General features: G+C 66.5%; 46 protein-coding genes and 1 pseudogene (1 of these 47 running past the window's edge). 30 read left to right on the top strand and 17 right to left on the bottom strand.

Going from position 1 to position 45,627, the window contains the following annotated elements:
- Nucleotides 1–515, top strand: partial view of a TonB family protein gene (locus ACE3T8_RS00960; protein ID WP_374606051.1) — the 3' portion only. It extends 502 nt beyond the left edge of the window; 515 of the gene's 1,017 nt are visible here — the last part of the coding sequence; its start codon lies beyond the left edge, outside the window; the stop codon is at nucleotides 513–515.
- Between the two features lie 18 nt (nucleotides 516–533).
- Here ACE3T8_RS00960 and ACE3T8_RS00965 read toward each other — a convergent pair whose 3' ends face one another.
- Together ACE3T8_RS00965 and ACE3T8_RS00970 are read right to left on the bottom strand one after the other, a co-directional pair.
- Nucleotides 534–716 carry a hypothetical protein gene (locus tag ACE3T8_RS00965; RefSeq protein ID WP_374606053.1) on the bottom strand — a complete coding sequence of 61 codons (183 nt, stop codon included), beginning with the start codon at nucleotides 714–716 and terminating at the stop codon, nucleotides 534–536.
- Nucleotides 713–907, bottom strand: coding sequence for a hypothetical protein (locus ACE3T8_RS00970; protein ID WP_374606054.1), 195 nt, complete (start codon nucleotides 905–907; stop codon nucleotides 713–715). Before ACE3T8_RS00970 ends, ACE3T8_RS00965 begins: the two co-directional genes overlap by 4 nt.
- 108 nt (nucleotides 908–1,015) lie before the next feature.
- Between ACE3T8_RS00970 and ACE3T8_RS00975 the strand changes: the two genes are divergently transcribed.
- From ACE3T8_RS00975 to hemC, 3 genes are all read left to right on the top strand, one after another.
- Entirely contained in the window at nucleotides 1,016–1,699 is a 684-nt protein-coding gene (locus tag ACE3T8_RS00975; RefSeq protein WP_374606056.1) for an alpha/beta hydrolase, read from the top strand.
- Between the two features lie 75 nt (nucleotides 1,700–1,774).
- Nucleotides 1,775–2,521 carry a LytR/AlgR family response regulator transcription factor gene (locus tag ACE3T8_RS00980; protein ID WP_374606057.1) on the top strand — a complete coding sequence of 249 codons (747 nt, stop codon included), beginning with the start codon at nucleotides 1,775–1,777 and terminating at the stop codon, nucleotides 2,519–2,521.
- Nucleotides 2,522–2,649: 128 nt separating this feature from the next.
- Entirely contained in the window at nucleotides 2,650–3,564 is a 915-nt protein-coding gene (gene hemC / locus ACE3T8_RS00985) for a hydroxymethylbilane synthase (RefSeq protein ID WP_374606058.1), read from the top strand.
- Between the two features lie 216 nt (nucleotides 3,565–3,780).
- On the opposite strand, the gene ACE3T8_RS00990 is transcribed toward hemC, so the two are convergent.
- From ACE3T8_RS00990 to ACE3T8_RS01020, 7 genes are all read right to left on the bottom strand, one after another.
- Entirely contained in the window at nucleotides 3,781–4,416 is a 636-nt protein-coding gene (locus ACE3T8_RS00990; protein WP_374606060.1) for a DUF481 domain-containing protein, read from the bottom strand.
- A gap of 46 nt (nucleotides 4,417–4,462) precedes the next feature.
- Nucleotides 4,463–5,404 carry a dimethyl sulfoxide reductase anchor subunit family protein gene (locus ACE3T8_RS00995; RefSeq protein ID WP_374606062.1) on the bottom strand — a complete coding sequence of 314 codons (942 nt, stop codon included), beginning with the start codon at nucleotides 5,402–5,404 and terminating at the stop codon, nucleotides 4,463–4,465.
- A gap of 139 nt (nucleotides 5,405–5,543) precedes the next feature.
- A complete protein-coding gene (locus ACE3T8_RS01000; RefSeq protein WP_374606064.1) occupies nucleotides 5,544–5,888 on the bottom strand; it encodes a YbjQ family protein in 345 nt (114 codons plus the stop codon).
- Between the two features lie 24 nt (nucleotides 5,889–5,912).
- A complete protein-coding gene (locus tag ACE3T8_RS01005; RefSeq protein WP_374606065.1) occupies nucleotides 5,913–6,656 on the bottom strand; it encodes a 4Fe-4S dicluster domain-containing protein in 744 nt (247 codons plus the stop codon).
- Nucleotides 6,653–7,288, bottom strand: coding sequence for a 2-hydroxychromene-2-carboxylate isomerase (locus tag ACE3T8_RS01010; RefSeq protein ID WP_374606066.1), 636 nt, complete (start codon nucleotides 7,286–7,288; stop codon nucleotides 6,653–6,655). The genes ACE3T8_RS01005 and ACE3T8_RS01010 overlap by 4 nt, the downstream gene beginning before the upstream one ends.
- Nucleotides 7,285–10,140, bottom strand: coding sequence for a molybdopterin oxidoreductase family protein (locus tag ACE3T8_RS01015; RefSeq protein WP_374606067.1), 2,856 nt, complete (start codon nucleotides 10,138–10,140; stop codon nucleotides 7,285–7,287). The genes ACE3T8_RS01010 and ACE3T8_RS01015 overlap by 4 nt, the downstream gene beginning before the upstream one ends.
- A 39-nt stretch (nucleotides 10,141–10,179) precedes the next feature.
- Nucleotides 10,180–10,938, bottom strand: coding sequence for a hypothetical protein (locus ACE3T8_RS01020; protein ID WP_374606069.1), 759 nt, complete (start codon nucleotides 10,936–10,938; stop codon nucleotides 10,180–10,182).
- A 73-nt stretch (nucleotides 10,939–11,011) separates the two neighbouring features.
- Between ACE3T8_RS01020 and ACE3T8_RS01025 the strand changes: the two genes are divergently transcribed.
- The 11 genes from ACE3T8_RS01025 to xerC all read left to right on the top strand — a co-directional run bounded on the left by ACE3T8_RS01025 (nucleotide 11,012) and on the right by xerC (nucleotide 21,447).
- On the top strand, nucleotides 11,012–11,983 hold the full coding sequence (locus ACE3T8_RS01025) for a helix-turn-helix transcriptional regulator (protein WP_374606072.1): 972 nt from the start codon (nucleotides 11,012–11,014) through the stop codon (nucleotides 11,981–11,983).
- A gap of 8 nt (nucleotides 11,984–11,991) precedes the next feature.
- The gene (locus ACE3T8_RS01030; RefSeq protein WP_374606073.1) at nucleotides 11,992–12,897 is read left to right on the top strand and encodes a patatin-like phospholipase family protein; all 906 of its coding nucleotides are present in this window, start codon (nucleotides 11,992–11,994) and stop codon (nucleotides 12,895–12,897) included.
- A gap of 101 nt (nucleotides 12,898–12,998) precedes the next feature.
- Nucleotides 12,999–13,553: a hypothetical protein gene (locus ACE3T8_RS01035; RefSeq protein WP_374606075.1), complete on the top strand. Its 555-nt coding sequence runs from the start codon at nucleotides 12,999–13,001 to the stop codon at nucleotides 13,551–13,553.
- A gap of 165 nt (nucleotides 13,554–13,718) precedes the next feature.
- Entirely contained in the window at nucleotides 13,719–13,991 is a 273-nt protein-coding gene (locus ACE3T8_RS01040; protein ID WP_374606077.1) for a hypothetical protein, read from the top strand.
- Between the two features lie 70 nt (nucleotides 13,992–14,061).
- Nucleotides 14,062–16,155 (top strand): prolyl oligopeptidase family protein, encoded by a 2,094-nt coding sequence (locus tag ACE3T8_RS01045; protein WP_374606079.1) that lies wholly within the window; start codon nucleotides 14,062–14,064, stop codon nucleotides 16,153–16,155.
- An 8-nt stretch (nucleotides 16,156–16,163) separates the two neighbouring features.
- Nucleotides 16,164–18,323, top strand: coding sequence for a S9 family peptidase (locus tag ACE3T8_RS01050; RefSeq protein WP_374606081.1), 2,160 nt, complete (start codon nucleotides 16,164–16,166; stop codon nucleotides 18,321–18,323).
- 110 nt (nucleotides 18,324–18,433) lie between these two features.
- Nucleotides 18,434–18,796: a YbaN family protein gene (locus ACE3T8_RS01055; RefSeq protein WP_374606083.1), complete on the top strand. Its 363-nt coding sequence runs from the start codon at nucleotides 18,434–18,436 to the stop codon at nucleotides 18,794–18,796.
- A gap of 25 nt (nucleotides 18,797–18,821) precedes the next feature.
- Nucleotides 18,822–18,998, top strand: a complete 177-nt coding sequence (locus tag ACE3T8_RS01060) for a lipoprotein (RefSeq protein WP_374606085.1) — start codon at nucleotides 18,822–18,824, stop codon at nucleotides 18,996–18,998.
- A 7-nt stretch (nucleotides 18,999–19,005) separates the two neighbouring features.
- The gene (gene dapF / locus ACE3T8_RS01065; protein WP_374606087.1) at nucleotides 19,006–19,872 is read left to right on the top strand and encodes a diaminopimelate epimerase; all 867 of its coding nucleotides are present in this window, start codon (nucleotides 19,006–19,008) and stop codon (nucleotides 19,870–19,872) included.
- Nucleotides 19,873–19,874: 2 nt separating this feature from the next.
- Nucleotides 19,875–20,555, top strand: coding sequence for a DUF484 family protein (locus ACE3T8_RS01070; RefSeq protein WP_374606129.1), 681 nt, complete (start codon nucleotides 19,875–19,877; stop codon nucleotides 20,553–20,555).
- A gap of 1 nt (nucleotide 20,556) precedes the next feature.
- The gene (xerC, locus tag ACE3T8_RS01075; protein ID WP_374606088.1) at nucleotides 20,557–21,447 is read left to right on the top strand and encodes a tyrosine recombinase XerC; all 891 of its coding nucleotides are present in this window, start codon (nucleotides 20,557–20,559) and stop codon (nucleotides 21,445–21,447) included.
- Between the two features lie 181 nt (nucleotides 21,448–21,628).
- On the opposite strand, the gene ACE3T8_RS01080 is transcribed toward xerC, so the two are convergent.
- Entirely contained in the window at nucleotides 21,629–22,411 is a 783-nt protein-coding gene (locus ACE3T8_RS01080) for a glycosyltransferase (RefSeq protein WP_374606089.1), read from the bottom strand.
- Nucleotides 22,408–23,196 (bottom strand): glycosyltransferase, encoded by a 789-nt coding sequence (locus ACE3T8_RS01085; protein ID WP_374606091.1) that lies wholly within the window; start codon nucleotides 23,194–23,196, stop codon nucleotides 22,408–22,410. The genes ACE3T8_RS01080 and ACE3T8_RS01085 overlap by 4 nt, the downstream gene beginning before the upstream one ends.
- Before the next feature lie 74 nt (nucleotides 23,197–23,270).
- On the opposite strand from ACE3T8_RS01085, the gene hslV reads away from it, so the two are divergent.
- The 8 genes from hslV to ACE3T8_RS01125 all read left to right on the top strand — a co-directional run bounded on the left by hslV (nucleotide 23,271) and on the right by ACE3T8_RS01125 (nucleotide 32,833).
- Complete coding sequence (gene hslV, locus ACE3T8_RS01090) at nucleotides 23,271–23,822, top strand: ATP-dependent protease subunit HslV (protein ID WP_374606092.1); 552 nt, start codon at nucleotides 23,271–23,273, stop codon at nucleotides 23,820–23,822.
- A gap of 124 nt (nucleotides 23,823–23,946) precedes the next feature.
- Nucleotides 23,947–25,332: an ATP-dependent protease ATPase subunit HslU gene (gene hslU, locus ACE3T8_RS01095; RefSeq protein ID WP_374606093.1), complete on the top strand. Its 1,386-nt coding sequence runs from the start codon at nucleotides 23,947–23,949 to the stop codon at nucleotides 25,330–25,332.
- Nucleotides 25,333–25,401: 69 nt separating this feature from the next.
- Nucleotides 25,402–25,602 (top strand): YlcI/YnfO family protein, encoded by a 201-nt coding sequence (locus tag ACE3T8_RS01100; protein WP_374606095.1) that lies wholly within the window; start codon nucleotides 25,402–25,404, stop codon nucleotides 25,600–25,602.
- A 173-nt stretch (nucleotides 25,603–25,775) separates the two neighbouring features.
- The gene (locus ACE3T8_RS01105; protein WP_374606096.1) at nucleotides 25,776–27,230 is read left to right on the top strand and encodes an N-6 DNA methylase; all 1,455 of its coding nucleotides are present in this window, start codon (nucleotides 25,776–25,778) and stop codon (nucleotides 27,228–27,230) included.
- Nucleotides 27,227–28,366 carry a restriction endonuclease subunit S gene (locus tag ACE3T8_RS01110; protein WP_374606097.1) on the top strand — a complete coding sequence of 380 codons (1,140 nt, stop codon included), beginning with the start codon at nucleotides 27,227–27,229 and terminating at the stop codon, nucleotides 28,364–28,366. The genes ACE3T8_RS01105 and ACE3T8_RS01110 overlap by 4 nt, the downstream gene beginning before the upstream one ends.
- Nucleotides 28,363–29,793 (top strand): ATP-binding protein, encoded by a 1,431-nt coding sequence (locus tag ACE3T8_RS01115; RefSeq protein WP_374606098.1) that lies wholly within the window; start codon nucleotides 28,363–28,365, stop codon nucleotides 29,791–29,793. The genes ACE3T8_RS01110 and ACE3T8_RS01115 overlap by 4 nt, the downstream gene beginning before the upstream one ends.
- 259 nt (nucleotides 29,794–30,052) lie before the next feature.
- Nucleotides 30,053–32,395, top strand: coding sequence for an EcoAI/FtnUII family type I restriction enzme subunit R (hsdR, locus tag ACE3T8_RS01120; protein WP_374606100.1), 2,343 nt, complete (start codon nucleotides 30,053–30,055; stop codon nucleotides 32,393–32,395).
- Nucleotides 32,396–32,551: 156 nt separating this feature from the next.
- On the top strand, nucleotides 32,552–32,833 hold the full coding sequence (locus ACE3T8_RS01125) for a hypothetical protein (protein ID WP_374606102.1): 282 nt from the start codon (nucleotides 32,552–32,554) through the stop codon (nucleotides 32,831–32,833).
- A gap of 3 nt (nucleotides 32,834–32,836) precedes the next feature.
- Here ACE3T8_RS01125 and ACE3T8_RS01130 read toward each other — a convergent pair whose 3' ends face one another.
- Together ACE3T8_RS01130 and ACE3T8_RS01135 are read right to left on the bottom strand one after the other, a co-directional pair.
- On the bottom strand, nucleotides 32,837–33,658 hold the full coding sequence (locus tag ACE3T8_RS01130) for a D-hexose-6-phosphate mutarotase (RefSeq protein ID WP_374606103.1): 822 nt from the start codon (nucleotides 33,656–33,658) through the stop codon (nucleotides 32,837–32,839).
- 26 nt (nucleotides 33,659–33,684) lie between these two features.
- The gene (locus ACE3T8_RS01135; RefSeq protein WP_374606105.1) at nucleotides 33,685–34,431 is read right to left on the bottom strand and encodes a YkgJ family cysteine cluster protein; all 747 of its coding nucleotides are present in this window, start codon (nucleotides 34,429–34,431) and stop codon (nucleotides 33,685–33,687) included.
- Nucleotides 34,432–34,497: 66 nt separating this feature from the next.
- Between ACE3T8_RS01135 and ubiE the strand changes: the two genes are divergently transcribed.
- The 3 genes from ubiE to ACE3T8_RS01150 are packed head-to-tail and all read left to right on the top strand — an operon-like array spanning nucleotide 34,498 to nucleotide 36,300.
- Nucleotides 34,498–35,259, top strand: coding sequence for a bifunctional demethylmenaquinone methyltransferase/2-methoxy-6-polyprenyl-1,4-benzoquinol methylase UbiE (ubiE, locus tag ACE3T8_RS01140; protein WP_374606106.1), 762 nt, complete (start codon nucleotides 34,498–34,500; stop codon nucleotides 35,257–35,259).
- Between the two features lies 1 nt (nucleotide 35,260).
- Nucleotides 35,261–36,112, top strand: a complete 852-nt coding sequence (locus ACE3T8_RS01145; RefSeq protein ID WP_374606107.1) for a GGDEF domain-containing protein — start codon at nucleotides 35,261–35,263, stop codon at nucleotides 36,110–36,112.
- Nucleotides 36,109–36,300: a hypothetical protein gene (locus ACE3T8_RS01150; RefSeq protein ID WP_374606108.1), complete on the top strand. Its 192-nt coding sequence runs from the start codon at nucleotides 36,109–36,111 to the stop codon at nucleotides 36,298–36,300. Before ACE3T8_RS01145 ends, ACE3T8_RS01150 begins: the two co-directional genes overlap by 4 nt.
- Before the next feature lie 9 nt (nucleotides 36,301–36,309).
- On the opposite strand, the gene ACE3T8_RS01155 is transcribed toward ACE3T8_RS01150, so the two are convergent.
- Nucleotides 36,310–37,287: a DUF4349 domain-containing protein gene (locus ACE3T8_RS01155; RefSeq protein WP_374606109.1), complete on the bottom strand. Its 978-nt coding sequence runs from the start codon at nucleotides 37,285–37,287 to the stop codon at nucleotides 36,310–36,312.
- Nucleotides 37,288–37,379: 92 nt separating this feature from the next.
- Complete coding sequence (locus ACE3T8_RS01160) at nucleotides 37,380–39,659, bottom strand: DUF5916 domain-containing protein (RefSeq protein WP_374606111.1); 2,280 nt, start codon at nucleotides 39,657–39,659, stop codon at nucleotides 37,380–37,382.
- A 254-nt stretch (nucleotides 39,660–39,913) separates the two neighbouring features.
- On the opposite strand from ACE3T8_RS01160, the pseudogene ACE3T8_RS01165 reads away from it, so the two are divergent.
- The 4 genes and pseudogenes from ACE3T8_RS01165 to ACE3T8_RS01180 all read left to right on the top strand — a co-directional run.
- Nucleotides 39,914–41,905 (top strand): annotated as a pseudogene (locus tag ACE3T8_RS01165) (M1 family metallopeptidase); the annotation flags it as partial.
- Nucleotides 41,906–42,000: 95 nt separating this feature from the next.
- The gene (locus ACE3T8_RS01170; RefSeq protein WP_374606112.1) at nucleotides 42,001–42,963 is read left to right on the top strand and encodes an alpha/beta fold hydrolase; all 963 of its coding nucleotides are present in this window, start codon (nucleotides 42,001–42,003) and stop codon (nucleotides 42,961–42,963) included.
- 91 nt (nucleotides 42,964–43,054) lie between these two features.
- Nucleotides 43,055–43,777: a hypothetical protein gene (locus tag ACE3T8_RS01175; protein WP_374606114.1), complete on the top strand. Its 723-nt coding sequence runs from the start codon at nucleotides 43,055–43,057 to the stop codon at nucleotides 43,775–43,777.
- A gap of 149 nt (nucleotides 43,778–43,926) precedes the next feature.
- Complete coding sequence (locus ACE3T8_RS01180) at nucleotides 43,927–44,697, top strand: hypothetical protein (RefSeq protein ID WP_374606115.1); 771 nt, start codon at nucleotides 43,927–43,929, stop codon at nucleotides 44,695–44,697.
- A 52-nt stretch (nucleotides 44,698–44,749) separates the two neighbouring features.
- Here ACE3T8_RS01180 and ACE3T8_RS01185 read toward each other — a convergent pair whose 3' ends face one another.
- A complete protein-coding gene (locus tag ACE3T8_RS01185) occupies nucleotides 44,750–45,421 on the bottom strand; it encodes a hypothetical protein (RefSeq protein WP_374606117.1) in 672 nt (223 codons plus the stop codon).
- Between the two features lie 85 nt (nucleotides 45,422–45,506).
- On the bottom strand, nucleotides 45,507–45,627 hold a 121-nt coding region (locus tag ACE3T8_RS01190; RefSeq protein ID WP_374606131.1), incomplete at its 5' end, for a transposase.

Genomic DNA, 45,627 nt, shown 5'->3' on the forward strand with positions numbered 1-45,627 from the left:
CCGAGCTGCGCCGACTGGCCCTGGAGAGCGCGGCGCGATTGGCGGCGGAGCGCAGCGCGAGCGCCAGCCGAACTTCAACTGGATCGACGCCTGCTGCCGTGCAGCCCGTGCCGGCGACCCCTGCTCCGCCACCGACCCGCGTCGCCAGCGAGGCGCCGGTTCGCAACGCCGCGCCGGCGTCGCCCCCGCCTGAAGAGCCCATGCGCCAGGCCGCGCCGCCGCCCGTCCAGGCCGTTGCCGCCGCAACGAAGTCGCAAGCCGCGCCGAAGCTGCTGCGCGACGTGGCGCCGCGCTACCCCGATGGCGGCGGGCGCACCCGCCAGTCCGGCCAGGTGCAGGTCGCCTTCACCATCAATCCGCAGGGCGGCGTGGAGTCGCCGCGGGTGGTGGCGTCGGATTTGCCGACCGCGTTCGATCGCGCGGCACTGGCTGCCGCCACGCGCTGGAAATTCGAGGCCACCGGCAGTGCGCAACCGGGCTCGCGCACGGTGCGCTTCGATCCGCCTGGCGGTTGATCCGCGCCGGCGCCGGCGTCATGCCGGATTCGCGAATCGCCGCGCCAGCAGGTGGTCCAGGCTGGCCTTTCCTGGCCCGGCCATCAGCAGCCAGAACAGCACGCAGACGTACAGCACTTCGTCGAGTTCGACGAATTCGTTGAACGTGGTGATGGTCGGCAACACGACCACCGCCAATGCCACCAGCATGTTGACGATCATCGGGATCGGTCGATGGTGGCGGATCCGGCGCGCGTGGCCACCACTGCCGCCGGCGAATGCAGGCTGACCACCGCATCCGCGGCAGGTGCGCCCTGGCCGGTCACCACCACCTGCAATTTGGCTGCCTGCGCGTTGCCTGCCACCAATGATGCTGACGGCCACAACGCGGCGATCCAGTGTGCGTCGCGCACGGATCCAGTGTTCGATGCCAAGCCTTTGCCCCTGCTGCGGTGCATGCGGGGTCGTCATGGCGACACCCATCCCGGATACTTGAACCTGACCCTCGCCGACTCACGAAGATGAATTCGACAACCCTGCTCGACGCGATCGAACACGAAACCGCCGCCGATCCCCGCTGGTGCGTGCTGTGGCTGCATGGCCTGGGTGCCGACGGCAACGACTTCGCGCCGATCGTGCCCGACCTGGTGCGCTGCGGCTGGCCTGCGATCCGCTTCGTGTTCCCGCATGCACCGGTGCGCGCGGTGACGATCAACAACGGCGCGCGCATGCGCGCCTGGTACGACATCCGCGATTTCGACCTCGCCAATCGCGCCGACCACGAGGGCGTGGCCGAGTCGGTGGCCCAGGTCGATGCGCTGATCGCCCGCGAAGCCACGCGCGGCATCCCGCCGGAGCGGATCCTGCTGGCCGGGTTCTCGCAGGGCGGCGCCGTGACCCTCGCCGCGGGCCTGGCGCGCAGCACGCCACTGGGCGGGTTGGTCGCGCTGTCGACCTACCTGCCGATGGGACTCGACCAGGCGCGTGCCTCGCTGCAGCCGGCCGCGGCATCGCAGCCGCTGTTCATGGGCCATGGCGTGTTCGATCCGGTGGTGCCCGCTGCCGGTGGCGAGGCCGCTGCGCGCGCGTTCCGCGAGTTCGGGTTCGAGGTGCAGTGGCGGCGTTACCCGATGCAGCATTCGGTCTGCGCCGAGGAGATCCGCGACCTCGGCGACTGGATGACGGCCAGGTTCGCCGCGGCCTGAGATGGCCGGCCCGCGCCGGCGGGGCTACTATCGGCGCGGACGGGCAGCGTGCTGATGCTGCCGGGGAGCGTCGCGATGGGAGCCGAGCCGATGCGTGTGCTGATCGCGGACGACGAACCGCTGGCGCGCGAACGCCTGCGCGCGATGCTGATCGCGCAACCCGGCGTGGAAGTGGTGGCGGAAGCCGGCGACGGCCACGCGGCCTTGCATGCCTGCGCCGAACACCATCCGGACATGGTCCTGCTGGACATCTCGATGCCCGGCATCGACGGACTGGAAACCGCGCGCCACCTTGCCGAGTTCGAGCCGCGGCCGATGGTGGTGTTCTGCACCGCCTACGACCAGCACGCGCTGTCCGCGTTCGATGCGCAGGCGGTCGACTACCTGGTCAAGCCGGTGCGCGCGGAACGCCTGGCCGCGGCGCTCGAACGCGTGCGTACCTTCGCCGCCGGGCGCGTGCCCGCGGCCGCGGGCACCGACGACCCCCGCAAGCGCACCCACCTGTGTGCGCGCCTGCGCGGCAGCCTGCGGCTGATCCCGATCGAGGACATCCGCTACCTGCAGGCGGAAGAAAAATACGTGGTGGTCCACCACGCGCGCGGCGAGGACCTGATCGAGGAATCGCTGAAGGCGCTGGAATCCGAATTCGGCGACCGCTTCGTGCGCATCCATCGCAACTGCCTGGTCGCCCGCGGCGAGATCGTCGAACTGCGGCGCGGCGGCGATGGCCACACCCAGGCGATGCTGCGCCACGGCGAGCATCCGCTCGAAGTCAGCCGGCGCTGCGTGGCGCAGTTGCGGGACACGTTGAAGCATCTTTGATTTCACACCCGCCCGATCCCCCGTAGGGGCGGGCCCCCGTGCCCGCCCGTTTCCGGCAAGAGCAGGGCAACCACAGGGGGTTGCCCCAACAGCCACGATCCGGCGAGACAACCAGCGATAATGCGCGCATGACCACGCTGCGCATCGCTACCCGCAAGAGCCCGCTTGCCCTCTGGCAGACGGAACACGTCGCCGACCGATTGCGCGCGGTGCATCCCGGCCTGGTCGTCGAACTGGTGCCCATGAGCACGCGCGGCGATGAAGTCCTGGATCGTTCGCTGGCGGCGATCGGCGGCAAGGGCCTGTTCCTCAAGGAACTGGAATTGGCGATGCAGCGCGGCGACGCGGATTGCGCGGTGCACTCGCTGAAGGACGTGCCGATGGAACTGGAGCCGGGCTTCGCGTTGCCGGCGATCCTGGCCCGCGCCGACCATGCCGATGCCTTCGTCAGCAACGGTTTCGATGACATCGAATCGCTGCCGCAGGGCGCGCGCGTCGGCACGTCGTCGCGGCGTCGGCAGGCGCAGTTGCGCGCGTTGCGGCCCGACCTGCAGTTGCTGGACCTGCGCGGCAACGTCAACACGCGGCTGGCGAAACTCGATGGCGGGGACTACGACGCCATCGTGCTGGCCTGCGCCGGCTTGCAGCGCCTCGGGTTCGACAGCCGCATCCACGCGCGACTGGACGCACCGCAGTGGTTGCCCGCACCCGCGCAGGGCGCCATCGCGATCGAATGCCGCGATGACGACGCGGCGATCTTCGCGTTGTGCGCGGCGCTGGACGATGCCGACACGCGGACCTGCGTCAGCGCGGAGCGGGCGATGAATCGCGCGCTGCATGGCAGTTGCCATGTACCGGTGGCCGCCTACGCACGGCTCGATGGCGATACGCTCTCGCTTGCCGGACTGGTCGGTTCCGCGGTCGATGGCCGACGCGTGCGTGCCGAATCGCAAGGTCATCGCGATGCGGCGGACGCGCTCGGCATCCACGTGGCGGGTTTGCTGCTGGAACAGGGCGCGCGCGCGTTGATCGACGCGGGTTGATGTTCCGCATCTCCGAACCGTCGCGAGCGATGGCAGATTGTTCGTGGTGGGCAAGGACGAGCGGCTTGCAAACCATCGGTTTGCGCTCGACCGAGCGTCCGAGGGCTACGCACGAGGGCCGGACGACAGGAAGCGCAGAGCACGTTGAGTGCATGAGCATTCCGAGCACCGCACGCGGGCAATCTGCCGAGCGCAGCAGGATCGGAGTTGTGGAACTCAGAACGCGTAGCGAAGGTTCAGGGTCGCGTCGGTCTGGTTGCGACCGGTCACGTCGCTGTCGCGGCGGAATTCCACGCCGGAACTCAGGGTCAGCGCCGGCTGCAACTGCAGGTTGAACAGCAGGCTGTTGCGCAGGTAGGTGCCGTGCTGGCCGGTCTCGACGCGGGTGGTCTGCGACAGCCGCGCGCGTTCGCCCAGCGCCTGCCGCCATTCCAGTTGCCCGCGCAGCACCGGGCCGGTGCCGGCGGTGCCGTCGTCGGCATAGGCCTGCAGGCGATACGCGGTGTCCACCGAGAACGCCACGCTGGCGTCGTCGGTACTCAACGCATTCATGCCGACCTGCATGCCCACACGGTCGTTGCTGCCCTGCGGTTTCATCCAGTCGCGGCGCTTGCGGTCGGCGATGTGCAGCACGCTGCCGGTACCGGGCAGGTCCCCGGCATCGAGGCGGCGCTGGCCCGCGGGGATCTCCGGCAGGCCGCTCAGCTGCCATTCGCCATGCAGGCAAGCTGCTGCCAGGCATTGCGGCGGCGCGAGCAGGCGCTGTGCGACGACCGGTTCAAGGATCGGTGCGGGCACATGGTCGAGGGTGATCGGCGGCGCGGTGAACGCCAGCCACAGCAGCGGCAGCATGGGCCAGTCGACGCGGGTGGGGTGGCCGCGATTCTACCGCGCAGGGTCAGTAGTACAACGTGACCAGGTGCCGGGCCTGGGCGAAGAACAGCCAGCGCTCGGCGAACGCGCCCAGCAATGCACTGCCGATGGCCAGCGGCAACGGCCATCCCGCGCCCGCGGTGGCGTACCACGCGAACAGGCACAGCAGCGGCAGGCCGGCGAACAGCAGCACCGACGCGATGCGCAGCAGGCTGGCATGGCGGCGTGCCACCGCGAAGGCCATCTCGCGGGTGATGTAGTTGGCTTCGGTGTGCGGGCGCTCGAACACCGAGGGCGTGCGCTGCGGCAGGCCGATCGCATCGCCGCGCGACTGCGGCAGCGGACTACGGTCGATGTCGCGCCAGTAGGCGAGTTTCAACGCCAACGCGGCCACCACGATGGCGACCAGCAGCCACGGTAGCCCCCGATCCATCCCGCCTGCATTCGGCCAGGTCGACAACAGCATCGGCAACCCGCCGGTCAGCAGCGCGAACAGCAGGTAGCCGGGCAGCACCAGCCGATGCCGCCACGCCGGGATCGGCTTCAGCGAGGCATAGATCATCGCGGTGCAGGCGATCGTGGCCAGGCTGAGCAGTACCAATGCGCCCGCCACCACCCGCACGCCGAGGTCGATGCGGCCCGGACCCGTTCCATCAGACAGCAGGAGCAGCAAGGCACCCGCGGGGATAAACGTGGCGACCGCCAGCACGCCCTCGCGCGACAGCCACGAGGTGCGCCATTGCGAGAACGCGCGCCACGCACGCAGCGGCTTGCCGAGGTGCCAGAACGAGGCCAGCAGGCCCACCGCCACCGCGACGCCGGCATGGGCCAGCAGCAGGATCCAGCCCAGCGCCTGGAAATCCCGCGGTGGCTCGCCCAGCGCGATGCGCAGGCCGAGCCATGCCCACAGGCCCAGGCCGGCGCCGGACAGGGTGGTGAAAATCAGGACGGAAAACGCGGGGTTCATGCGATGCGCGCGTGCGCGGCATTGCCGCGCGCATCGCATGGACGGGCAGGCACGACGCCTGCCCCGGGGGCTCCGGAGGCGAGCGTGTTGCGCCATGGATGGCTGCGTGCAGGCAACATCGAACGGCGCGGAACAACCATCACTCGATCACCACCGCCGTGCCCGATGCCGACACCATCAGCATCGCGCCGCCGTCCTGGACCTGCACGGTCTCGTAGTCCAGGTCCACGCCGACGATCGCATTGGCGCCGCGCTCGCGGGCGGACTCGATCATGTCCTCCAGCGCCTGGGTCTTGGCCCCGCGCAGCACTTTTTCGTAGCTGCCGGCGCGGCCGCCGACCAGGTCGCGCAGGCCGGCGAACATGTCGCGGAACATGTTGGCGCCGAGGATGGCGTCGCCGCCGACCAAACCCTTGTACTCGACGATGCGGCGGCCTTCGACGCCGGGCGTGGTGGTGACGAGGAGCGGGGTGTCCTTGGCCATGTGGCGTGTCCTTGTGTGGATAGGTCAGCGTTTGAGGATGCGGTTCAACCAGCGCGATGCGAGGTTGCCGGTGTCGTTCGATGCGGGCGCATCGTCCGCGTCATCGCCGCCGGTGCGGCGCGGACGCGGCGGCAGGTAGCGATTGACCGGCTTGTAATCCAGTTCCGGCATCAATGCCACGCCGCCACGATCGGCGACCAGCAGCGACACCTTCGAAGTCGGATCGCCGAGGTCGCCGAAATGCCGCGCCTTGGTCGGGCAGGCCTGCACGCAGGCTGGCTGGCGGTCGGCTTCGTCGAGCTTGTCGTTGTAGATGCGGTCCACGCACAGCGTGCATTTCTTCATCACGCCTTCGACCTGCGAATACTCGCGCGCGCCGTACGGGCAGGCCCAGCTGCACAGCTTGCAGCCGATGCACTTGTCTTCGTCGACCAGCACGATGCCGTCCTCCGCGCGCTTGTAGCTGGCGCCGGTCGGGCAGACGGTCACGCAGGCCGGTGTTTCGCAGTGCAGGCAGGAGCGGGGGAAATGCAGGGTCTGCGCCGGCTGCTGCGTCGCTTCGTCGGGCGCCAGCTCGTAACTGTGCACGCGGTTGAACCACACGCCCTGCGGATCCTTGGCGAACGGTCGCTCGTCGGTCAGCGGTCCGGCGATGCCGCCCGCGTTCCATTCCTTGCAACTGGTCGCGCAGGCATGGCACCCCACGCAGGTGTCCAGGTCGATGACCAGCCCGAGCTTCTTCTTCGACGGCAACGGCAATGCAGTCATTTGCGGATGCGCTGGATCGCTTCGGGAATGGCATCGACGCGGCGCATCTCGGCATCCAGCGTGGCTGCGTCGTTGGCATAGGCCAGTGCGAGCTCGGTGGCGTCGTTGCCCCAGAACAATTCGTCGCGCACCTTCAGCGTCGGCACGCCGAACACGCCAAGCCGCAGCGCCTCCTCGCCATTCGCCAGCAGTTCGCGCTTGACCTCGTCGCGGGCGATGGCCGTGGCAGGATCGTCGACGCCGAGTTCGCGCGCCACGTCGACCAGTGCGTCGATGCCGTCGGCGGGCTTGCCGTGTTCCCAGATATGCGCGAACACCGCATCGATCGCGGCCATGCGATCCGGCGCGGCCAGGATCAGGCGCAGTGCCGGCAGCGGGTTGAACGGATGGGCGGGCGGGAACACCAGCGGGATGCCGGCCTGGCGCGCCTGCCACAGCACGATGCGATAGGTATGGCGGCGCTTCTGCGGGATTTCGGCAGGCCCGAGCTGGCCGACATGGTTGAGGATCGCGGCGAACAGCACCGGCTTCGGGTTCAGTGCGACGCCTGCATGGTCGCGGCGCAACCGTCGCCACTGCAGGTAGGCGAACGGGGAGATGACGTCGAAGTACCAGTCCAGCGGTGCGGTCATTTCGAATTCCTCTTGCGGAAGCCAACGCCATAACGCAGCGGTGTTTCGTTCGCTTCGCTGAAGCCGAGCGGCTTGAATTGCGGTTGGCTCTCGTCGGCCTGCGCGCCCGCCTTGCGGATCGACACGCGCAGGTCGAACCAGGCCGCCTGGCCGGTGACCGGGTCGGCATTCGCGTAGTCGCCCTTCGGCGTCACGTCCGAAATCAGGTAATTGAGCAGGAAGCTCTTGGTGGCCTCCGGTGCGTCCTTCGCCAGCTTCCATGCGCCCTTGCGCTTGCCGATCGCGTTCCAGCTCCACACCGTGTCCGGCTGCACGTTGGCGGCAAATTTCGCCTGCACGGTGATCGTGCCATTGTGCGATGTCACCTCGACCCAGTCTTCGTCGGCGATGCCATGTCGTGCGCCGGTCTGCGGATGCAGGTACAGCCAGTTGCGCGTCGCGATCTGCCGCAGCCATGCGTTCTGGCTGCCCCATGCGTGGTACATGAACATCGGGCGCTGGGTGATCGCGTTCAGCGGGAAGGTGTCGCGCGAGGTCTGGTCGTGCTCGAACGGCTCGTACCAGATCGGCAGCGGATCGAAGTAGGTCGCCACGCGCTGGCGATGCTCCGGCGGTGGCTGATGCGGGCCGTGGCCCTGCGCCGCGAGCCGGAACTTCTGCAGGGTTTCCGAATACAGCTGCAGTACGATGGGCTCGGCGGTGGGCACGAAGCCGAATCGCTGCGCCCACTGCAGGTAATCGCGATTGGCCATCTTGTAATAGCGCGCGGATGCCGGCACCGGCGAATGCCAGAAACCGCCGTGCTCGATGTAGCGCTGCAATTGCCCGGGGTTCGGCGCGCCCTTGCCCTCTGCGCTGCCATCCGCACCGCGCCAGCCGGCCAGCAGGCCCACGCCGGGCGCGCGCTCGTGGCGGACGATGAAGTCGGCGTAGTCGCGATACCGCGGCGTGCCGTCCTCGTTCAACAAGCCGGGCAGGCCGATGCGTGCACCCAATTCGATCAGCACCGACTGGAAGCCGCGCACATCGCGCGGCTCACCGTCTTCGCCGAGTTGCGTGGCCGGATCGAACACGGGATGACGGATCGCATCGCTGGCCGCATCGGCATCGCTGATCGGACGATCCAGCAGCGAAATCGCGTCGAAGCGTTCCAGGTAGGTCGTGTCCGGCAACACAAGATCGGCATACGCGACCATCTCCGACGCATACGCATCGGAATAGATGATCCGCGGGATGCGATACTCGCCGGCCTCGTCCTTGTCGGTGAGCCAGCGCATGGTCTCGCCGGTGTTCATCGCCGAGTTCCAGCTCATGTTGGCCATGAACATCAGCAGCGTGTCGATCTTGTACGGATCGCCGGCCCAGGCATTGCGGATCACCGTGTGCATCATCCCGTGCGCCGCGAGCGGATACGCCCACGAATACGCATGGTCGATGCGCCGCGGCTGGCCGTGTGCGTCGACGACCAGGTCCTCCGGGCCGTGCACGAAACCGAGCGGCGCGGCATCGAGCAGGCCATCGGGCCGGCGCGTCTTGCCGGGGCGGTTCGCCGGCGGGATCGGCTTCGGGAACGGCGGCTGGTAACGGAACGAGCCGGGTGCATCGACCGCGCCCAGCAAGAGTTGCAGCAGGTGCAGCGCGCGGCAGGTGTGGAAGCCGTTGCTGTGCGCGCTGATGCCGCGCATCGCATGCATCGACACCGGCCGGCCCTGCATCGTGGCGTGTTCTCGGCCCCATGCATCGGTCCATGCGATCGGCAGCTCGAGCTTGCTGTCGAAGGCCGCCTCCGCGAGTTCGCGCGCGAGGCGGCGGATGGTCGATGCGGGGATGCCGCAGCGGTCGCTGACCGCATCCGGCGCGTACTGCGGGTCGAGGTAGCGATCGACGATCAGCTGGAACACCGGGTGCGCGTTGCGACCATCGGGCAGCGCGTAGCGGCCGACGACTGCAGGCGAGATGTCGATGGCGGTGGCATCGGTGCATGCATCCGCGTCCGTGTTCCAGCAGAGCGCATTCCCGTCCGCATCGCGCGCGAACATCCCGTCGTCGGCACCGCCGGGATTGTCGATCACCAGCCAGTGCGCATTCGCGTAGCGCACCAGATAGTCCAGGTCGATGCGGTCCATCCGCAGCAATTCGTGGATCAGCGCGAACGCGAACAGGCCGTCGGTGCCGGGACGGATGCCGATCCATTCGTCGGCGATCGCGCCGTAACCGCTGCGCACCGGGTTGACCGCGATGACCTTGGCGCCACGTTGCTTCAGCTTGCCCAGGCCGAGCTTGAGCGGATTGCTGTCGTGGTCTTCGGCCACGCCCCACAACATCAACAGCTGCGTGTGTTCCCAGTCGGGCTCGCCGAATTCCCAGAAGCTGCCGCCAACCGAATACAGCCCGCCCGCCGCCATGTTCACCGAGCAGAACCCGCCATGCGCGGCGTAGTTCACCGTGCCGAACTGCTGCGCCCACCAGCCGGTCAGCGCCTGCGACTGGTCGCGGCCGGTGAAGAACGCCAGTTCATCGGGATTGCGTTCGCGGATCGGCTTCAGCCACGACGTGGCGAGCTCGAGCGCCTCGTCCCATTCGATCTCGCGAAATTCGCCGGCCCCGCGTTCGCCCACGCGCAACAGTGGCTTGCGCAGCCGCGCCGGCGAGTAGTGCTGCATGATCCCGCTCGCGCCCTTGGCGCAGAGCACGCCCTGGTTCACCGGGTGGTCGCGGTTGCCCTGGATGTAGCGGATCTTGCCGTCCTGCAGCCACACCTTGATGCCGCAGCGGCAGGCGCACATGTAGCACGTCGTGCGTTTCACCTCGTCGCCGGGTGAGGGCGACAGGTTGAGGACGGGTTCGGCCATGGCGCGCATTGTGCCGCGCGCACTGGCCGAAGCGAAGGATTACTTGGGCGCGTCGATCTTGATCTCGTCGCTGTCGAAGTGGGAATAGCGGATCGCGGTGGTGAGCAGCTTGCCGTCGACGAGGCCCTGGCTTTCCAGCTTGATCGGCAGGCCCTTCGGGCCGATCCAGACGTTCATGTTGGCGGCCACCGGCTTGGTCGCGTGCAGCTTGTACTCGGAGGCGGGCATGGCGAAGACGAAACGCCTGGGGCCCTTCTCTGCAGTGAAATCGCGCCCGGTCGCGAGCAAGCCGATGGGGTCGCGCCACTGCGCGAGGCTGTCGGCAGGCGCGGGACTCGTCCTGGTACCGCTCGCATCGGTGGTGTAGAGCGTGTTGCCGATCGCCACCTGGCTCGGGATGCCGGTGCCCGCCACGCGGTAACGATCGGGGGCCACGTAGTCGACCGTGGTGGTGGTCGGGCTGGACTGGCCGTCGCCGCGCATCATGGTCATGCGGTAGCGGCGCAGGGCCTTGAACTTGTCCATCGCCGCGATCACGTCGACCTTTGCGGCCGGGTCGGCGACCACCGGCCTGACCTCGGGCGGTGTGGGCGCATTCGCGGCGATCGGCGACGTCTTCGGTGCGGCGTTCGCGGCCGCGGCCGCGGCGATCGCGTCTTCGGATGCGGCTGTTGCTGCCGTGGGTTTGTCTTCGCCCTTGGACGTGGCGGGCGGCGCGGACTGCGTGCAGGCGGCCAGTGCGGCCAGCATGGCAACGGCCAGCAGGGGGCGGGACAGCGTGTGACGGGCGGGGGGCATGCAGGATCCTCTGGACGTGTGCGTATCGATGGCGTGGACCACCGTGGTCGGCGATCGGCGGCATAATCGTCGCATGGACCGTTACGAACGCATCATCGCCCTGCATCGCGTGTTGCAGGCGTCCCGTCGCCCGGTCACCGTGGCCCGCCTGCAGGACGAGCTCGGCTGCTCGCGCGCCACCGTGTATCGCGACCTCGCCTTCCTGCGCGATGGCCTGATGGCGCCGCTGGTCGGCGATGGCGAAGCCGGCTTTAGTTACGACAAGGCCGACGCCGACCGCTTCGAGTTGCCGGGCCTGTGGCTGAACTCGGAGGAATTGCACGCGCTGCTGGCTGCGCAACAACTGCTGTCGCGGAGCACGGGCGGCATGTTGTCGGCGGCGATGGCGCCGCTGCAGCAACGCGTCGAGAAACTGCTGGACGCGCATTCCGGCGGCAAGACCTGGCCGGTCGAGCGCGTGCGGGTGATCCCGCATCGCATCCGCCGGATGGACGAACCCGCGTTCCGCATCGTGGCGTCGAGCGTGCTGGAGCGCCGCAAGCTGGCGTTCGACTACCGCGCGCGCTCCACCGACGAGAAAACCCGGCGCAATGTCAGCCCGCAACGGCTGACCCACTACCGCGACAACTGGTACCTGGATGCGTGGGACGAAACCAAGCAGGAATTGCGCAGTTTCTCCATCGACCGCATCACCGGCGCGCGCTTCGCCGATGGCGTGGCCCGCGACGTGGCCGACGACGAACTCAACGCGCACCTGGCTGGCAGCTACGGCATTTTCTCCGGCGCGCCAAAGGGTTGGGCGACGATCCTGTTCAGCGCCAAGGCCGCGCGCTGGGTGGCCGACGAACACTGGCATTCGCAGCAGCAGGGCCGCTTCCTGGCCGATGGCCGCTACGAACTGAAGGTGCCGTATTCGGTGCCGCGCGAGCTGCTGATGGATGTGCTGCATTACGGCGCCGACGCCGAGATCGTGGAGCCGAAGGTGTTGCGCGAACAGGCGCGCGCGCACCTGCAGCTCGCGCTCGGCAACTACCAGTCCCCATGATGGGCGGCGTGCCGGTCAGCGCAGCCTCGCGCGACGAGCCGATCGCATTGGCGCTGGGTGCCGGCGGCGCGCGCGGCCTGGCACAGATCGGCGTGATCGAGGCGCTGCAGGCACGCGGCCTGCGCATCGTCGCGATCGCAGGGGCGTCCAGCGGCGCACTGGTCGGCAGCGCCTGCGCCGCAGGCAAGCTGGAGGAATTGCGCGACTGGCTGCTCGGTACCAGTCGTGGCTCGATGCTGCGCCTGCTCGATCCGGGCTTCGGCCGCCCCGCGTTGTTCACCGGCGACCGCCTGCTGGAAAAACTGCGCGAGGTGGTGGGCACGCCACGCATCGAGGACCTGCCGATCGATTTCACCGCGGTCGCGGTCGACCTGATCCGCCAGCGCGAAGTCTGGTTGCGCCGCGGCGACCTGTGGGATGCGGTGCGCGCCTCGTTCGCGATCCCGGGCATCTTCACCCCGTTCACCCTGGGCGGGCGCGAACTGGTCGATGGCGGCCTGCTGGCGCCGTTGCCGATCACCGCCACGCGCCTGTCGGGCGCACATCGCCTGGTCGCCGTGGACATGCACGGCTGGCCGCAGTCGCCGCCCGGGGAATTGGCAAGCGAAAACGAGGATGTCGAAGGCACGAGCGCGCCCGGCGTGATCGGCCGCTGGATCGGCAAGCATTTCGGCGGCGATGCCGACGGCGACGGCAAGCCCGACCACCATATCGGCCTGACCGAGACGATGTCGCGCGCGCTGGACACCATGCAGGCGCAGATCGCCCGCGTGCAGCTGGCGCTGGACCCGCCCGAACTGCTGATCCGCATCCCGCGCGATGCCTGCCAGTTCTACGAGTTCTGGCGCGGCGAGGAACTCATCGAGATCGGCCGCGCGCAGGCCGACAAGGCGCTGGACGGGGCGGGGTATTGAGCAGCGTCGCGGGCCGAGGGCGATCAGGTCGCGTCACCAGGGTGAGGCGCGCGCGGGCCAGTTCGACGCGCAACTGGGATGCTGCCGTCACCTGGCTTTTCGTGGCGCTGCTCCATGCCATTGCAGCATGGATCCTGGTTCGTCCGGTCGTCATCGACCGCGGTGATGGCGGGTTACCGCTGCAGGTCGTCTTCATCCAGCGATTGCATGCGCGCCCGCAGCCAGTGGCGAACAGGGACCAAGCGGTCGCCCCGGACTCGAGCGCCAAGCCAGCGACACACCGCGCGCGCCTGCAGGCCAGGGCCGAGCAAGCGGTGTCCTCGTCCAGCCCCGCATGGGTGGTCGGCGACGATGCATGGGATCGGGCGGGGAAGGGGCCTGCGGATGGCATCGTCTTCGCGCATCAACCATTGGCATCGTCATTCAACCCACGGCCCAGGCCGGCGCCCGGCCGGTTCCGCATGCGGCGGCAGCTGTCGCCCGAGGACGTGGTGCGCGGCGTTTCGCAGGTCCTTGGATTCTGGCCGCCGGGCTATACGGACGATCCTTGCGCCGGCCTCGACAAAGCCGTTGAGATGTTCACGCAGGGGCGCACGGCCCGTGAACAGGACTTGCTGGTCGACGCATTGCGCGAGCGGGAGAAGTATTGCAAATGAGGTCGCTGTGCCTGCATGCGACACACATGACGGTGCCGGCTCAACATGCTTTGCGGCCGTTGACGCGGCTCGGTCGCGCATCCTCCCGTCCCGGATCCAGCCTGCGTCGCAGTCCGTGAGAAGCACGCGTCGCAATCTGCGGGCCACACGACAGGAAGCGCCGCCATGACCCGCGAAGACCTCGATTCCGCCCTGCGCCAGGCCGTCATCCTCGGCACCCTCGCCGTGCTGCTGGTTCCCGCGGCGCGGGGCAGCAGCGACTGGCTGGGCTGGTTGCCGCTGTGGCTGGTCGGGATGCCGCTGGCAGCGTGGTGGAGCCTGCGCGGGTTCCCGCTGCCAGCAGTCGCCGTGCGCCTGCCGCGTCGTCGGCGCGTGCAGGCCACCCGGCGGTCGGTCCGCCGCGTCTCGCAGGCCACCGCACTGGCACGCCGGGCCTGAGCTTCCGGCACATTGGCGGTCGCAGGCCCTGTGCTAGCGTTCGGGGTTTCCCGCTGCGCCGGAGCCGCCCATGTCCCAACTGTCCAACGCCTGCCTGATCGCCGGCCTCGCCCTTGCCGGTGCGGCCTCCGCGCAGAATCCGCCTGCCGGCGACGATCCGCATGCCTGGCTCGAAGACGTGCAGGGTGCGAAGCAACTGGACTGGGTGAAGGCGCGCAATGCCAAGGCGGAAGCCGAGATCGCCAGCTCGGCCGACTTCAAGTCGCTGGAAGCCGAGATCCTGGCCATCCTCGACTCCGACGCCAAGATCCCCGGCGTGCAGAAGATCGGCGCGTACTACTACAACTTCTGGAAGGACAAGCAGCACGAGCGCGGCCTGTGGCGCCGCACCACCCTGGCCGAATACCGCAAGGCCAATCCGGAGTGGGAGACCGTGCTCGACCTCGATGCGCTGAACAAGGCCGAGGGCACCAAGTGGGTCTGGCATGGCGCCGACTGCCTGCGTCCCGCCTACGAGCGCTGCCTGGTCGCGCTGTCGCCCGGCGGTTCCGATGCCGACGTCACCCGCGAGTTCGACCTGACCACCAAGCAGTTCGTGAAGGACGGGTTCTTCCGCGCGGAGGCCAAGGGCGGCCTGTCTTGGATCGACCGCGACACCGTGTACGTCTACACCGACTTCGGCAAGGGCACGCTGACCAGTTCGGGTTACCCGAACATCGTCAAGGAGTGGAAGCGCGGCACGCCGATGTCCGCGGCGAAGACCGTGTACGAGGGCAAGCCGGGCGACATGTACATCGCCGCCGGCCACGACCACACGCCGGGCTACGAGCGCGACTTCGTCAACCGCACGCTGGCGTTCTACAACGATGAGCTGTACCTGCGGAATGCGGATGGCAGCCTGGCCAAGGTCGATGCGCCGAATTCCGCGCAGAAGGGCGTGCACAAGGACTGGCTGGTGCTGGAACTGCGCGAGCCGTACGAAGCCGGCGGCAAGACGTACAAGCCCGGTGCCCTGATCGCCGCGAATTTCAATGCGTTCATGGCCGGCAAGCGCGAGTTCACCGCGCTGTTCGAGCCGACCGACAAGTCCTCGCTGGCCGGCTACACCTGGACCAAGGACCACCTGGTCCTCAACGTGATGGAAGACGTCAAGAACCGCCTGTTCGTGCTGACGCCTGGCAAGGGTGCCTGGGCGAAGGCGGATTTCGTCGGTGCGCCGACCATCGGCACCATCGGCGTGGGCGCGGTGGACGATGAAGACAGCAATGCAGTGTGGCTGACCGCCACCGACTTCCTGACCCCGACCACCCTGTCGATCGCCGACCTCGGCAAGCAGCCGGAAGTGCTGAAGTCCAACCCGGTGTTCTTCGATGGATCGAGGAGCGTGATCGAGCAGCACTTCGCCGCCTCGAAGGACGGCACCAAGGTGCCGTACTTCCTGGTGCGGCCGAAGGCGCTCAAGTTCGACGGCAAGGCGCCGACCCTGCTGTACGGCTACGGCGGCTTCGAGGTGTCGATGACCCCCGGCTACTCGGGCAGCATCGGCAAGGCCTGGCTGGAGAAGGGCGGCGTGTATGCGCTGGCCAACATCCGCGGCGGCGGCGAATACGGCCCGCGCTGGCACCAGGCCGCGCTCAAGGCCAACCGCCACAAGGCGTACGAGGATTTCGCGGCGATCGCCGACGACCTGGTCGCGCGCAAGATCACCGCGCCGCAGCACCTGGGCACCATGGGCGGCAGCAATGGCGGCCTGCTGATGGGCAACATGCTCACCCAGTACCCGGAGAAGTTCGGCGCGATCGTGGTGCAGGTGCCGCTGCTCGACATGAAGCGCTACAGCCACCTGCTCGCTGGTGCGTCGTGGATGGCCGAATACGGCGATCCGGACACCGCGGACTGGTCGTTCATCCAGGGTTTCTCGCCGTACCACCTGTTCGATGCGAAGAAGGACTATCCGGCGACGCTGTTCACCACGTCGACCAAGGACGACCGCGTCCATCCGGCGCACGCGCGCAAGATGATGGCGCTGATGGAAGCGGCCGGGAAAGACGTGCGCTACTACGAGAACATCGAGGGCGGCCACGGTGGCGCGGCGAACAACGCACAGTCCGCGCACATGAACGCACTGGCCTATACCTTCCTCTGGCAGCAACTCAGCAAGTGACCGCCGACATGAAATCGCACGCCCTCTTCCTCGCACTCGCCTTCGCCATGACCGCACACGCTTCCGACATCCCCAGCCCGCCCGACGCGGCGAAGAAACCGCACGTGGTCAAGGCCCCATTCGGTGCCGAGCGCCAGGACGAGTACTACTGGCTGCGCGACGACAAGCGCCAGGACAAGGCGATGCTCGGCTACCTCGATGCCGAGAACGCCTATGCCGATGCGGTGTTGGCGCCGCTCAAGCCGGTGCAGGGCAAGCTGTATGACGAAATCGTCGCGCGGATCAAGCAGGACGATGCCAGCGTGCCGTTCCGCGAGCGCGGCTGGTGGTACTACAGCCGCTTCGAGGCCGGCAAGGACTATCCGATCCACGCGCGCCGCAAGGACGCCGCCGGCATCGACGCGAAGGCGATCCTCAAGGCCAACGAGGCTGCCGACTTCGCCGGCGAAGAGGTGCTGCTGGACGTCAACGCGATGGCGACCGGCAAGGACTACTACGCGGTCAGCGGCCGCACGGTGAGCCAGGACAATCGCTGGCTGGTCTACGGCGACGACACCAACGGTCGCCGCCAGTACACCCTGCGGATCAAGGACCTGCAGACCGGCAAGGTGCTGGACGATGCCATTCCCGGCACCGCCGGCTACGGCGTGTGGGCCGACGACAACAAGACCTTCTTCTACATCGAGAACGACCCGGAAACCCTGCTCAGCACGAAGGTGAAGAAGCACGTCGTCGGCACCGATCCGAACAACGACGTGCTGGTCTACGAAGAGAAAGACGATACCTACTACATGGGCATCGGCCGCACCCGCGACGATGCGTACATCGTCATCGTGCTGGACAGCACCGTGTCCAATGAAACCCGCTACGCACCCGCCACCAATCCGGATGCCTTCAGGGTGCTGGCGCCGCGCGCGCGCGATGTCGAATACGACGCCGACCACCACGGCGGTCGCTGGGTGATCCGCACCAACGACGGCGGCGCGAAGAACTTCAAGGTCGTCACCGCCGCCGACGGCAGCAGCTCGCGCAAGGACTGGAAGGACTGGATCGCGCACGACCCGCAGGTGTTCCTGGAAGGCATCGAATTGTTCGACGGGTTCGCTGCCGTGGCCGAGCGTTCCGGTGGCCTGGAGCGCGTGCGCGTGCTCAAGGACGGCGGTGCGTCCGAGTACGTGAAGGCCGACGAAAGCGCCTACTCGATGGGCCTGGACGTCAACGCCGAAACCGACACCGACTGGCTGCGCTACAGCTACACCTCGCTGGCGATGCCGGCGACCACCTACGAGCTCAACGTGAAGACCGGCGAGCGCCGCGAGCTCAAGCGCCAGCCGGTGCCGGGCTACGATCCGGCGAACTACGTCACCGAACGCCTGTGGGCGACTGCGCGTGACGGCGTCAAGGTGCCGGTGTCGATCGTCTACAGGAAGGGCTTCGCGAAGGACGGCAAGGGCGCGCTGCTGCAGTACGGCTACGGCAGCTACGGCGCGTCGATGGATCCGGGCTTCAGCGTCACCACGGTCAGCCTGCTGGATCGCGGCATGGCCTATGCCATCGCCCACATCCGCGGCGGCCAGGAAATGGGCCGCGCCTGGTACGAGGACGGCAAGCTGCTGCACAAGAAGAACACCTTCACCGACTTCATCGACGTCACCGATTTCCTGGTGAAGGAAGGCTATGCCGCGCCGGACCGCGTGGCCGCGCTGGGTGGCAGCGCCGGCGGCCTGCTGATGGGTGCGATCGCCAACATGGCGCCGGAGAAGTACGAAGTCATCCTCTCGCAGGTGCCGTTCGTGGACGTGGTGACGACGATGCTGGACGCCAGCATCCCGCTGACCACCAACGAGTACGACGAGTGGGGCAATCCGGAGCAGAAGACGTACTACGACTACATGCTCACCTACTCGCCGTACGACAACCTGAAAGCGCAGGCCTACCCGGCCACCTTCGTCGGCACCGGCCTGTGGGATTCGCAGGTGCAGTACTGGGAACCGGCGAAATACGTGGCGCGCCTGCGCGACCTCAACACGTCGAGTGAACCGGTGGTGTTCCGTACCAACATGGAAGCCGGCCACGGCGGCAAGTCGGGTCGTTTCCGTCGTTATCGCGAACAGGCGGAGATGTATTCCTTCATGCTCGACCAGTTGGGTGTCGACGCCGGCAAGTGATGTTCTCCCTCCCCTTCCTGAAGGGGAGGGTCGGGGTGGGGTAGGCATGCGAGAAGAAGCCCAAACCCCTCCCAGCCTCCCCCTGCCTTCGCAGGGGAGGAGATAAGCTCATGACCCGCTGGCTGTGGTGGTTGCTGGCCTACGCCAGCCTCGGGATCGGCATCGTCGGCATCGTGGTGCCGGGCCTGCCCACCGTGCCGTTCGTGCTGCTGGCCGCGTTCGCCGCCGCGCGCGGTTCGCAACGCCTGCATGCGTGGCTGCTCGCGCACCGGCAGTTCGGCCCGATGATCCGCGACTGGGAACGCGAAGGTGCGGTCAGCCGGCGCGCCAAGCGCCTGGCCATCGGCATGATGGCGCTGTGCGCAGTGGTCATGTTCCTGACCGCGCCGAAATGGTGGATGGCGGCCAGCGGCACCGCGTTCATGGCCATGGTTGCGACATGGCTGTGGCGGCGTCCCGAGCCGCGACAGTGAGCAAGGCCGCGGGTACACTGCCGGCATGATCAAGCGCCTCGCATTCGCCATCTTCCTGCTCTGCATCCTCGGTGCCTGCGGCAACAAGGGCCCGCTGGTGATGCCGGATGCGCCTGCCGACCTGCCCGCTCCGCCGGCGGACACGCCCGCACCTGCAACGACTCCGGAAAGCGCCAGCGGAACGCCCGCCACGCGCCGCTGAGGCGTCGATGCCGCTGCACTTCACCAAGATGCATGGCGCCGGCAACGACTTCGTCGTGCTGGACCTGCGCGACGGCCAAGCGCCGCCGGATCCCGCCACCTGCGCGCGCATCGCCGATCGCCACATGGGCGTGGGCTGCGACCAGTTGCTGACCGTCGAGCCACCGCGTGAAGCCGGTTCGATCGCCTCCTACCGGATCTGGAATGCCGACGGCTCGCCGTCGGGGCAGTGTGGTAACGGCGCGCGCTGCATCGCCGCCTGGCTGGTGCGCGATGGCGCCGCGCCGGTGCAGGGCGAATTCACCATCGATAGTCCGTCGCGCACGCACCGGGTCGAGGCGAATGGCGATGGCGGCTTCACGATCGAGATGGGCGCACCACGGTTCGAGCCGAGCGAGATCCCCCTGTCCGGTTTCGCACAGGCGCAGGACGACTACGTGGTGCAAGTCGCCAATGGCGAGCGAATCGAACACCTTCGCTTCGGCGCGGTATCGATGGGCAACCCGCATGCGGTGATCGAGGTCGCCGATGTCGACACCGCCGACGTCGCCCGCATCGGCCCGGCCCTGCAGCGGCATGCGGCGTTCCCGGCATCGGCGAATGTCGGTTTCGCGCAGGTGCTGTCGCCCGGCCATATCCGCCTGCGCGTGTTCGAGCGCGGCGTCGGCGAGACCCTCGCCTGCGGCAGTGGTGCCTGCGCGGCGGTGGCGGTGCTGGCGGCGCGCGGCCGCGTCGATGGTGATCGCGACGTGTTGGTCGACCTGCCGGGCGGTCGCCTGCGCATCCGCCATGATCGCCGGGCAGGCACGATGTCCATGGGCGGCCCTGCCGCCTTCGTGTTCGAAGCAACGATGCAAGAGGGGAACGACGCGTGACGATGGGCCTGGACAACACCGAAAAACTCGGCGCGCATGAAGTGGCCGCCTGGCTGCGTCGCCACCCGACGTTCCTGCAGCAGTTCCCCGACCTGGCGCTGACCCTGGTGGTCCCGCGCGAGGACGGCCCGGCCGCATCGTTGGCCAGCTACCAGTTGGATGTGCTGCGCGACAAGAACCGCGAACTCTCGCGGCGCCTGCACGACCTGTTCGGCAATGCGCAGGAAAACGAGCGGCTGGCGGTACGCACGCACCAGCTGACCCTGGCGCTGATGAAGCAAGGCAACGCCGCCGACACCTTGCGTGCGATGGCCGCCTCGCTGGCGGAAGATTTCCAGGGCGACCTGGTGCGGATCGTGGCCTTCCATCCGGTCGACGGCGTGGGCGATGTCGACTGGTTGCAGGTCATCGCGCAGGACGATGCGCGGCTGGCCGGTTTCCGCGACATCCTCGGCAGCGGCGAACCGGTCTGCGGCCGCCTGCATCCGGACAAGAACGCGCTGCTGTACGGCCCGCGCGTGGACGAAGTGCAGAGCTCGGCGCTGCTGTCCTTGCCCGGTGTCGGCCTGGTCGCCGTGGGCAGCCGCGATCCCAACCGTTTCTTCCCCGGCATGGGCACCCTGTTCCTGCGCATGATGGGCGAAGCGCTGGCGGCGGGGCTGCAGCGGTTCCCGCGCGGATGACATGAACGCGACGGGTCCGGTCGAGGCCTTCCTCGCGCACCTGTCGGTCGAGCGGCAAGGTTCGGCACACACCCTCGATGCCTACCGTCGCGATCTCGCTGCGCTGCAGGCCTGGGCCGACGCCAACGGCCGCACCGTGCTCGACCTGCAGGGCGACGACCTGCGTGCGTTCATCGCGTCCGAGCATCGTCGCGGCCTGTCGCCGAAATCGCTGCAACGCCGGCTCTCCGCATGCCGCAGCCTGTATCGCTGGCTGCTGAAGAACGGCCAGGTCGTGGCCAGTCCGGCCGAGGCGATCCGTGCGCCGAAGGCGCCGCGCAAGTTGCCGCAGGTGCTCGACGTGGACGAGGCCGTGCAACTGGTCGAAGTCGCCACAGACGCGCCGCTGGGCCTGCGCGACCGCGCGTTGCTGGAACTGTTCTATTCGTCCGGGCTGCGCCTGGCGGAAACCTGCGCGCTGCGCTGGGCCGACCTCGACTTCGAACAGGGCCTGGTCAGCGTGCTCGGCAAGGGCAGCAAGCAGCGCATCGTGCCGGTCGGTTCGCATGCGCGGGCGGCGTTGCAGGCCTGGCGCGACGAATCCGGCGGCACCGATGCATCGCCGGTCTTTCCCGGTCGCGGCGGCAAGCCGATCACCCCGCGCGCGGTGCAACTGCGCCTGCGCCAGCTGGCGATGCGCCAGGGCGTGTTCAAGCGCGTGCATCCGCATCTGCTGCGCCACAGTTTCGCCAGCCACATGCTGGAGTCCTCCGGCGACCTGCGCGGCGTGCAGGAATTGCTGGGCCATGCCGACATCGCCACCACCCAGATCTACACGCACCTGGATTTCCAGCACCTGGCCAAGGTCTACGACGCCGCGCATCCGCGGGCGAAGCGGAAGTCGGGCGATTGATCCATCACCCCGGGTGCGCTTCGCTTGTCCGGGTTACGAGTGCTGCGAGCGACGACATCGCATTGATCCTGTAGCCCGGATAAGGCCGAAGGCCGCATCCGGGGCTCTATGTGTTGCGAGTCATCCCCGGGTGCGCTTCGCTTACCCGGGCTACGGTCGGCTACGAATGGGTACGGTTGGCTCAGCCCCAGTTCCCCACGCCACCAAACGCGCGCAGCGGCTGCAGGATGTGCCAGCTGTCGATGTGCAGGGCGACGTCGTACTGCGCGTCCAGGCCTCGCCGCTTCACCGCATCGACGAACGCGCCGTAGCGCGCCTCGATGCCCTCCGCCCAGCGCGCGATTTCCGGCGCCTGCGGATGGATACGTCGCTGGTACAGTGCCTGCGGCACATGCACGATGTCGGTGACTTCCGACAGCCGCAGGCACAGGTCGTAGTCGCTGGCGTCGGCATGCGCGCTGACGAAGCCGCCGGCATCGCGATACGCCTGCTTGCGAAAGATCCGAAGTGGCCCGGTCATGAAATCCAGCAGCAGCGCATCCGGCGAGTACGGCAATTCGCACAAGGGTCCGGGGCCGAGCGCGCGCCCGTTCGCATCGATCAGGACATGCCGGCTGTAGGCCATGCCGGCGTCCGGATTCGCGGCCAGCGCGTCGAGGAGGACCGCGAATGCCGCCGGCTCCAGCGTGTCGTCGCTATCAAGCACGCACAGGAATTCGGAAGCATCGGCATGCGCGCCGTGCGCGAGTGCGCTGGCTTCGGCCATGCCGACGGTGTCGGCGACCTGCATGCGCGCATCGCCATCGACGGCACGCATCGCGATGTCGCGTGCGTTCGCATCGAGCGGGCACAGCGTCGCCTGCCATCCGGTGAAGGTCTGCGCACGCAGGCTGGCGAGTGCGGCCGCGAGGAAGGGCGCATCGCCACGCACCGGTACCAGCACCTGCAAGGTCGACTTGCTCATGCGCCATCACCCTGTGGCGAGGATGCATCCTTCGGTCGCAGCACATGGCGTGCGCGCACGCCCAGCGCCAGTGCGTATTTCCCCTGCAGGCCGCGGCGCTGCAACGCGCGCTGGGCGGCGTCGAAACTCGCGCGCACCTGCCGCAGGCGGCTGGCGTGGGAAATCGATGCGTCGCGCATGCGGTAGCGGTACAGCGACTTCGGCAGATGGCCCACCTCGACGCGCTCCGACAGGCGCAGGCAGAGGTCGTAGTCCTCGCCATAGCGCGATGCCGGATCGAAACCGCCGCATGCGCGATAGGCGTCGGCGCGGATCAGGCGGAATTGGAAGGTCATGAACTCCACCAGCAGCTGGTGCGGCGAGTAAGGCGTGAGGAAACGCTTGCCGGGGCGGATGAGGCTGCCGCCTGCATCGATCTCCACGTACTGCGAATAGGCCATGCCCAATTGCGGGCGTGACTGCATGAACGTGAGCATCGAAGACAGCGCGTCCGGCTCCAGCGCATCGTCGCTGTCCAGGGTGCCGATGTGACTTCCGTGCGCCATCGCCAGAGAAGCCGCCAGCGCCGCGCTGGCGCCATGGTTGCGGCCTTCACCGAGCAGGTGGAAGCGCGGATCGCGGGCGGCGTAGGCGGCGGCAATCTGGCTGCTGCCGTCGGTCGAACCGTCATCCCACAACAGGGCTTCCCAGTGCGGGTAATCCTGCGCCAGCAGGCTGTCCAGCGCCGCCGGCAGGAAGCGGGCGGTGTTGAAGATCGGGACGGCGATGCTGATGAGGTCGGGCATGCCGCCAGTGTGCCCGAAGCCATGCTTGAAGCGCGCGGCCATGTCCCCACATCGGGATTTCACAGGAGATGCCGATGGACCCCAGCCAGAATCCCACCGTGTTCCATGCCACCACCATCGTCTCGGTCCGCCGCAACGGCCAGGTGGTGATCGCCGGCGACGGCCAGGTCACCCTGGGCCATACCGTGATGAAGGCCAACGCGCGCAAGGTGCGCCGGCTCGGCAAGGACGGCCGCGTGCTGGCCGGGTTCGCCGGCGCCGCCGCGGATGCGTTCACCCTGTTCGAATTGTTCGAAGCCAAGCTGGAAAAGCATGGCCAGTTGCAGCGCGCCGCGGTCGAAATGGCCAAGGATTGGCGCACCGAGCGTCGCTTCGGGAAGCTGGAAGCGTTGTTGGCGGTGGCCGATGCCGAGACCAGCCTGGTCATCAGCGGCACCGGTGATGTGATCGAGCCGGAAGACGGCTTGATCGCGATCGGTTCCGGCGGGATGTACGCGCTGTCCGCGGCGCGCGCGCTGCTGGCGCATACCGAACTCGATGCCAAGTCCATCGCCACCGAAGCGCTGAACATCGCCGGCGACATCTGCATCTACACCAACCGCAACATCGTGGTCGAGCAGCTTTGAATCCTGTGGGAGGGGCTTCAGCCCCGAGCTCTTGTTTCTCCCTGGTCTGGACAGAGCTCGGGGCTGAAGCCCCTCCCACAAGAGCCTGCTTCCACGAAATCCCGCTCCCTCAAGAGCCAAAAAAATGCACAAGATCGACAACACCTCCACCAACATGACCCCGCGCGAGATCGTCGCCGAGCTCGACCGCCACATCATCGGCCAGCACGCGGCCAAGCGCGCCGTCGCCATCGCTTTGCGTAACCGGTGGCGGCGCGCGCAGCTCCCGCCCGAGCTTCGCAACGAAGTGATGCCGAAGAACATCCTGATGATCGGGCCCACCGGTGTCGGCAAGACCGAGATCGCGCGCCGACTGGCCACGCTGGCCAATGCGCCGTTCGTGAAGGTCGAAGCCACGCGCTTCACCGAGGTCGGCTACGTCGGCAAGGACGTCGAGCAGATCATCCGCGACCTGGCCGATACCGCGGTCAAGCTGTATCGCGCGCAGGCCAAGACTCGCGTGCGTACCCAGGCCGAGGATCGCGCCGAAGACCGCATTCTGGATGCACTGCTGCCCAAGCGCGAGACCGCGCCGGCATTCGGCTTCAACCCCAATGCGACCACGACCGTCGACATCGGCGCGGAACCTTCATCGCTGGAATCCACGACACGACAGAAGCTGCGCAAGCAGTTGCGCGCCGGCGAGCTGGACGAGCGCGAGATCGAACTCGACATCGCGATGAACGTCGGCGTGGACATCATGGCGCCGCCGGGCATGGAGGAGATGGGCCAGCAGCTGCGCCAGGTGTTCGGCCAGATCGCCGGCGGCAAGACCCACAAGAAGACCATGGCGATCAAGGCCGCGCGGCCGATGCTGGTCGAGGAAGAAGCCGGCAAGCTGGTCAACGAGGACGAGATCCGCGAGGCCGCGATCGAGGCCTGCGAGCAGCACGGCATCGTCTTCATCGACGAGATCGACAAGGTCGCCAAGCGCAGTGAAGGCTATGGCGCCGATGTGTCCCGCGAAGGCGTGCAGCGCGACCTGCTGCCGCTGGTCGAGGGCAGCACCGTGAGCACCAAGTACGGCGCGGTGAGGACCGACCACATCCTGTTCATCGCCAGCGGCGCGTTCCACCTGGCCAAGCCCAGCGACCTGATCCCGGAAATGCAGGGCCGCTTCCCGATCCGGGTGGAACTTGGCGCGCTGGGCAAGGACGAATTCGTCCGCATCCTCACCGAGCCCAAGGCCTCGTTGACCAAGCAGTACGTCGAGCTGATGGGCACCGAAGGCCTGCAGCTTGAGTTCGCGAGCGATGCGGTGGACCGCCTCGCCGAGATCGCCGCGCACGTCAACGAACGCCAGGAAAACATCGGCGCCCGCCGCCTGCACACCGTGCTCGAACGCCTGCTGGAAACCCTCAGCTTCGACGCCCCCGACAAGGGCGGCAGCCTCGTCATCGACCGCGCCTACGTGGACGCCCACCTCGGCGAGCTGGCGCAGGATCCGGATTTGAGTCGGTACATCCTCTGAGTCCGCTGCGCTTGCCACGCGGGAGGCGCAGGCGCATCGTTCATGACAGAACGATGCACGGGAGATTGCATGAAGACCGCCAGATTCCCCTCGGTACGCGTTGACCCGGCCCTGCGGTTAGAGATCGAGTCATTGTTGAAGGAAGGCGAGACGCTGTCCGCCTTCGTTGCGGACTCCGTGCGCGATGAGGTTCGCAAGCGGCAGTTGCAGGATGAGTTCGTCAAGCGGGGCTTGGCCTGGCCGAAAGCATCCGCACCGAGCGGCGCTTAGTTGCGCCGGAGGCTCCCCAAGGAAAAGCCAAGGCGCCGACGCGCGCTGAGTAGTAGATGGTTTGGTATGGCGGGCTCGTAAGTGCTTGTGCTGGCTAGGCAATCCGTGTGGCGGCTTGGCGGCAAACCTGCGCGCGCTTAAAGTCCCGGTTCGCATCGCCAGCCGGATTCCCCGTGTTCGAACAAGCCTTCAGGAACATCGACGACATCCTCCACAAGGATGCCGGCTGCACCAGCGAGCTGGACTACACGGAACAATCGTCGTGGCTGCTGTTCCTCAAGTACCTGGACGCGCTGGAGCGCGACAAGGAACTGGAGGCCAGGCTGGAAGGCCGCAAGTACGACTGGCTGCTGCAGAAGAAGTACCGTTGGGACGTGTGGGCCGCACCGAAGACGAAAGACGGCAAGCTGGACCACAACAAGGCGCTGTCCGGCCCGGATCTGGTGGATTTCGTCGATGACGAACTGTTTCCCTACCTGCAGGGCTTCAAGGTCAAGGCCTCCGGCCCGCAGACGCTGGAATACAAGATCGGCGAGATCTTCGGCGAGCTGACCAACAAGATCCGTTCCGGCTACAACCTGCGTGACGTGATCGAGCGCGTGGACGAACTGCGCTTCGGCACGAGTGCCGAAAAGCATGAGCTGTCGCACCTGTACGAGGTGAAGATCCGCAACATGGGCAATGCCGGGCGCAATGGCGGCGAGTACTACACGCCGCGCCCGTTGATCCGCGCGATGATCCAGGTGCTCGCACCGACCATCGGCGACACGATTTATGACGGCGCCTGCGGCAGCGCCGGCTTCCTGTGCGAGGCGCACGACTACCTGCGCGGCAAGGGCAAGCTGACCACCAAGGACATCAAACTCCTGCAGGAAAAAACCTTCTACGGCAGCGAGAAGAAGGGCTTGGCCTACGTCATTGGTGTGATGAACATGATCCTGCACGGGATCGAGGCACCGAATATCGTCCACGCCAACACCCTGGGCCAGAACCTCAACGACATCCAGCCGAAAGACCAGAAGACCATCGTGCTTGCCAACCCGCCGTTCGGCGGCAAGGAACGCAAGGAAGTCCAGCAGAACTTCCCGATCAAGACCGGGGAAACCGCATTCCTGTTCCTGCAGCACTTCATCCGCATGCTCAAGCCCGGCGGGCGCGCGGCTATCGTCATCAAGAACACGTTCCTGTCCAACACCGACAACGCCAGCACCAGCCTGCGCCACAAGCTGCTGGCGGAGTGCAACCTGCACACGGTGCTGGATTGCCCGTCCGGCACGTTCCAGGGCGCGGGTGTGAAGACGGTGGTGCTGTTCTTCGAGAAGGGCGCGCCCACGCGCAAGACCTGGTACTACCAGCTGGATCCGGGCCGCAGCATGGGCAAGACCAATCCCTTGAACGATGCGGATCTGGCGGAGTTCGTGGCGCTGCAGAAGACGTTTGCGGAGTCGGCGAAAAGCTGGACGGTGGATGCCACGTCCGTCGATCAGACTGCGTTTGATTTGTCGGTGAAGAATCCGAAGGGTGGCGAAGTTGCCGCGCACCGAAGCCCGAAGGAAATCCTCGATGAAATTGCCGCGCTTGATGCGGAGAGCGCGGGGGTGTTGGCGAAGATCAGGACGTTGCTATGACTGCTTTCCCGGTAGCTCCACTCGGAGAGCTATGTGAAGTGCTTGATTCGCGGCGTAAGCCAATTACCAAGCGTGATCGCGAGCCGGGGCCGTATCCATACTTCGGTGCCACAGGTGTCTTGGATCATGTGAGTGGATTCCTGTTCGATGAGCCGCTCGTATTGGTGGGCGAGGATGGTGCGAAATGGGGGGCAGGGGAGAACAGTGCGTTTCCGGTCGATGGGAGGGTTTGGGTCAACAACCATGCTCATGTCCTTCGCCCATCCCGCAGCAAGCTGATCGACCAATGGCTGATCTATTACTTGAACTTCGTCGACTTGAGCGGATTCGTTTCCGGCCTGACCGTTCCGAAGCTCAATCAGGGAAGTTTGCGAGAGATTCCAGTGCCGATACCATCGGTTCCGGAGCAGAAGCGCATCGTTGCCATCCTCGACGAAGCATTTGCGGGCATCGCTACCGCCAAAGCCAATGCGGAGAAGAATCTGCAGATGGCGCGTGCAGTGTTTGAGGGCATGCTCGGAGCATTTTTCGAGGCTGCGGCTGAGTGCTCTCGGATCGATGAGCTGTTCGACGTCGGGTCAAGTAAGCGAGTCCTGAAGTCGGAATGGAAAAGCGAAGGAGTTCCTTTTTACCGAGGCCGAGAAGTCACGCGACTGGCCTTGGAAGGAAGAGTCGATAACGAGTTGTTTATCTCGGAGAACCATTTCGCCGAGTTGGCGGAAAAAAATGGCGTCCCCACTGCGGGCGATATCGTGATCACTGCCATTGGCACGATCGGGAATGCACACATCGTCAGGGAGAGCGACCGCTTCTACTTCAAAGACGCAAGTGTGCTTTGGATGCGGCGAACGTCGGATGTTTCGAGCGAATACGTGAAGTACTGGATCCGATCTGCGGCGTTTCACGATCAGCTTGATCGTGGCAATGGGGCAACTGTGGATACCCTGACGATTGGGAAACTTGAAAGTCTCATGGTTCCATTACGTTCAGGGGGTGCGCAGGAAGTGGTTGTGGCGCAGCTTGCCCGTGTGGAACAGGAGATCGTGAAGCTCGAATCCCTCTACACCCGCAAACTCGCCGCCCTGGACGAACTCAAGCAATCCCTGCTGCAGCGGGCGTTTTCCGGACAGTTATGACGAATCCAATCATCACGCTCGAAATGCTGGGACACTGGCTGGCAACGCCCGCAGAAACGGAACACCTGGAGTTCAAGGAGGCAAAGCAGCAATTCGACAACAGCAAACTGCTCGACTATTGCGTGGCCCTTGGCAATGAAGGCGGTGGTTACTTGGTGCTTGGCGTCAGCAACACCTGCCCGCGTCGGGTGGTCGGAACGCAGGCATTCCTCGTCGAGAAACATCTGAACGAGATCAAGCTTCAAGTGACGAATCGCTTGGGTATTCGCCTGGAGGTAGTTGAACTGGGGCATGCCGATGGCCGCGTTCTGGTTTTTTCGATTCCTGCACGCCCGATTGGCCAGCCGTTGCATATCGATGGCCAGTACTGGATGCGTGCTGGCGAATCCTTGGTGGGCATGACACCGGATCAGTTGCGCAGGATCATGGACGAAGCGAAGCCGGACTGGTCTGAGTGTTCCGCTGCTGCGGAGGTGTCTTCGGATGATGTTGTTGCGTTGCTGGATACGCAGGCGTTCTTCGATCTGCTGCAGCTTCCTTATCCAACAGACCGCACTGGCGTGATCGGGCGTCTGCAGGATATGCAGCTGATATCCCGAGGAAGCTCGGGTTGGAACATCAGCAACATGACGGCACTTTTATTGGCGAAGCGTCTCGACATGATTTCGGACGAGCTTGCACGGAAAGCACCTCGGGTCATCATCTACGACGGCGCCAGCAAGCTGGTGACGAGGGACGAAACCCAGGGACTCAAGGGCTATGCGGTGGGCTTTGAGGGACTGCTGGATCATGTTCATGCGTCCGCACCGCAGAATCGATTCGTTGAGCATGGCCTGCGCGAGGAAACCAAGATGTTCCCGAAGCAGGCATTGCGAGAGTTGATTGCCAACGCCCTCGTGCATCAGGACTTCGACATCACCGGGCGTGGCGTGAAGATCGAGATGTACTCCGACAGGATCGAGATTTCCAACGCCGGTATCCCACCGATCGATCCGGACCGCTTCATCGACGAGGATCGTGCCCGCAACGAGCGTATGGCCGGTTTGATGCGCAAGTTCCGCATTTGCGAACAAAAGGGCAGCGGCATGGACAAGGTGACGCAGCTCGCCGAGGACTACCAGTTGCCTGCGCATGAGGTCATCACCGGAGGCGTCGCGACCACTGTGGTGCTGTACGCCCACCGGGATTTTTCCGACATGGCCAAGTCGGACCGGATCCGCGCGTGTTTTCAGCATTGCGTGCTGCAGTACGTCAACCGAAAGCGCATGACGAATCAGTCACTGAGGGAGCGCTTCGGCTTGTCCGAGGCAATGACAGCAACGGTGTCCCAAGTGATCGGTGCGGCCAAGGAAGCCGGGAAGATCAAGCTGGACGATTCCGAAACCACGTCGACCCGCTATGCGCGATACGTCCCCTATTGGGCGTAGTGGTCTGCTTTAGAGCAAACCCGATCTGAGGCTTCCTGGAAGATATTTCCCATTCCGGAACAATCACTTAAGTGCTTTAAGGCAAAAAGTTAAATCTCAAGCAGCTGGGAGACTTGCAGTGGAGAACCCCAGAAAGCGAAAGGCCCCGGTGAACGCACCGAAGCCCTGACGCCGGCTGGGAACCCCCCAACCCACTTGCCGAGCATCATACCCGCAGGACCTGTAGGGGCGTTGCTATTCTCCCGGTCAGGGGAAACCAATGAACGAAGCAGAGACCCGCGCCGAATACATCGACCCGGCCCTGAAGGCCGCGGGCTGGGGCGTGGTCGAGGGCAGCGCGATCCGCCGCGAGTTCCGCATCACCGAAGGTCGCTTGCAGGGGCACGGTCAGCGCGCCAAGCCGGAGATCGCCGACTACGTGCTGCTCCATCGCAACATCAAGCTGGCGGTGGTCGAGGCCAAGGCCTGGAACGTGGCCTGTGCCGAGGGCGTGATGCAGGCCAAGGCATACGCGGCCAAGCTCGATGTGCGTTTCACCTATGCCGCCAACGGGCAGTCGATCTACGGCATCGACATGGCCAAGGGCAGCGAGGGCGATGTCGGCGCGTTCCCGGGTCCGGAAGAGTTGTGGGCACGCACCTTTGCGACTGCCAACGCCTGGCGCGACCGCTTCGCCGCCATCCCGTTCGAGGACAAGGGCGGCACTTGGCAGGGCCGCTATTACCAGGACATTGCCATCCAGCGGGTGCTGGACGCCATCGCCGACGGGCGCGACCGCATCCTGCTGACCCTGGCCACCGGCACCGGCAAGACCTTCATCGCCTTCCAACTGGCGTGGAAGCTGTACCAGAGCAAGTGGAACCTCACCGACTGGAAGGGCGGAGGCGAACCGACGCGCAGGCCACGCGTCCTGTTCCTGGCGGATCGCAACATCCTGGCGGATCAGGCTTACAACGCGTTCTCGGCATTCGATGAGGATGCGCTGGTGCGGATCGCCCCGGACGAGATCCGCAAGAAGGGGCGCGTGCCGAAGAACGGCAGCGTGTTCTTCACCATCTTCCAGACCTTCATGAGCGGGCCGCCGAAGGATGGCGAGCCATCGCCGCACTTCGGCGACTACCCGCCGGACTTCTTCGATTTCATCGTGATCGACGAATGCCATCGCGGTGGTGCCACGGACGAAAGCAGCTGGCGCGAGATCCTGGAATATTTCTCGCCCGCGGTGCAGTTGGGCCTGACCGCCACGCCAAAGCGCACCATCAATGCCGACACCTACGGATACTTCGGCGAGCCGGTGTATTCCTATTCGCTGAAGGAAGGCATCAACGACGGCTTCCTCACGCCATTCCGGGTCAAGCAGTTCGCCACCACCATCGACGACTACACCTACACGCCGGACGACGCGGTGGTGGAAGGCGAAGTGGTGCCGGGAAAACGCTATACCGAGAGCGATTTCAATCGCGTCATCGTGATTCCTGAGCGCGAGGCGTTCCGCGTGCGCGAATGGATGAAGCAGGTCGACCCTCGCGAGAAAACCCTGGTGTTCTGTGCCACTCAGGAACACGCGGCGCAGGTGCGCGACCTGATCAACCAGAACAAGACCAATACCGATCCACTGTATTGCGTGCGGGTAACTGCGAACGATGGGCCGAAGGGCGAGGAATACCTGCGCGACTTCCAGGACAACGAGAAGACCATCCCCACGGTGTTGACCACCTCGCAGAAGCTCTCCACCGGCGTGGACGCGCGCAACGTGCGCAACATCGTGCTGATGCGGTCGGTGAACTCGATGATCGAGTTCAAGCAGATCATCGGCCGCGGCACCCGCCTGTACGACGGCAAGGACTACTTCACGATCTACGATTTCGTGAAGGCCTACTTGCACTTCAGCGACGCCGAATGGGATGGCGAGCCGGTGGAACCAGAGCCGCGCACGGCGAACCTGCAGGCAACGGATGAGCAAGGACCTTCGGCGTCGATTGCGTCCGATCCGGTGGAGCCGCGCCCCGCGAAGATCAAGGTGAAGCTGGCCGACGGCAAGGAACGCCAACTCCAGAGCATGGTCGCCACCACCTTCTGGAGCGCGGACGGCAGGCCGATGTCCGCCGCGCAGTTCCTGGAAAGCCTGTTCGGCGCGTTGCCCGAGTTCTTCCGCGACGAAGACCAGTTGCGCGAACTCTGGAGCAACCCTGAAACCCGCGGAAAACTCCTGGAAGGCCTTGCCGGCAAAGGCTTCGGTCGCGAGGCGCTGGGCGAGATGCAGAAAGCCATCGAAGCCGAAGACAGCGATCTGTTCGACGTGCTCGCTTATGTTGCCTACACGCGGGCGCCGATCAAGCGCAGCGAGCGCGCCGTGCGTGCCAAGGCGGGCATCAACAGCACCTACAAGAGCAACCGGCACCTGGCCTTCGTCGAGTTCGTGCTGGATCACTACGTCGAGCAAGGCGTGGAAGAGCTCGACATGGATAAGCTCACGCCGTTGCTGCGACTGAAGTACCACGCCATTGCGGATGCGGCCGCCGATCTGGGTACGCCGGAACAGATCAGGCAGACGTTCGTGGGGTTCCAGAAATACCTATATCTGCCAGTCAATCCGGGCTGATGGGTTGGGTGAGGCGGTGTATCCATGAGATTCGAGATTTGATCGTCACCTGTCAGCGCATCGGCCGCATGCTCTATGTAGTCCACATCGAATTCGACGGCGAATGCATCCGCATCATCTCCGCCCGCCATGCCGAACCCCGCGAGGAGGCCCTCTATGCTCAATGACACCCTGAAGAAGCGCCTGGCCAAGGATCGGCCGGTGACCAGCATCACCCTGCGCATCCCGGTGGATGTGGTGGACAGCCTGAAGGCGATCGCGCCGCACAAGGGATTCAGCGGCTACCAGACCCTGCTCAAGTCCTACATCAGCGAAGGCCTGCGCCGGGACGAGGCGATCCATGCGGACGATCTTGTCGAGCGCCTGACGCAAGCACTCAAGAAGCGCGGTGTGTCGGACAAGGTGTTGGGCGATGCGTTGCGCGAGATGGCAGCCTGAGCCTCACCCCAACCGCTGCAAACCCGTCCAGCGTTCGCCCGGCCCCAGCACCACCGGCTGCATCACCTGGGCGGCTTCCACGCAAACGAATCGCCGCCAGTCGTCCGGCGCCAAGTCGGCGATGCGGGCGCACAGCGACGCGCCGGGATTCCACGCCACCACGTCGCCGAAGCCATCCTGTTCGATCGCCATGGTGTCGTTGCCATCGACCAGCATGAGCGGTGCGACCACATCGTTGTAGATGCGGTCGACTTCGCCTTCGAAGACGACCTCGTAATTGTGTTCGCGATGCAGGGTGCCGCCGTTGGCGCTGTCCTCGAAGTCGCAGCCTTGCAGGCCTTCCACTGCGGCGTGCGCGATGTCGTCCACGCGCAGGTAGGTGTGCAGCGCGGCGGTAAAGGCGAAGGCGTGCTCGCCGGTGTTCTCGATCTCCAGCGCGACGGTCAGCCGGGTGGCCTCCAGCGCGACGCGCAGGCGCGCGACGAACGGATGCGGCCAGGCCGGCTCGCGGCTGCCGTCGCCGTCCAGTGCGAACACCGTGGTATCGCCTTCGATGCCGGCGAACGTCCATGGCGTCGTGCGTGCGAAGCCGTGCTTCGGCAGCAGGCCGCGGTCCGAAAACTGCGGGAAGATCACCGGGATGCCGCCGCGGATGGCGGTGCGGCCATCGAGCATCGCGCGTTCCGACAGGAACAGGCGCTCGCGGCCATCCGCGGGGATCCACGACAGGACGTGTGCGCCATGCAGGGCGACCAGCGCCGTCGCGCCGTAGGAGTCGATGCGGATGCAGGGCGTGTCGCGGAACGTGCTGGCGTCGGCATGCATACAGGAAGTGTCGCATGCGCCGTGGGTCAGTCCGATGCGAGCGCCCGTAGCCAGTGCCGGAACACCGGTTCTGCATCGACGCGCTGCCGCAATGCCTCGCGATGCGCGCGCGCATGTTCCAGCGCAAGGGTCAGCGGCACGGTGTGCTGTGGCGTGGCCATCGCCTGCGAGGCCGCCGACAGCATCGCGGTGGCGGCCTGCACTGGCATCGGCACCACCTCGACCGGATTCGCGAACGGATCGGCGCACAACGCCGGATCCGAGGTCACCAGGTATTGCCGGCACACGAATGGCCGCTGAGGATGGATGCTGCAGGCATCGTCCTGCAGGAAGGGACACACCAATCCCAGCGCGAAGTAGTCGCGGGCAAGCGTGCGTGCGCCGTCGGCATCCAGCGCGGGATCGCGATGCAGGAACCCATCGGCCAGGCCGGCATCGCGCAGGCGGGCGACGCGGTCGGCGAAGCGCGCTTCGACCTCGCGCCGGCGGGGCGTCGGCATCGCCTCGACCAGCAGGAGCAGGGCATGCGCCTCGGGCGGGGTGACCGGCACCGGTTGCGCGCGGCAGCAGGCGGAGCACCCCTTGGCGCAAGTGACCTGCTTGCCGGCGGCTTCGGCCTTGCGGATCGCGTGGCCGATGGCGGCGTTGTCGATTGCCTGCATCGCCGGCAGCAGCTCGTCCAGGCGACCGCGGGCCGGGGGTTGAGGGGCAGAGACGGGCAGCGGGTCGCCGTCGATGCGCAGGACCAGTTCGATGCGGCGGGCGGCAGGCATGCCCGGATGGTACGTGCTGGCGGGGCCGGGGCGGCCAGCCCGCGCTACCGGTGCGATAATCCCGCCATGAGCGAATCCAGCGAACAGGCAGGCACCACCCACTTCGGTTTCCGCGACGTGCCGGTGGGCGAGAAACAGAAGCTGGTCGGCGAGGTGTTCTCGTCGGTCGCGGCCAAGTACGACCTGATGAACGACGCCATGAGCCTGGGCATCCACCGGGTGTGGAAGCGCTGGTTCGTGGCGACCGCGCAGGTGCGCAAGGGCGACCGCGTGCTCGACCTGGCCGGCGGCACCGGCGACATTGCCGCGCTGCTGAAGGATCGCGTCGGGCCCGATGGCGAACTGGTGCTCGGCGACATCAATGGCGAGATGCTCCGCGTCGGCCGCGATCGCATGACTGACCGCGGCAACGTGCGCGGCTTCGAGTACGTGCAATGCAACGCACAGGCGCTGCCATTCCCGGATGCGAGTTTCGACCTGGTGACGATCGCGTTCGGCCTGCGCAACGTCACCGACAAGGACATGGCCCTGCGCGAGATGCTGCGCGTGCTGCGGCCCGGCGGCCAGGCGCGGGTGCTGGAGTTCTCCGAGGTGCAGGCCGACTGGTTCAAGCCGATCTACGACTTCCACAGCTTCAAGGTGCTGCCGAAGCTGGGCAAGTTGTTCGCCGGCGACGCCGACAGCTACCAGTACCTGGCCGAGTCGATCCGCAAGCATCCGCCGCAGGAACAGCTGAAGGCGATGATGGAAGCAGCGGGCTTCGCCCGATGCGAATACAGGAACCTCACCGGCGGCATCGTCGCCGCGCACACCGGCTACCGGATCTGACATGAAGCTCTACGCGGCGATGAGCCGGTTGTTCCGCCGCTCGTATGCGCTGAAGCTGTTCGCGGTCGCCTTCGTGGGCACGCACATCCCGCTGCTGGCCCTGCTGGGCTGGAGCCTGTGGCGCGGTTGGGACAGCGATCCGCTGCTGGTGCAGGTCGCGATGCTCTGCCTCGCCGCAACCCTGGCCGGCACCGCGTTGACGTTGTACCTGCTGCATGGCCTGCTGGCGCCGGTACGCGCTTCCGCGGCGGCGCTGGATGCGTTCGACACCCACGCGGTGCTGCCGCAACTGCCCGAGGATGGCCACGACGATGCCGGCCTGCTGATGCGCGGGCTCAACCGCAGCCTGCGCCGCATCGACGACGGCATCCGTGAACTCGAGTGGATCGCGCGGCACGATGCGCTCACCGGCGCGCTGAACCGGCACGGCGGCAACGTGCAACTGACTGCGTCGATCGCGGCCCTGGCCGAGGGTGCGGCCTTCACCGTTGCGGTGCTGGACATGGACGCGCTCAAGCAGATCAACGACCAGCATGGCCACGATGCCGGCGACCGTGCGCTGGTCAGGATCGTGCAGGAGCTGAAACCGCTGCTTGGCCCGAAGGACTGGATCTGCCGGCAGGGCGGCGACGAATTCCTGGTGGGCCTGCATGACGATGTGCAGGCGCTGGAAGGCCGGCTGGCCGAGTGGGCTGCCGCGCTGGTCGCCTCCGATCCGCTGCTGCGCCTGAGCATCGGCCTGGCCGGCTACGTGCCCGGCGAGCACGCGCATGCGCTATGCCGGCGCGCCGACACGGCGATGTACCGCGCCAAGCGCAGCGGCGCTGGCATTTCCATGGAGCTCCCCGCATGACCGAGCAGAAACCCCTGCGCAGTTTCCGCGAAAGCCCGTGGCGTTATTCGCAGTTCGTGGTGCTGGGCCTGATCGTGGCGGGACTGGTGAAGTGGCTCAGCCCGTTCGGATGGCTGCCGTCGCTGGCGGTGGGCGCGGTGGTTGGTGTCGGCTATCTCTTGTTGGAGAAGAAGCGCGGGGTGATCTGAGCGCCGCCGTCATCCCCGCGGTCGGCGCAGAAGCCGCCACACCCAGGCGCCCGCACCCAGCACCAGCCACAACGGCCACGCGTGCAGCAGGGCGAGCAACACGTCCAGCAACCCATACCAGCCTGCGCGCAACGCGCTTCCCAGGCGATCGAAGAAACCGGGGCCGTTCTGCGCGAATACCGCTTCGGTATCGACCAGCTCGGTCTGGCGAATGCGCGGCGCCTGATGCAGGGACAGCTCGATGGTGCTGAACGCCACGCGATCCTCGAACGCCTTCTGCGCGAGTAACGCTTCATCGCGAGCCGTCGCCGCGTCACTGCGTGCGGCGATCGCATCCGCCTTCTGTCCCAACTTGCCGCCGCCTTCGATCGCGGTGCCGATGTCCTGCTGCGCGTCCTGGTTGCGGCGCCAGGCGAGTTGCTGGCGCAGCAGGTCGAACTGCGCATCGCGTGCCTCGAAGCTGCGGGCGTCGAGGAATTCCATCTGGCTCACGATCGCGCGCAGGAAGGGCTGGGTGCGCTCGCTGGGCACGCGCACCACGAGGGTGCCGCGCACGGTGTATTCGGCCAGTTCCAGCAGCTTGCCGTCGCCGCGCGGCCGACGTTGCACGGAACCGACCTGGGTGCTGGCATCGTTCTGGACCACGAAGCCGCCCTGCGCGGCGACCGCGTCTTCGATGGCCAGGGCGGAACGGTACACGTCCTTGACCTGGAACTCGGCACGCGCGGTGCGGATGAACTTGCGTTGCGCGTCGTTGTAGGTGGCGGCGCTCGATGCGAGTTGCGTTTCGGTCGGCGCGGCGCCTGCGACGGCGGCCGCGTCCTGCGCCGGGGCCGACGGTTGCCTGGCGATATCGGCCGTCGCGGACTCCGCTGCCGGCGCGCCGGCGAACGCTTCCGCATCGGCCGCAGACTCCTGTCTGGCGCAGCCTGCAGCGAGGCCGGTCAGCAAGCAGCCGGCAATGGCCAGGCCGTGTAATGGGCGCATGCGCATGACAATCCTCGGTCCGTGATGAAAGTGGCACGCCGGCAGGGTCGGCCGGCGGCCATGCTAACAACGCGGAAGCGGATCGAACGGGGTTACGGCTGCCAGCCGTAGCTCAACTTCAGGAACACGCTGCGGGTGCTGCCGAACAGCTCCAGGTTGTCGTCGTCCATGAACGCGCCATACGACGCGCCGGCGTACAGCGCGGTGCGCGGGTTGACCTTGTACGAATAAACGACTTGGCCGGCCCAGTCGCGCGCGGTCTCGTTGATCGTGGTCGCATACAGCGACTGGTCGCGCAGGACCTGGCTGCCCTGCAAGGTCAGGCGCAGGCGCTGTTGCGGGGTGAACTGCCAGCCCAGGCGCAGGTCGGCCACGCTGGCGTCGAAGGCCACGCCGCCGTCCCGGTGCAGGCGCTGGCGGCTGGCTTCCCACTCCACGTTGACGCCGCGGCCGATCGCGGTATTGCCCCAGGTGCCGATCATCTCGCGGCGGCCGGTGCGTTCGGCGATCAGGTCGAGCTGGCGGCCGAAGTTCATGTAGGTGCCCAGTTGCAGGCGCCCGTTCGGGCGGAAGTTGCCCCACAGGTTGATGTTGTGTTCGTCGAACAACCGGCCGCGCCAGAAGCGCTCGCGCATCAGCGGGGCGATGCCGAAGTTGCTCTGCTTCGCGCCCTGGAAGCCCAGCTGGAATTCCAGTTCGCGTTCCAGCAACTGGCCGTCGAAGCGGTGGGTGATGTCGTAGTCGCCGTACAGGAAGAAACGGTGGATCGACTTGCCATCGCGGTACCAGGTGCGCTGGCCGCCGATCAGCGACCTGTCCACGCCCACCTGGCCGACATATCCGAGGTCGGCGCGGAAACCGGGGTCGATCTCGACGTGGTTGATATCGAAGTTCCAGTTGCGGTTGCTGAAGGCGTAGCCAGCGCGCCAGGCGTTGCCGGTCGGGGTGGCATCGGAGAAATCGAGGTCGGTTTTCCGATTGCCGACGACGCGGTCGATGAAGTCCGCGGAATACTCGGACTGACTGTGCAGGAACTGTGCGGTCGCGGTATGCGCGCCCTTGCGCCAGCGACCGTCCACGCCGACCAGATCGTTGCCGTAGTCGTCGCCGTGGCGGAACGTGCCGATGGCGCCGATGCTGAGTTGATCGTTGAAGTCGTGGCGATAGCGACCCACGGCCACGTTCGCCTTCTGGTCAATCTCCTCGAAGCCCGAACGAAGCACGCCGGGCACCAGGACCAGGGTCGTGGCATCGCGCGCGACCAGTGCGCCATAGGCACCATTGCCGGTGCGTCCGGTCACGCGCAGGCCGAAGTCGGGATCGGCGATCTGGCGGGTGTAAAGCACGTCGAACTGGGTGGTGAAGTAGTCCGCGCCTTCCAGGAAGAACGGCCGCTTCTCCTGGTAGAACAGGGCGAAGCTGCTGTTGAAGTCGAGCTGCAGCTGGTCGGTCTCGACCTGCGAGAAATCCGGGTTCAAGGTGGCATTCAAGGTCATCGCCGGTGACGGCGACCAGCTCACGTCCACGCCGGGCTCGATGCTGGTGTCGGTTCCGCCCCACTTCGTGCCGACGGCGGGGCGCGACTGGGTGGTGCCCATGGTCAGCGTTGGGACGACTTCGAGGTTGCGGCCCTGCTTCACCCCGGCGATGCCGGTGTACTTGCCCCACTCGCACTGGAAGCAGTTGGAATCGCGCGGGACCTTGTGGCTGGTCATCTGGAAGCGCTTGTCGCGCGGCCAGGTGCGGATCAGGGACACGCCCCAGGTCTGGTCCTGCCCGCCGGTCGGGAAGCGCAGGGTGGAGAACGGGATGCGGATCTCGACGTCGTAGCCTTCGGCGGTGAGCTGGCCGGCGCTGGTCCACAGGCCGTCCCAGCTGGCGTCTTCCTGGTTGTTGGTATTGGTCTCGTCGCGGATCAGGTCGCCCTGCACGCCCAACGGATTGACCACCAGTTCGTAGCCGCGGCGGTTGTCGTTGAAGGTGTCCAGGAACACGCCGACCCAGTCGTCGTTGAACATCGCATCGCGGTCGCGCAGGTTGGCGCGCACCGAGGACGGGTCGGGATCCATCGCCTTGAACGAGACGTACAGCGCGTCGTCGGTGTAGCCGATGCGCACCCGGGTCTTGGCCTGCGCCGGCGTGTTGTCGCCCGGGCTGATCTCGTAGTCGATCGACTGCTCCAGCGCACCGGCCCACCCGGCATCGTCCAGCTTGCCGTCGATCGTGATGTCGCCCTGCAGGCGCGGGATCGCACCCGCGGGGATGCGGGAGGTGGTCGGCGTGGCCGGGGCCGCGTCCTGTGCCTGCGCGAACGGCGCGCACAGCAGCAGGGCGATGGTCAGTGCGCGGGGCTTCGGTGCGAACAGGTTCAAGCGGCTCTCTCCATGAGTCGTGCGGTCGAGTGGTGCAATGGGGGGATGGATGCAGGCGGATGCGATCCGGTTGCCATGACCAATGGCAGGGTGTGCATGCAACAAGGCGCCTGCGCCGCGCCTGCCGTTAACGATGCCGATGCGCAGGCCCGTGGATGCAGTGCTGCAGGTGAGCCTGACCGATGGCAGGGGCGGTGGCGGCGGGCTCACGCCGGCGGCGCTAAACTCGCCACTTTCCGTTCAAGGCCTTCCCCATGCGCCCATCGAACCTGAGCCGGCTCGTCCTGAGCCTGTCCATCGCCGCCGCCCTCGGCCTGCCTGCCGCCGGCTGCACGAAAAGCCCGGCACCTGCCGCGGCTGCCACCGACGCGAAGCCCGCTGCCGCCGTGGAGAAGGTCGTGGACGAACATTCCTATGCCGAGCCGGCCAAGGTGCGCACCACCGACCTGGCGCTGGACCTGGCGATCGACTTCGCCAAGAAGACCATCAGCGGCACCGCGACGTACTCGCTGGACTGGGTCGACAAGTCCGCGACGCAACTGGCGTTGGACAGCCGCGACATCAGCATCCAGAAGGCCGAGGGATTAGGCGCCGACGGCAAGTGGACGGACCTCAAGTTCGCGCTGGGCGGCAAGGATCCGATCCTGGGCAGCAAGCTGACCATCGAGACCCCGACGCGCCCGTCCAAGGTGCGCGTGACCTACGCGACTTCGCCCGAGGCCTCCGGCCTGCAGTGGCTGGAACCGTCGATGACCGAGGGCAAGAAGACGCCCTTCATGTTCAGCCAGTCGCAGCAGATCCACGCGCGTTCGTGGGTGCCGCTGCAGGACACGCCGCAGATCCGCTTCACCTACACCGCCAACGTCAAGGCACCGGCCGACGCGATGGTGCTGATGAGCGCGGACAACGATCCGGCCGCGGTGCGCGATGGCGACTACAGCTTCAAGATGCCGCAGAAGATCCCGTCCTACCTGCTGGCGATCGCCGCCGGCGACCTGGTGTTCAAGCCGCTCGGCGCGCGCAGCGGCGTGTGGGCGGAGCCGGCGATGGTGGACAAGGCGGTGGCCGAGTTCGTCGATACCGAAAAGATGATCGACACCGCGGAGAAGCTGTACGGCCCGTATCGCTGGGGCCGCTACGACCTGCTGGTGCTGCCGCCCTCGTTCCCGTACGGCGGCATGGAGAATCCGCGCCTGACCTTCGCCACGCCGACGGTGATCGTCGGCGACAAGTCGCTGGTCTCGCTGATCGCGCATGAATTGGCGCACAGCTGGTCGGGCAACCTGGTCACCTTCGCCACCGACAAGGACGCGTGGCTCAACGAAGGCACGACGACCTATGTGCAGTCGCGCATCACCGAGTCGCTGTACGGCCGCGACATGGCGGCGATGGAAGAGGTGATCGACCGCAACGAGCTCAAGGATGAATTCAAGGAGCTCGACCCCAAGCTGCAGCGCCTGTCGCTGAAGCCCGGCGACCTGGCCGATCCCGACAATTCCTCCAGCGCCACCGTGTACACCAAGGGCGCCTGGTTCCTGCAGTTCCTGGAGCAGCGTTACGGCCGCGCCGTGTTCGATCCGTGGCTGAAGGGCTACTTCGACCACTTCGCGTTCCAGAGCATCACCACCGCGCAGTTCCGCGACTACCTCAAGACGAATCTTGTCGACAAGAATCCGAACGTGGTGACGATGACCGAAGTCGATGCGTGGCTGTTCGAGCCCGGCATCCCGGCCAACGCGCCGGTGGTCGAATCCGGCAAGTTCAGCACGGTCAATGCGGCGCGCATCGCCTGGCAGGGCAGCAACAACCTGCCCAACCCGGTCGTCACCGACGCGTGGACCACCCAGGAATGGGTGCACTTCCTCGAAGGCATGCCGGACACGCTCAAGCCTGAACAACTGGCGCAGCTCGATACCGCCTACAAGTTCACCGGCACGCCGAATGGCGAGATCGCGATGCGCTGGTATCCGCTGGCCGAGCGCAGCGGCTATGCCGCGGCACGCGTGGAGATGGGCAAGTTCGTGGAGCGTGTGGGCCGGCGCAAGTTGATCATGCCGGTGTACAAGGCATTGGTCGCCACGGCGGACGGCCTGGCCTTCGCCGAGCAGTCCTTCGCCCGCGCCAAGCCCGGCTACCACCCGATCACCACCGGTTCGGTCGAAGGCGTGATCGCCGAGGCCAAGGACAAGGCCGCCTCCACCGCGGTGCCGTTCCAGCCGGGCGCCCCGGCAACACCCGCCACGCCCGCCAACGGTGCGCCGACCTCGGCCAAGGTGCCTGACGAATTGCACCCAGTCGATCCGGCGCCGCAGACGCCGCCGGAGAGTTGAGTGGCGCTGCGGTGACGCGGTTCAAGCGTTTCGCCGCGCTCGCCGTGCTGGGCATCGCCGCGTCCAGCATGGTCGCGGCGTTCGTGTTGTGGCGCGATCCGTTCCTGCTGGTGCGCGGCGAGTTCGCGCGCCAGCGGGTCGCGGCCGGATTGTCGCGGGGTAGCGTGGAGGTCGCGGGGCATCGCTGGTCGTACGCCGTTCGCGAGGCCGACGATCCGAGCGCACCGACCGTGGTGATGCTCCACGGCTTCACCGGCAGCAAGGAAAACTGGTACCCGCTGGCCGCCGCACTGGGCGCGCGCTATCGCCTGCTGATCCCGGATCTTCCCGGTTGGGGCGAGAGCGAACGCAAGCCGGGCACGGTCTACGGTTTCACCCAGCAGGCCGCGAACGTGGATGCGTTCGTGCGCGCGTTGTCGCCGGGCAAGCCGGTGGTGCTGCTCGGCCATTCGATGGGTGGCGGCATCGCCGCGCTCGCCGCGGCGCGCTATCCGCAGGACATCGGGAAAGTCGGCTTGCTCGATGCCGCCGGCGTGCGCTTCAAGGACAACGCATTCGGACTGGACGTGCTGGCCGGCAGGAACCCGTTCGCGGTCGAGGACGATGCCTCGCTGCAGCGCTACATCGACATCGTCTTCCATGACGCCAGGGCCAAGCCGTGGCTGCCGTGGCCGGCCTCGACCGCGTTGATCCGCAAGCGTCGCGCCGACGCCGACTTCGAACAGGCCGTGCTGGCCCGCATCGGCCGCAGCGAGGAAAGCCTGCTGCCCGGCGAGGGAGCCGTACGCATCCGCCAGCCGGCGCTGCTCTTGTGGTGCAGGCAGGACGCGGTGATCGATGCCAGCGCATTGGAGCTCTACGCGCAACGCATCCCGCAGGCGCGCAAGGTCTTGCTGGATGGCTGCGGCCACATGTCGCTGATGGAGCGACCTGCGGAGGTCGCCGACGCGGTGGTGGCGCTGGTCGATCGCTGACGGCGTCGCGCGGCGATGGGCGTGCTTGTACGATCGGCGTCGGCTGGCGAATCTCCTTCGCCCACGACGACAACGCAAACGGAGTTGCCTCATGAAGACCGCATCGCTCGCCATCGCTACCGTCTTGCTGCTCGGCGCGTGCAAGGGCGAGGATCCGCAGGCCGCGGCGCAAGCGGCCGCCGCCCAGGCCGCGGCGAAGGAGCAGGCCGCCGAGGCGATGGCGAAACAGTTCGACGACGCGGTGACCGCGCAGAACTGGACCCTGGCCAAGGCGCACGGCGAGATCCTGCAGGTCGAGCATCCCACCAGCGCCGCCGCCGAGCGGGTCAAGCCGAAGCTCGACGAGATCAAGGCCAAGGCCGAGGCGACCCAGCAGGAAGCCCGGCTGGCCTCGCTCTGGGCCTATGGCGACGAGCCCGTCGGCAAGAACGGCCACCAGCTCTCGGCGGCGATCTATTCGCAGGAACCGGTGGATACCGACGGCAGCGGCGCCCAGCCGGTGCGGTTGATCTTCCGCGACCACCCCGAATGGGGCCGCAGCAGCTACCTCGTCCTCGAAGCAGGCGACTTCGATTGCTACGCGGGCTGCCAGCTGAAGGTCACCGTGGATGGCAAGGTCCACACGTTGCCGGGCTCGCGGCCGAAGACCGACGACGCCATCGCGATGTTCGTCGAGGACTGGAAGGCCCTGTGGAAGCTCGCCAAGTCCGGCAAGCAGCTGTCGATCGAGTTCCCCACCAAGACCGTCGGCAAGCGCACCGCCGAGTTCGAGGTCGGCGGGCTGGATCCGTCGAAGCTGCCGAAGTGGAATTGAGCGGCACTCCTCGCGTATTGCGCTGGGGAGCATTGGCGCTTGCGCTGCTCGCCAGCCAGCAGGCCGCTGCCTGCGTCAATTCATTCGGCACGGACAGGAACGGCCATCGCTTCGATTCGCTCGACTACACCGGCGACGATCTCGCCTCGATGCTGACCAACGGCGCTTCGCGCAGCTATTGGGTGAGGGAGGCGGATCGATACAGGGACCAGGCGATCGAGGCCCCGTCCTATGAGAACGCGACCAACTATGGCGTGTCCCTGCGCTACGGAGGGCACATCGCGCCTGCGATGCGTTTGTTCCTGCGGCTCGAGCAGTTGTATCCCGGCAAGCCACAGACGGCGGCCAACCTGGGGACGGCGCTTGAGCTAGCGGGTCAGGATGCGGTGGCGCTGAAATGGATCCGGATCGGCATGCGTCGTGATGCCGGGGAACACCGCGGCACCGAATGGCTGCACGGCCGCATCCTGGAGGCAAAGCTCGCCGACGCCAGTAGCAAGTGGGATCGCACGCGTTCGATCGCCGGCATCACGTTTACGGATGCCTTCATCCCCGCGCTTCCGCGGGCGATGCCCGCGGGCAACGACGGCAAGCCGGTTGCCCCGAATGAACTCGACCGCGCCTTCCGCTACCAATTGGCCGAACGGATGCAATTCGTGAAACCGAAGGACTGGGTGGTCGCGAACCTACTGTCGGACTGGGCCACCCTCAACCTGGCGGGCGGTCCGATCGAGAATGCCAAGGTGCTGCACGGCCTGGCGCTGCGCTATGGCGAACCGCAGACCTTGCAGTGGGCGCGTCGCACCGCGCACGTCGACCGAGTGTTGTCGAAGGCGAGGGATGCGCGGGACGGCGAGGCCGATTGCGCGATCTGCGAACGGCCACCCCGACCTCCCCCACCACCGCCAGAACGCGCGTGATCATCGCCATGGTCATAGGCGGGCTGGATCCCACGAAGTTGCCGAAGTGGAACTAGTCCAAGGCCTGTTGTTCGGCTTGGTCCTGTTTCCCGCATTCCTGCTGCAGGTAGCGGCCAAGCGACTCCCGGGTCACGCTTTGCTTGAACTGCATGCTCGGCGACGCATTGGCCAGCATCCGGACTTCGCCGCAGGAGGCGCGGCGCGATAGTGCTGCGAGTCGTGCGCCCAACGCACGGTCCTGCATCGCAAAACGTCCGGGTTGTTCGGCGACATCGAGGATGACCCGGCGTTGCAACCGCAGCGGGTCGTGCGGCAACGGCATGGTGTCGATGGAGCGTCGCTCGGGCACGTCGGCTGTCAGCGGCCAGCGATCATCCGCGACACGCGGAACCTCATGCGAAACATTGGTGTCCGCTGCGCGCAGCTGTGGCGATTTGCGTGCGATGGTGCGTGCCTGCAAGGCATGCGAGGACCTTGCCACGCGAGTGGCTTGTGCTGGTTCGATCGCGGGCTTGTGCGTTCGTTCGATCCAGCGAATCTCGATCGAGCCGGTGGCATCGTCCGAAGCCGACGGTTTGCGAGCCATGGCATTCGCGAGCAGCGCCAGCACCGCGACATTGAGCAGGACTGCGACGGCGGCCGCGGCGTTGTTTTCGTGGCGCTCCGATGGCGCTGCCGCAGCAGCGCGGCCACGCGTCCCGCGGGCGACATGGAACTCCGGCATGTGGATCCGCGGCGGTGGCGACCCGCAGCTTGACCGCGTCTACCGCCGCGAGTTCAACCGATCCGGGTTACTAAAAAAAGGTTCTTCACCCAAGTCCGGGGAAGGCAGCCCGGATCTTGAGGAAGAAGTAGGCGTCGTCGCGGAAGCCGTAGGCCATGCGCTTGATGACCTTGATCTTGTTGTTGATGCCTTCGACCAGGTTGGTG

Source organism: Thermomonas sp. (assembly GCF_041919455.1).
Lineage (GTDB): Bacteria > Pseudomonadota > Gammaproteobacteria > Xanthomonadales > Xanthomonadaceae > Thermomonas.

Bases quoted from the DNA above. Each gene is read 5' to 3' on its own strand.
- ACE3T8_RS01070 (WP_374606129.1), top strand. From the start codon at position 19,875: ATGGGCCTGGACAACACCGAAAAACTCGGCGCGCATGAAGTGGCCGCC.
- ACE3T8_RS01085 (WP_374606091.1), bottom strand. From the start codon at position 23,196: ATGCCCGACCTCATCAGCATCGCCGTCCCGATCTTCAACACCGCCCGC.
- ACE3T8_RS01150 (WP_374606108.1), top strand. From the start codon at position 36,109: ATGACCGAGCAGAAACCCCTGCGCAGTTTCCGCGAAAGCCCGTGGCGT.
- ACE3T8_RS01050 (WP_374606081.1), top strand. From the start codon at position 16,164: ATGAAATCGCACGCCCTCTTCCTCGCACTCGCCTTCGCCATGACCGCA.
- ACE3T8_RS01130 (WP_374606103.1), bottom strand. From the start codon at position 33,658: ATGCATGCCGACGCCAGCACGTTCCGCGACACGCCCTGCATCCGCATC.
- hemC (WP_374606058.1), top strand. From the start codon at position 2,650: ATGACCACGCTGCGCATCGCTACCCGCAAGAGCCCGCTTGCCCTCTGG.
- ACE3T8_RS01115 (WP_374606098.1), top strand. From the start codon at position 28,363: ATGACGAATCCAATCATCACGCTCGAAATGCTGGGACACTGGCTGGCA.
- dapF (WP_374606087.1), top strand. From the start codon at position 19,006: ATGCCGCTGCACTTCACCAAGATGCATGGCGCCGGCAACGACTTCGTC.
- ubiE (WP_374606106.1), top strand. From the start codon at position 34,498: ATGAGCGAATCCAGCGAACAGGCAGGCACCACCCACTTCGGTTTCCGC.
- ACE3T8_RS00965 (WP_374606053.1), bottom strand. From the start codon at position 716: ATGATCGTCAACATGCTGGTGGCATTGGCGGTGGTCGTGTTGCCGACC.
- ACE3T8_RS01185 (WP_374606117.1), bottom strand. From the start codon at position 45,421: ATGCCGGAGTTCCATGTCGCCCGCGGGACGCGTGGCCGCGCTGCTGCG.
- ACE3T8_RS01025 (WP_374606072.1), top strand. From the start codon at position 11,012: ATGGACCGTTACGAACGCATCATCGCCCTGCATCGCGTGTTGCAGGCG.
- hslV (WP_374606092.1), top strand. From the start codon at position 23,271: ATGGACCCCAGCCAGAATCCCACCGTGTTCCATGCCACCACCATCGTC.
- ACE3T8_RS01040 (WP_374606077.1), top strand. From the start codon at position 13,719: ATGACCCGCGAAGACCTCGATTCCGCCCTGCGCCAGGCCGTCATCCTC.
- ACE3T8_RS01020 (WP_374606069.1), bottom strand. From the start codon at position 10,938: ATGCCCCCCGCCCGTCACACGCTGTCCCGCCCCCTGCTGGCCGTTGCC.
- ACE3T8_RS01180 (WP_374606115.1), top strand. From the start codon at position 43,927: ATGCTGACCAACGGCGCTTCGCGCAGCTATTGGGTGAGGGAGGCGGAT.
- ACE3T8_RS01110 (WP_374606097.1), top strand. From the start codon at position 27,227: ATGACTGCTTTCCCGGTAGCTCCACTCGGAGAGCTATGTGAAGTGCTT.
- ACE3T8_RS00975 (WP_374606056.1), top strand. From the start codon at position 1,016: ATGAATTCGACAACCCTGCTCGACGCGATCGAACACGAAACCGCCGCC.
- hslU (WP_374606093.1), top strand. From the start codon at position 23,947: ATGCACAAGATCGACAACACCTCCACCAACATGACCCCGCGCGAGATC.
- xerC (WP_374606088.1), top strand. From the start codon at position 20,557: ATGAACGCGACGGGTCCGGTCGAGGCCTTCCTCGCGCACCTGTCGGTC.
- ACE3T8_RS01005 (WP_374606065.1), bottom strand. From the start codon at position 6,656: ATGACTGCATTGCCGTTGCCGTCGAAGAAGAAGCTCGGGCTGGTCATC.
- ACE3T8_RS01015 (WP_374606067.1), bottom strand. From the start codon at position 10,140: ATGGCCGAACCCGTCCTCAACCTGTCGCCCTCACCCGGCGACGAGGTG.
- ACE3T8_RS01100 (WP_374606095.1), top strand. From the start codon at position 25,402: ATGAAGACCGCCAGATTCCCCTCGGTACGCGTTGACCCGGCCCTGCGG.
- ACE3T8_RS01155 (WP_374606109.1), bottom strand. From the start codon at position 37,287: ATGCGCCCATTACACGGCCTGGCCATTGCCGGCTGCTTGCTGACCGGC.
- ACE3T8_RS01135 (WP_374606105.1), bottom strand. From the start codon at position 34,431: ATGCCTGCCGCCCGCCGCATCGAACTGGTCCTGCGCATCGACGGCGAC.
- ACE3T8_RS01080 (WP_374606089.1), bottom strand. From the start codon at position 22,411: ATGAGCAAGTCGACCTTGCAGGTGCTGGTACCGGTGCGTGGCGATGCG.
- ACE3T8_RS00980 (WP_374606057.1), top strand. From the start codon at position 1,775: ATGGGAGCCGAGCCGATGCGTGTGCTGATCGCGGACGACGAACCGCTG.
- ACE3T8_RS01060 (WP_374606085.1), top strand. From the start codon at position 18,822: ATGATCAAGCGCCTCGCATTCGCCATCTTCCTGCTCTGCATCCTCGGT.
- ACE3T8_RS00990 (WP_374606060.1), bottom strand. From the start codon at position 4,416: ATGCTGCCGCTGCTGTGGCTGGCGTTCACCGCGCCGCCGATCACCCTC.
- ACE3T8_RS01000 (WP_374606064.1), bottom strand. From the start codon at position 5,888: ATGGCCAAGGACACCCCGCTCCTCGTCACCACCACGCCCGGCGTCGAA.
- ACE3T8_RS01055 (WP_374606083.1), top strand. From the start codon at position 18,434: ATGACCCGCTGGCTGTGGTGGTTGCTGGCCTACGCCAGCCTCGGGATC.
- hsdR (WP_374606100.1), top strand. From the start codon at position 30,053: ATGAACGAAGCAGAGACCCGCGCCGAATACATCGACCCGGCCCTGAAG.
- ACE3T8_RS01125 (WP_374606102.1), top strand. From the start codon at position 32,552: ATGCTCAATGACACCCTGAAGAAGCGCCTGGCCAAGGATCGGCCGGTG.
- ACE3T8_RS01145 (WP_374606107.1), top strand. From the start codon at position 35,261: ATGAAGCTCTACGCGGCGATGAGCCGGTTGTTCCGCCGCTCGTATGCG.
- ACE3T8_RS01010 (WP_374606066.1), bottom strand. From the start codon at position 7,288: ATGACCGCACCGCTGGACTGGTACTTCGACGTCATCTCCCCGTTCGCC.
- ACE3T8_RS01045 (WP_374606079.1), top strand. From the start codon at position 14,062: ATGTCCCAACTGTCCAACGCCTGCCTGATCGCCGGCCTCGCCCTTGCC.
- ACE3T8_RS01175 (WP_374606114.1), top strand. From the start codon at position 43,055: ATGAAGACCGCATCGCTCGCCATCGCTACCGTCTTGCTGCTCGGCGCG.
- ACE3T8_RS00995 (WP_374606062.1), bottom strand. From the start codon at position 5,404: ATGAACCCCGCGTTTTCCGTCCTGATTTTCACCACCCTGTCCGGCGCC.